Genomic DNA, 57,671 nt, shown 5'->3' on the forward strand with positions numbered 1-57,671 from the left:
GAGGCTGTTATGAGGAAGTAAAACAAAAAAAGCATGGAGTGATTAAACGAGAGGCTTAGACTGTAAAAATGATCCTACTTATGCTAAAATAGGACAACTATTGTATTAATCTAATCAATCATTAATAAATTGTAATTCTTTAGTATAAGGTGGTATTCATATGAGAAAGAAAACACAAAAAGTAGTCGTTATCATTATGTTAATATCAATGCTTGCTACTACTTTACTTGCGGGTATCGCTGCGATGTTGTAAAAGGAAAAAGAGGATTCATCATCAAGAACTTTTAGTTTTTAATGGTGAATCCTCTTTTTTATTTAATTGCACCTTGTTCACGAGCTAGTTTTTCAAATGATCTTGATGATGTTGTGATTAGTACTTTTGTTCCATATGGGATTTTATCAAAAAGTTCATTTACATCTTTTGTGTACATTCTTACACAACCATTTGAAATATATTTACCAATTGTTGAAGGGTCATTATTTCCATGAATACCATAAATCGAACCATCAGTACCTAATGCGTCAAAGCCAATCCATCTAGAACCTAGCGGATTTTTAGGATCCCCTCCTGGAATATTTTTTTTGCGCCAATATGGATTTTTGGCTTTATATGTAATGTTGAAAATACCTTCAGGAGTTAAATCAGCTGTTTTTCCAGTAGCAATTCGATAAATCTTTAGTACTTTACCATCTTCTATATAAGCTAAATTATTTACTTCTTTGTTAATGATAATAAATGGTTCTCCTACCTTTGGATTTTGTCCAAGTGGCCAAACAGGACCAATTACTAACAGTAGTGATAGAACTAGTTTAAACAATTATAGCAACTCCTTATTAATTTCACTTAGCGTATTTTCTCTTAGATTTTGATTTCATAATCAAAAAACTTTCCATTTCATTAATGATTGTTAATACCGCTGCTCTAGTTTCGAAATCATCAGATGTTTTTGGTAGCGGCATTGCACGAAACATATGATAGATTTCTTCCAACTGATATAAACTGATGGCTCCACTTATGATCGGATTTATTGAAAAACTTAAATCATTAAAAAATTTGGATAAGATAGTTGATTGTTCGTTACTTACTTTAATGTTACAAACCGTTTCAATAATTCGGCGAATAATTTCAAGTTGCCGCTCTCTTAATAAAAAGTATTCATAATCTTCATCATTCGAAGATTTAAAATAATGATTATCGATTTCTAATTTAGAAATTCTTTTCGCTTCTTGAAGCAATTTGACTGTTTCATCATATTCTTCCAAAAAACATTTATTAGCTGGTTCTTTTAAAAAAATAGAAATCTTTTCAAAAATAAAACAAAACTTAGAATCAATTTGTACTTTATAATTTTTTATTTGATCATCTAAACTAGGCATATATAAATTACAAAGCAAAGCTACTCCAATTCCTATTACAATGACAGTTAACTCATCTATTATTATTGGAACTGTCATTTTTTTCAGACCATAAATATGGAGCATAATAACTGCACTAGAAATGACCCCTTCTTGAATTTTAAGTTTTACTAAACTTGGAATAAAAAATAGTAGTAATAACCCAATCGCTAAAGGCGTAAAACCAAAAAGATGAAAGAAAAAAATACAAAAAAGGATGATCAGCACGCATGCAGAAAACCTTCTCAATGCCGTATCTAATGAACGCTTTTTGGTTGTTTGTATACATAATATGGTTATTATTCCAGCAGAGGCGTAAAAATGTACTCCTACTGATTGTGCGATAAAAATGGCAACCGCACTACCTAAAGCCGTTTTAACAATCCTCGAACCAATTCTAAACATAAGATCACCTATTATTTATGTTTTACTTTATGAGCTATTTGATTCATTGAATAGGATTACCTTAAGAAATGTTTAAGATTGATAAAAACAACAGTATCAAACTCCGCTTAAGCATTCTTTCAACCTTTACGTTCAAAGTTCCCATTTTCTCTTATCTCTAATAAAAATATTTCATCTCATAATTACGCTTAATATAAAATAGATTGGTAAAAATATCATTATTCTAATAAAAGGTGTGAATTTATGAGTTCAAAATATTGTCATGAATCACGTTCAGCTTTAGTTGTTCGGGTTTTCCCTACTGACTTAAACAATCACCAAACTTTATTTGGTGGAAAAATTCTTGCTGATATGGATATGACTGCTTCAATTACTGCTTCGAAACATTCGAGATTGAAATGTGTAACTGCTTCAATCGACCATGTAGACTTCCTACATCCTGTCACGGAAGAGGATTGTATCTCTTATGAATCCTTTGTAGTTGTTACAGGGACTTCATCTATGGTAATTTTCGTAAAGGCGATTGCAGAGAACTTGATTACAGGCGATCGCCGAGTTGCTGCTACTTCGTTTTTAACATTTGTTGGAATGAGAGATAATAAAACAGTACCTGTTCCATCTATCATTCTTGAAACCGAAGAAGAACGAGAACTTGCTGAAATAGCAAAAGCAAGAATTGAAAATCGTAAAAATAATAAATTAATCAGCAAAAACATTGAAACAATTATCTCTACCAAACCTTTAAAATTAAAACAAAATGATGAGTAAATAAAAAGAAACTGAGAAATTTCAGTTTCTTTTTCTAATTATTAATGTGTAGAAATACTAGATACCCCATGTCCAGTATTAGACTTAACGAGAATTTCATCAAATTTCGCTTCATTCTCTTTTTTACTTGAAAGAATTGTACCTAAATAAGCAGCTATGAATCCTAAAGGAATCGAGATAATCCCTGGATTTGTTAACGTTATTAATGGATCTCCAACAAAGATGGCTTTACCTTCAATTGGACTCCAAATATTTGGACTGATCGCAACTAAAATGATTGCGGAGATCAATCCAGTTAACATACCAGTAATAGCACCGGTCGTATTAAATCGTTTCCAATAAATTGTATAAAGGATGACTGGTAAGTTCGCACTTGCTGCAACTGCAAATGCTAAGGATACTAAAAAGGCAACATTTAATGTTTGTGCGAATATTGCAAGTAAGATTGAGATTAAAGCAACTCCAATTGAGGCATATCTTGCCATTGAAACTTGTTCTTTTTCAGTTGCTTTTCCTTGTTTTAATATTTCATTGTAAAAATCATGTGCAAAGGCAGATGCGGCAGTTAATACTAGTCCTGCTACTACCGCAAGTATAGTAGCAAATGCTACAGCTGAAACAAATGCAAATAAAAAGTTACCACCTAATGCTTCAGCTAAAAGTGGCGCCGCCATATTTCCTGCTGGATTTGCTTTTATGATCTCCGAATTTCCAACAAATGCAGCTGCCCCAAATCCAAGGAAAATCGTCATGATATAAAATGCTCCGATTAACCAAGTTGCGTAAACGACTGATTTTCGTGCCGTTTTCGCATCACGTACTGTAAAGAAACGCACCAGTATATGAGGTAATCCAGCCGTTCCTAGTACAAGTGCTAAATTTAGTGAAATTGTATCTATACCATTTGTGTATTTTACTCCTGGATTTAAAAACGAGTCTTTTAATGGAGTTGCCGTTCTCATTTGGCTAAACATTTCATTAATGTTGAAATTAAATTTAGCAAATACGATGATTGAAATAACGAGTGTACCAAGCATAAGAAGTATTGCCTTTACGATTTGAACCCAACTAGTAGCCCTCATACCTCCAAATATGACATAAACAGTCATTAATACACCTACTATTAAAACAGAAGTTGTATAATTAATTCCTAGTAATAATTTAATTAGTGCACCAGCCCCAACGAGTTGTGCAATCATATAAAAGATGGAAATCGTCATTGTATTTAATGCTGCTACCCCTCTTACTTTTCTTTGATCAAATCGCGCTGCAATCATATCTGCCAAAGTGTATTTTCCTAGATTTCGTAAAGGCTCTGCTACTAAATATAAAACAACTAAATATGCAACTAAAAATCCGATGCTATAGAAAAATCCATCGAATCCAGAAAGAGCAATCGCACCTGCAATGCCTAAAAAGGATGCTGCTGACATATAGTCACCTGCAATTGCAAATCCATTTTGCCATCCGGTCAATCCACCGCCTGCTGTATAAAAATCTTTCGCATCTTTTGTTTTTTTAGAAGCGAAATATGTAATAACTAGCGTTCCTAGTACGATTATTAAAAATAATGTAAATGCAGTCGTATTCAAATTTTTTCCCCTCCTTAATTTAACTTTTTCAATACCCCTTCTGCCATTTTGTCAAAAGATTCAGCTTTCTTACTGTAAATCATACATAATACCCATGTCATAACAAATTGGGCGAATGCAAACACCCAAGCCCATGTTACTTCCCCAATTGCTTTTGTATTTAGTGCTTTAGAATAAGAAGTCATTAATGGTAATGCAATGTAAAAACAAAAAAAGAATAGAGACATAGGTAAAATAAACTTTCTTTTTGCTCTTAGTAACTGTTTAAACTCTTGAGATTTTGCAACTTCCGAGTATTCGCTCTGACTTATACTCGTACTAGAATTTTTGTCCAATTCCATCATAATACTCTCCCTTCAAGTTTGTATTTCTTGAAAAAATAAAGATATTATTGCAATTAAAAAAATGAAAGAATATTCAGAAACTAAGTTAATTTTATTTCATTTTGATCCGCTTTAATAAATGTTTTCGATAGACAAGAATTAACAAGTTTTAATTAATAAAATTTTTTATGTAGAATTTGAATGCGTGCTGAAGTTGAAATACAAAAAACAACCGCTGACTTACAAACCTAAAACATATTTAGACAATTTCTAAGTAAACCACTGCATTTTTTGTCATAAAAAAAACCCTCTTTTCAGATGAAAAGTAGGGATTTTTTTATGAATTATAAAACTTTCTCTAAGAATAACTTTGCACGATTCGTTTTAGGTCTTGTAAATAATTCGATTGGAGTTGCATCTTCAACTAGATTTCCTTCGTCTAAGAATAGAATTCGATCCGCAACTTCCTTTGCAAAACCCATTTCATGTGTAACGATGACCATTGTCATTCCTGTATGTGCTAATGATTTCATTACTTCAAGTACTTCTTTTACCATCTCCGGATCTAATGCTGATGTTGGCTCATCAAATAACATTACTTTAGGTTCCATTGCAAGTGCTCTTGCTATTGCTACACGTTGTTTTTGACCACCTGAAAGTTTAGGAGGATATACATTTGCTTTTTCAAGAAGTCCAACTTTTTCAAGAAGCGCCTTTGCATTTTCTTCTGCTTTAGCCTTACTCATACCTTTTACATTCATCGGAGCATACGTAATATTTTCTAGAACCGTCATATGTGGGAACAAATGAAAATGTTGGAAAACCATCCCTACATCCTCACGAATTTTCATAATATTACTTTTAGGATTTGTGACTTCAATATCTTCCATCCAAATTTCACCTGAAGATGGAGTTTCTAATAAATTCATACAACGTAAAAATGTTGATTTACCAGAACCAGATGGGCCAATCACTGCAACCACAGATCCTTGTTCAATTGTAGTTGTTATTCCTTTTAATACATGCACATTTCCAAAGCTTTTATTTAAATTAGTAATTCTAATCATTTGTACGCATTCTCCTTTCAACAGATTTACCGAGTAGTGATAGTAGCATGATGATAATATAATAAACCGCACCTACAAAAAGAAGTGGTTCCATAAATGAGTAAGTTTCTCCACCTACTAAAAATGCTCTACGCATTAAATCAGATGCACCAATTACTGTGACGATTGCAGATTCTTTCGTTAATGTAATAAATTCGTTCATTAAAGCTGGTAAAATATTTTTAAATGCTTGTGGTAAAATGATTTTTGACATCATTTTACGATAAGGGATCCCAAGTGCAGAAGCAGCTTCCTGCTGACCTTTATCAACTGCTAGTATACCTGCACGTATAATTTCTGATACATACGCTCCTGAATTTAAACCAAAAGCTAAAACTGCTGCTGGAAACTTCTCAATATCAACACCTATTATTTGTGGTAGACCAAAATAAATAATCATTAATTGCAAAACCATCGGTGTTCCACGAAAAATTGATGTATAAAAGTCGGCGATTAAAACTAGCCATTTTGAACGACTAATTTTCATTAGAGCAAGTAGTATTGCTAATACTAGACCTAATATAATTGAACATAAAACTACAAGTAATGTTAATTTTAATCCGGATAATATATATGGTATTGAAGGGACAATTTGAGAAAAATCTAAATCCATATTGTAGTACTCCTTTGCTATTGTCATTTAATTTTTTTCGACAAATCCTATTTAGATAAAGAGCACTGGTTTAGAAACCAATGCCCTTTGTTTCAACTAATTCATATCCAATGGATTCTTCATATTCTGTTAATGCTTCATCTAAGATTGCTAAACCATCATCGATTTGACTCTTCGTAACTGTTAATGGTGGAATCATTCGAATTACCTCACTGTTGTTACCACAGAAGTAGAATAAAACACCTTTTTCCAAAGCAAGATCAAGAATTTTAAATAATCCATCACCATTTGGTTCTTTTGTAGCTGGATTAATGATTTCAATACCGATCATTAAACCGATAGAGCGAATGCTTCCAATTACCGGATGCTTTTCTTTTAATGCATTCAGTTTTTCTACTGCGTAAGCTCCTACTTCTTTTGTATTTTCTAAAAGCTTTTCTTCTTTAATAATATCTAAAACAGCCAGTGCAGCTGAACAAGCTATCGGATTTCCTCCAAATGTTGTTCCATGACTACCTAGTGGCCACTGTTTCATTAGTTCATTTGAAGCTACAGTTGCACTTAATGGAATACCATTTGCAATCCCTTTTGCAATTGCCATAATATCTGGTGTTACATCAAATGTATGTGCAGCAAACCAATCCCCTGTACGTCCAAATCCAGTTTGAACTTCATCAAAAATTAGTAAAATATTATTTTCATCACAGATTTCTCTTATTTTCTTTAACCAAGCTTTCGGTGGTACTATATATCCACCTTCACCTAGAACTGGCTCTACAATAACTGCAGCTACTTCTTCTGGAGTTACTTGATGATTAAATAAACGTTTAAAATCTTTTTCTAATTGCTCTACCACATATTGTTCTTCATCATATCCTTTGGGGCATTCTGAAACATTTGCATAAGGTATTTGATAAGAGCCTGTTGGTTGTAAAAATTTTCGATACTTACTTTTTGAAGTCGTAACACTTAATGCTCCCATCGAACGGCCATGGAAACAACCAATAAATGAAACAATATATGGACGTTTAGTAGCATGTTTAGCTAGCTTAATCGCCCCTTCAATCGCTTCAGTTCCACTATTACCAAAAAAGAAAGTATCTAAATTACCAGGAAGAATTTCAGCCAACTCATCTGCTAACTTTAAAATCGATTCGTAAATAATAACACCTGATGGACCATGAGCTAAAGAATCAGCGCCGTCTTTAATTGCTTGTACTACCTTTGGATGACGATGTCCAACATTTGTAGTAGCAATGCCAGATGTAAAGTCTAAGTATTCTTTACCATCTACACCATAGTAGTAACAGCCTTCTTCCTTAACTACCGGTAAGTTAGGATGATCCTTTGCCATGCTTGGTGCAAGACGTAAAGGCATTTTTTCTAATAAGTGACTCCAATCTCTCTCCATCAATAATTCCTCCCCTGAATGCAACAACCTTATCATTTTCTTTATCTTTTTAAACTATTAAAATATGTTCTCAATCACCAATTACTTCAATTCACCGAACCATTTTTTAACTAATTTATCAACAGTTCCATCTTCTTTTAATTCAGCTAGTGCTTTATCAAATTTAGGTGTCAATTTACTACCTTTAGGAAGCGCTACTGCTGAACCAGATTGTTCAAAGAACTCTTGCATTAATTTACCTTCCATTTCAGGTAATTTATTTAAATAGCCACTTGCTACAGATTGTTCGATCACAACTGCATCAAATCTACCAGCTTTTAATTCTTCCACCATTTCAGGAATACGATTACGGTTTTCAACTTTAAATCCAATTTTTTTAGAAACTTCAATTGCTTTTGTTTCTTGAATTGAACCAGCTTGTACACCGATTGTTTTTCCTTTTAAATCTTTAACACTTTTAATATTTGAATCTTTATTCACAACTATTTCATTTTGATCAGTGAAATATGGTTCAGTAAAATCTGCATTTTTCGCACGCTTAGGTGTCTTTTTCATACCTGCCATAATAAAATCTACCTTATCTGCATTCATCGCAGTAATTAATGAGTTAAAATCAATATCTTTTACTTTAATAGTGTATCCAGTTTTTTTACCAAGCTCTTTAGCTAAATCAACATCAAACCCGACTATTTTGTCATCTTTTGTGTCAATAAATTCATAAGGCTTATAATCCGCACTTGTTCCTAAGATTAAGGTTTTATCATCTGACTTATTACAAGCAGATAACATTCCAATTGATAATGCTGATGCAGCTAAAACTCCGACTAATTTTTTCATTAATGCTTCCCCCTAATTTTTTAAAAATTCAAACTTATTATTTATATTATGATTTTTAGTTTTCTATTAAACAACTATTTTTTTCGAATGAATAATTATTCTACAAAATGAATTTTAACACATACTAATAAATATGCAACTATATTTTTCAGTATTTCGACAAAAAAATTAGATATATCCTAATTTTACAAGGATATTATAAGAAATATCTTTTTATTAAAATTCATTATATTTATATATTTATTCATTAAGGTGAATAAAATCGTTGTTATTACACTTTTTCAATATTCCAAAAAATTTTCGACAAATCTCGCAACTCAATGTATTTTTACACTATCAAACAATCGTATCCACCTAATTTAAGCGCTTTTATTTTTATTCATAAAAAAAATACCATTGTGGAAATGGTATTTTTATAAAAATGTTTATATTATTCATTTATAAATTATTTTATTATATCAAAATCTCTTCTTTTATCACTACATCAATAACTGTATTCTCCTTATAATAAAAGGAATAGTGATGATTCTGATCATTATTTAATAGTATAGGAAGAAAATAAGGAATACATTCTCCTACCCCTTGATTTTTTTCATCTATTACCCAATCAATCTTTTTCCAATCTAAAATTCCTTCTTCTGTTTTTAAAGGTGTATCATATTTTAAGCTACTAGGAACCTCCGCCAGAAATACATACATTCCCCCGAAATCCACATCTTCTTCGTGCCAAGTCACTTTACCTTTATAAGTTAAATCGTTCAATTCAATATGTATGCCGGTTTCTTCTGCAATCTCTCTTTGAACTGATCTTTCGATTGTTTCCCCTTTTTCTATTTTTCCACCTACACCATTCCAAATTCCCATTGTAGGGGCGTTAAAACGATTTAACATTAATAGTTCATCATTTCGTTTGATAAAGCATAAAGTATATTTCACAAATTCCCACTTACCTTTCAAGCATTTTAGTAAATTCAATTAATTATGGCATAATTTTCTATTAATTTGTTTGTAAAATAACTTTACTAATTATTTAGAATATTTTAAAATTTAATCAATATATTAGTACTGTAAAGGAGAGGTGTGTTGTGGATCATTCAAATATTATCGATTTAAACCAATATCGAAAATTAAAAAAATATCGATTAGAATCCTTTGCTTTTCGAGTAAAATATGACGAAAAAGCATATAAAGATGCATTATTGTTATTAATTTTCACATGCTCTTTAGCAATATTATCTTTCTTTTTTATCTTTTATTTTATTTACAAAATAATTAATTAAAACGCTTTATTATAAATACAGTTTACATAATAATATTATGCATAAAAAAAGTACAAAAATTTATGNNCATAAATTTTTGTACTTTTTATTTAAATTTCTTCACAAAATTGATCGAAGTAATTTTGAAGTTTTTGAATAACTTGCATCGGATCATGACCTTCTATTTCATGACGCTCAACCATCGCAACAAGTTCACCGTCTTTTAAAAGTGCAAATGACGGAGATGATGGTGCTTTACCAGTAAAATATTCACGAGCTTTCGCAGTAGCTTCTTTATCTTGCCCTGCAAACACAGTTACTAATTGATCAGGTCTTGCATCATAGTGAACTGAGTGTGCTGCTGCTGGGCGAGCAATACCACCTGCACAACCACAAACTGAGTTTACCATTACAAGTGTAGTGCCTTTCTTTTCAAGCGCTTGTTCAACTTCCTCTGGTGTTTTTAACTCTGTATAACCAGCCGCTACGATTTCTTGACGTGCAGTATGGACAACATCATTCATAAAAAAATTAAAATTCATATTCATTTCATCTACTCCTTACATGCTTTTTCTCATCTTACCAATTTAGCGGCTATTAATTCAAGCTTTTAAACCTGCTAGTTTAATTATTTCAATTAATCTTTTAACGCCTTAATTATTCATTCACTAACTCTACGATTACATTCGGTAAATGAGCTAAAGTAGATATGGCGTATTGATAATCTTCATTTAGTTCTTCAACAACTCGTATAACAGTGACAAATGGATTTTTTACGACAAACTGATCAATCTTTTCCACATCTCCTGCAATAAATAAAACTTTTGCATCAATTTTATTTTTTAATCCGATTGAATGTAATTTTGATAATACATTTTTCATCAGCTCTTCTTCTTGCTCACTAGCACCTTCTAAAATGATACAGTCCCAACTTAATAATTTAAGCTGATCAAAAAGAAGTCCGTCCATATCTCTCCCTCCATATCGCTTGTTTATACAAATATATGAGGAAATGAACGAAAGCATACTTTTTTAGTATGAAATGATAAAACTCTAATACTTAAGCTTCTCCAATACCGAACGCCATTAGTAAAAAGAAAAAGAATACAAAGGATATACTATTTAAGACAGTGCCAAGAATGATATTTGTAAGCTTTTTTGAGAGGAATGCAAAAATTACCCCTGTTATTGATAAAACTAGGAAACAGAAAAGAAATATGCCCAGCTGTTTTGTATGACCTTCGATAAAAAGAGATAGTATTATACTTATACCAACCATCATCAAAGAAAGCCTACCATATTTATTCAAATAACTCCCCATCCTCGCTATTTTTATTCTTACATTAAATGTATCACAATTAGTTACTGGAAATGAATGGAAAGTTAATATTTAAAAGGAAGTACCATAAAAAAAAGAACGCCTTTAAAACGTTCTTTTAAGAATTAACTGTTAACTTTGTATCCGATCCAACCTTGACTTCTTTTCTTTTCTGAAAAAGTCGATTTACAAAAAACATCATTGGAAAACTGATAAAAGCGATTGCACTAATTATAACAAATCCACGGCCGCCATTTTCGTATCCAAAGTATGCTAATAAGCTTCCACCGAGCGCCGGGCCGAATACGAAACCAAGTTTTGAGAATCCCATTGCCCCAAAATAAGTTCCTTTTAATTCTTCAGGAGCTAGTTGATCGACAAAGACATCTGTAAATGTAAATGCAAATATTTCTCCTACAGTTAACACGATCATAACAATTGCTAATAAGAAAAAATTAGTAAATAACCCAAATCCAGCAACAGCTAGACTGACAATCACATTACCAATCATCATCGATACAGTAGGTGAAAAATTCTTCATCCTACTTACAATTGGGAATTGAAGTATTACTACCGTTACTGCATTGATTGTTGTTAAATACGCATACAATTTAACGCCATTATGAAACTGTGGTGCATTCGCAAAATATTGAGACATTGTTGAAAAGCTTTGGGAATAACCAAGACCATAAAAACAAATTGTTAGAATCGTTAAAGCAAAGATGATATCCTTCCGTAAAATTGAAAACGACGCCTTCATCGAAACTTTGTTAGTTGTTGAAGAAGATTTTCCATCTCCACTTTTATACTTAGATAACATAAATAATAATGTTAAACCATAAATAAAGTACACAATTCCAGATAACACAAATGGTAAAGTGCTTTTGGAACTTCCTAGATATAATCCAACTAGAGGGCCTACTGCAACCCCAACATTAATAGCAGCATACCGCAAATTAAAGACTAACAGTTTTGACTTCTCGTCAGTTAGATCAGAAAGTAATGCTCTTGAAGAAGGTTCGAAAAATGATGAACAAATATTTAAGATCGAGTTCAATACGAAAAACCAGGCAAATGAATTTCCTAGTCCAAAACCAACTAATGTAATAGACCATAAAAAAATACTCGATAATAAAATCGTTTTCCTTCCTAAACGGTCAGAAAGAGTTCCTCCAATAAAGCTGAAAAATACCCCTAAAAAAGATGAAACGGTTAGCATAAGCCCAACCATTGCAGGTGAAATCTGTTTAACTGAAGTTAAATAAATAGCTAAAAACGGCATACTTACTGTGCTAGCGAATCGAACGAATAATGTTCCAATCACAATATTCCAAGCAACAGGATGCACAGCCGATAAATTTTTAAACATCTTATCCCCCCTATTCCTCTAAGATGTCACATATTTGTAAATTATCTTACAAATGTTACTGTTTGTAAAGGTTTTAGGTTTAGGGATCTCTCATTGAACGAAAGGTTTGGTAAGAATGTGGGAAAAGAGTTTGAACACCCAATTATAGAAATTCTAGAGTTATTTTAAATAAGGAAAATATAGGATTGCCTAACTAGTCTCTATTTTTTTTGTTTTTCATATCTCGATAAAGATTGTCTTTTAATATTGCCATGAATCGGTTATTACTATTATCAATCACTTCAAAACCGTATTTGCGGTATAAGTTGTGAGCATCTTTTGTTCCAAGTAAAAATGTTCGTACGGTTGATAGTTTTTCATAACTCATAATTTGGGCCATTAACCATTTTGATAAGCCTTGTTTACGATATTTTGGGAGAATAAATACGTCTGCTAAATAAGCAAATGTGACGCCATCTGATACTACTCTTGCGAAACCTACTTGTGTTGGTTTACTTTCTTCTGGATTCCCCTTGTAAACACCAAAACAGAAAGATCCTTCAATAAATCGATCAATGTACTCATAAGGTATTTCATTTGCCCAATATGAATCTTTGTCTAAAAAGTTATAAATAACTTCTCGGTTTAATAATTCCTTATTAGTTGATATGTAATAACCGTTTTGTTCAACTAGCACAAATTCCACTCCTTGTTAATTACAGAATTTTATAATTATTTAGTCATTATAACATGGGGATTTCAATTGTACGATTAACTCCTTTTGCCTTTCAACTTTTTTTACAAAAATAAAGAGGTTGCCCCTTAAGACAACCTCTTTTGTTTAAAAATTAGTATACGCTCGTATTTTCTTTTGTTGTATTTTCTAGAATTTCTTTTACTCTTCCTAAGAATTTACCACAAATGAATCCGTCAAGTACGCGGTGATCAAGAGATAAACATAGGTTAACCATGTCGCGAACGCCAATCATTCCATTTACAACAGATGGACGTTTTACGATGCTTTCGATTTGTAAAATTGCAGCTTGTGGATAGTTAATGATACCTGCACTTTGAACACTACCAAATGATCCAGTGTTATTTACAGTGAATGTGCCACCTTGCATTTCGTCTGATTTTAATTTACCAGTACGAACTTTTGTAGCTAATTCAGTAATTTCTCGTGCAATACCTTTGATTGTTTTCTCATCAGCATTTTTAATAACTGGAACAAATAATGCATCGTCCGTTGCAACAGCGATCGATAAGTTAATATCTTTCTTTTGGATGATTTTGTCTCCAGCCCACATTGAATTAATCATTGGGTATTCTTTAAGTGCTTGCGCTACAGCTTTAACAAAGAATGCGAAGAATGTTAAAGAGAAACCTTCTTTTTGTTTGAAAGAATCTTTAATGCTGTTTCTGTAATTTACTAAGTTTGTAACATCTACTTCAATCATCATCCAAGCATGTGGAGCTTCATGTTTACTACGTAACATATTTGAAGCAATTGCCTTACGTACACCTGTAACTGGAATTTCAATATCGCCAACTGCTGTAGGAATAACAGGTGCTGGTGGTGCAGCAGGTGTTTTCGCTACTTGGGCAGCAGGAGCAGTTTGTGCTACTACTGGTTGAGCAGGAGTTTCAACTGCAACAGGTGCTGGTGCTGCTTGAGGCACACCATTTGCAATTGCATTTAAAACATCTTTTCGAGTAACTCGACCATTATTTCCTGTACCAGGAATTAATGAAAGATCTAAATTATTTTCTTGTGCTAAACGAAGTACAGCCGGTGAATAACGTACTTTACCAGACTCATCAGTTTTAGCAATCGTTTGAACCGGTGCAGCAGCTACAGGAGTTTGTACTGGTGCTACAGGTGCAGTTTTTTCAACAGGTTTAGTTTCTTCGACTGTTGTAGCAGCTACTTCATCAGAAGCTCCTTCAACTTCAATCGTACAAATGATTTCACCAACAGCTAAAGTTTCACCTTCACCTGCGATTAATTCTTTAATCACACCAGAAAATGAAGATGGTACTTCAGCATTAACTTTATCTGTCATAACTTCAGCAAGTGGATCGTATTTATTTACACGATCTCCTACTTTTACTAACCAAGTACTAATTGTACCCTCAGTTACACTTTCACCTAATTGAGGCATTTTAATATTTTCGATCATCATTATGTCCCCCTTTTTCAAACAGTGCCATTAAAATGCTGCAAGTTCTCTAGCCGCTTTTTCTACTTTATCTGGATTAACCATGAAGAATTTTTCCATTGTAGGAGAGTAAGGCATTGCCGGAACATCAGGGCCAGCAAGGCGTGCGATTGGCGCATCTAACTCAAATAAGCAATTTTCAGCAATAATTGCTGCAACTTCGCTCATGATACTTCCTTCTTTATTATCTTCAGTTACTAATAAAACTTTTCCTGTTTTAGAAGCAGCTTCGATAATAGATTCTTTATCTAATGGATAAATTGTACGTAAATCTAATACATGTACAGAAATACCATCTTGAGCTAATTTCTCAGCAGCTTGAAGAGCAAAATGTACACATAATCCGTAAGTGATGATTGTAATATCTTCACCTTCACGTTTTACATCAGCTTTACCAATTGGAAGTACATAATCAGTTTCAGGTACTTCACCTTTAATTAAACGATAAGCACGTTTATGCTCAAAGAAAATTACTGGGTCATTATCACGAATTGCTGCTTTTAATAATCCTTTAACATCATAAGGAGTAGAAGGCATGACAATTTTTAATCCTGGTTGACCTGCAAATACCTTTTCAACAGATTGAGAATGATAAAGTGCCCCGTGTACACCGCCTCCATAAGGAGCACGAATCGTAATAGGACAAGTCCAGTCATTGTTTGAACGGTAACGAATTCTTGATGCCTCAGAAATAATTTGGTTTACTGCAGGCATGATGAAATCAGCAAATTGCATTTCAGCTACTGGTCTAAGTCCGTACATTGCAGCACCAATACCAACACCCGCAATTGCAGATTCTGCAAGTGGTGTATCTAATACTCGATCCTCACCAAATTGATCATATAGACCATGAGTCGCTTTAAATACTCCACCTTTTAATCCAACGTCTTCCCCTAATACAAATACCTTTGGATCGCGTTCCATTTCCTCTTTTAACGCTAAAGTTACTGCATCTATATAAGAAATTACTGCCATATTGTCCTACCCCCTCTTATTCTTCGTAAACAAACTTCAATGCATGCTCAGGTGCTGCATATGGAGCGTTTTCTGCGTAGTCAGTTGCTTCATCAACGATTGCACGAATTTTTGTATCTATTTCTTTTTCTATTTCTTCTGTTAACACACCAACTTCATGAAGATACTTAGCAAATGTAAATAAGCAATCTTTGCTTTTTGCTTCTTCTACTTCTTCACGAGAACGGTAAATACGATCATCATCATCACTAGAGTGTGCAGTTAATCGATAAGATACAGCTTCGATTAATGTTGGTCCTTCACCACGACGTGCACGGTCAACTGCTTCTTTTGTTACACGATAAACTTCTAAAGGATCATTTCCATCAACAGTGAAACCAGGCATACCATATCCAATTGCACGATCAGATACTTTTTCACAAGCTAATTGTTTCTCAATCGGAACTGAGATCGCATATTTGTTATTTTCACACATGAAAATTACTGGTAACTTATGTACACCAGCAAAGTTTGCACCTTCATGGAAATCACCTTGGTTAGAAGAGCCTTCACCAAATGAAACCCAAGAGACAATATCTTTACCTTCCATTTTTGCAGCTAGTGCTACACCAACAGCATGAGGTACTTGAGTTGTAACTGGAGATGAACCTGTAACGATACGGTTTTTCTTTTGTCCAAAGTGACCTGGCATTTGACGACCACCAGAGTTTGGATCTTCTGCTTTTGCAAAGCCAGAAAGCATTAATTCTTTTGCAGTCATTCCAAATTGTAAAACAACACCCATATCACGGTAATATGGTAATACGTAATCTTTTGTATTATCTAATGCGTAAGCTGATCCAACTTGTGCTGCTTCTTGTCCTTGACAAGAAATAACGAACGGAATTTTACCAGCACGATTTAATAACCACATACGCTCATCAATACGACGTGCCATTAGCATTGTTTCATACATACTAAGAACATCATCATTTGATAGACCAAGCTGTTCATGACGGTTTGAAGTTGTAACCTTTTCCATAAATATCCCCCTTTTACCACATACATGTGTGGAAGCGTTTTAAATCATTATAGTGATGAAATGTAGAGATTTGCTCTCTACATTTCAATTTTTTAAATTAAGAGTGAATTGCTAATCCTTCTACAGCAAGTGCTGCTTCACCAATAGCTTCAGATAATGAAGGATGTGGATGAATTGTATGAGAAATTTCCCAAGCCGTTGCATCTAATACACGTGCTAAGCCTGCCTCAGAAATCATATCAGTTACATGAGGTCCAATCATATGGACACCTAGTAGATCATTTGTCTCTTCATCAACGATAATTTTAACAAATCCATCATGCTCACCGTAAACTAAAGCTTTACCGATTGCACGGAATGAGAATTTTCCTTTTTTAACTGTATAGCCTTTTTCTTTCGCTTCACGTTCAGTTAAACCAACAGATGCAACTTCTGGATTACTATATACACATTTACTAACCATTGTTGGATCTAAAGGAAGTGGTGAATTACCTGCAATATGCTCAACTGCAATTGTACCTTCTCTTGAAGCAACATGTGCTAATTGTAAACCACCAATTACATCACCAATCGCGTAAATATGTGATTCTTTCGTTTGGTAATTAGCATTTGTTTGGATAAATCCATTTTCAACTACGATGTCAGTATTTTCTAGGCCGATTCCTTCAACATTCGCTTGACGGCCAACTGATACTAACATTTTTTCAGCAGTGAAAGATTTCTCAGTATCTTTATGAAGGGCATTAATTCTTACGCCATTATCGATTACTAAAGTTTCAGCTAAAACTTTCGCATCCGTAACTAATTTAATGCCTTTTTTCTTTAATAATCTTGTCATTTCTTTAGAAATTTCTTCGTCTTCTAAAGGTAAGATCGTTTTACTATACTCGATTACTGTTACCTCAACACCAAAATCTGCTAACATTGAAGCCCACTCAATACCGATTACACCGCCACCAACGATAATAATTGACGCTGGAAGTGACTCCATTTTTAACGCCTCGTCAGATGACATTACATGCTCACCATCAATTGTTAATCCAGGTAAAGACTTTGGTCTTGAACCAGTTGCGACTAATACATTCTTAGGAATTAGCATTTCGTTCTCGCTACCGTCGTTCATTTCTACTGAAATTGTTCCTGGCATTGGAGAGAAGATTGAAGGTCCTAAAATACGTCCCAATCCATTGTATACATCGATCTTACCTTGTTTCATTAAGTGTTCAACACCTTTATGAAGCCCGGCAACGATATTTTCTTTTCTTTGTTGTACTTTGCTAAAGTTTAATGTTACGCCTTCTGTTTCAACACCAAACTCTTCACTTTTTTTAGCAGTTGAATAAACTTCTGCACTACGTAATAATGCTTTACTTGGGATACAGCCTGCATGTAAGCAAGTTCCACCTAGTTTATTTTTTTCTACTACTGCCACTTTTAATCCTAATTGAGAAGCACGAATAGCAGCTACATAGCCACCAGTACCGCCACCGAGTACGACTAAATCATATTCTGTTGCCATGATGAAATTCTCCTCACATTTATACTAAAGATTTAACTGCAAATTCTCCAGGATAGATTTTTGCTTCTTCTTCTTCACGAAGTACGCGAAGTGCACCTTCACAAAGAGCTTGAAGTTCATTTTCACCTGGTAAAACAATTACACGTGCCATCCATTTAACTCTTTTTGTTATTTCATTAACAATAAAATCACTATAAGCAATTCCACCTGTTAATATAATTGCATCAATATTTCCTTCAAGAACAGCTGCCGCACTTCCAATTTCTTTTGCGACTTGGTAAGCCATTGCTTCATATACTAATGCAGCTTTTTCGTCACCATCTTCAATCATATTTTCGACTTTAATTGCATCAGCTGTACCAAGATAGCTTACTAAACCACCTTGACCAACCATCATTTTTTGAACTTCGTTAATATAGTAGTCACCAGAGAAACAAAGTTTTATTAAATCACCAATTGGTACAGTTCCAGCTCGCTCTGGGCTAAAAGGTCCTTCACCATCTAAACCGTTATTTACGTCAATTACGCGTCCTTTTTTATGAGCACCAACACTCACACCTCCACCCATGTGGGCGATAATAAGGTTTAAATCGTTATATGACTGTTCTAGTTGTTTTGACACTTTTCGTGCTACAGCTTTTTGGTTTAAAGCATGGAAAACACTTCTTCTTTCCATAAGTGATTGTCCGCTGATTCTTGCAACTGGATCTAATTCATCAACAACTACTGGATCAACAATAAATGCTGGGATGTTTAATCCTTGTGCAATCTCATTCGCAATGATCCCACCCAGATTTGAAGCATGTTGCCCGCTATAACCAATTTTCAAATCTTCTAACATGATTTCATTTACTGCATAAGTTCCACCTTCGATTGGTCTTAGTAATCCTCCTCGACCACAAACAGCACTTAATTTAGAGATGTTAATACCTTCTTTGTGTAATACTTCTAAAATAACATTTTTTCTAAATTCATATTGATCAATTATTGTTTTGTAATTATTTAATTCTTCATCGTCATGGCGTATTGTTTGTTCAAAAATTGGTTTTTCATCATCAAATACACCAACCTTTGTGGATGTGCTGCCAGGATTAATAACTAAAATACGATGCATTGTCAACACTCTCCCTTCTAAGTTTACCTTACCTTTATAACTAGAAAGAAAGAGGTACTATTACTTCGCTCTTTCTTTCCATCTAAAAAATAAAGGAATTTTAAGTTACATTTAAATTAGTCAATTATCTTCTGCTTAAGATATTGTGACCATTTGATAAGAATTGGCTACGAGATTTTGCCATTGTAGCGATACGCTCTTCAGCTAAACGGTCTGCAGCTAAATATGTTGGAATTCCGTCACGTTTTGAAATTTCGATAACTTTTGCAATGTTATCATATAAACCTTCAACTTTTTTCATTGCACGGTCGTAGTTATATCCGTATAACTCATCTGCTACGTTGATTACTCCACCAGAGTTGATTACATAGTCAGGAGCATAAACGATTCCTAATTCATGGATTAAATCACCATGACGAGTTTCTTTTAATTGGTTATTTGCAGAACCCGCAATAACTTTCGCTTTTAATTGTGGGATCGTTTTATCATTAATTGTTGCACCAAGTGCACATGGTGCATAAATATCACATTCTACTCCATAAATATCATCTGGATCTACTGCTGTAGCACCAAATGCTTCAACTGCACGTTGTACAGCTTCTTTATTGATATCTGTTACGATTAATTGAGCACCTTCTTCATGTAAGTACTCGCAAAGGCTGTAAGCAACATTACCAACACCTTGAATCGCAATTTTTTTACCTTCTAAGCTATCAGTACCAAATGCTTCTTTTGCAGCAGCTTTCATACCACGGTATACACCAAATGCAGTAACTGGAGATGGATTACCTGAAGAACCAAATGATGGTGAAATACCTGTTACATAGTCAGTTTCTTCGTGAATTAAATCCATATCTGCAACAGTAGTACCTACGTCTTCAGCAGTAATATAACGACCATTTAAGCCTTGGATATAACGACCAAATGCACGGAACATTGCTTCGTTTTTATCTTTACGTGGATCACCGATGATTACAGTTTTTCCTCCACCTAAGTTTAAGCCAGCAGCAGCATTTTTATAAGTCATACCTTTTGCTAAACGTAGAGCATCTTCAATTGCAGCTTCTTCTGTTTCGTAAGTCCACATTCTTGTTCCACCTAAAGCTGGACCTAATGTAGTATCGTGGATCGCAATGATTGCTTTTAATCCTGATGCTTTATCTTGGCAGAAAACAACTTGCTCATAATCATAAGTTTCTAAGTATTTGAAGATTTCCATGTAATAACAGCTCCCTTAAAATGTGTAAGTTTAGTTTTTTGAATTACATATAGCTAATGCTAATGAATATAATTTTGTCATTGCAGAGTCAGAACGCGATGTTAAAACAATCGGTGCCTTTGCTCCAGCAATAAGTGCAGCCACTTCTGAGTTAGCCATAAAGACTAAAGATTTATATAAAATATTTCCAGTTTCTATTGTAGGTACTAATAATATATCAGCTTGCCCAGCAACTTCTCCAGTCAAGCCTTTATGTTTTGCTGCTTCAACAGAAATGGCATTATCAAGCGCTAATGGTCCATCAACAATACAATTTTTAATTTGTCCTCTTGTATTCATGACAGTTAGTGTTGCTGCATCTAGTGTTGCTTGCATTGCAGGGTTTACTACTTCAACAGCTGCCAGTACAGCAACTTTAGGGGTTTCTATTCCTATTTTCCTTGCAATATCAACACTGTTTTCAATAATTTTCGCCTTTTGTTCTAAAGTAGGTGCGATGTTCATTGCAGCATCCGTTACGATAACTGCCTTGTCTCTACCTGGTACATCGAATATTGCAACATGTGATAAAACACTTTTATCTCTTAAACCATATTCTTTATTCAATACTTCTTTTAGAAGAACTGACGATGGAAGATTACCTTTCATTACAATTGAAGCTTCACCAGAGCGAACAGCTACAACTGCATTTTTAGCAGCCTCTTTAACTGAATGAGAATGAACAATTTTTAGTCTTTCTGCAAATTGTTCGTTTTTTAATAAATCTTCATACATTTCATAGATGGCTTGCTCATTTCCGAAAAGTAAAAAGTTTGCTAAATCATTATCTAATGCAATTGAAACTGCTTCTTTTACTTCGAAGTCCTCAGCAACAGCTACAGCAACAGTTTGCCTAGTATGATTTTTCGCACGTAACATTATATCTGTTAAATTCATTGAAAGCCCTTCCTTTCATCCCCCTGCACTATATAAAGCAATTAGCGTGCCAACTTTTCAAAAAGGATAAAACTATTTTAAAAATAGTTGAAAAGCCTTACATTACCAACAATCTAGTACCAGGTACTAGTAACACCAATAAATCTATTCTACAACAATATTTTGAAAAATGACAGTAATTGTATGCAAAAATATTCATAGCACGCAAATTATTGCGTGCTATTTTTTGCAGTGTGATATTTTTCCAATTTATAATACAAATTCCTTACTGATATCCCAAGCTCTTTTGCTGTCTTTGTTTTATTGCCATTATTTTTCATTAATATTTTTTCAATAATTTCACCTTCATAATTTATAACCATTTCATCAAGGGAGCTTATTTCTTCAGTATGAACTTCATTTTGATGAATAGATTGTTCTTGCTTAACTTGTACAATCGCTGTTAAATGTTCAGGGTTGATTTGTTTTTCATTAAATTTCATAAAGATAACAGCTCTTCCTAGCACATTTTCCAATTCCCTAACATTACCTGGCCAATTGTAACTTTTCAATTTATTTAATGCTGATAATGAAATCCCCTCAACATTTCTACCATAGTCTTGATTAATTTTTGCTAACAACCTCTCACTAATCGGCAAAATATCTTCAATTCGATCCTTTAGTGCAGGAATAATAATAGGAAGTTTATTTAATCGATAATACAGGTCTTCTCGAAACTTTCCTTCAATGATTGCTTCCTCTAGATGAACATTCGTCGCAGCAATCACTCGCACATTTATAGGAATAGCCTTTGTCCCACCAACACGTCTTATTTCTTTCTCTTGTAGGACTCTTAATAGTTTGGCTTGCATCGCAGGTGATAATTCTCCAATTTCATCTAAGAAAATACTACCATTATTAGCTTCCTCAAATAAACCTCTTTTCCCACCACGTTTTGCGCCAGAAAAAGCACCTTCTTCATAACCAAATAATTCACTTTCCAATAAAGATTCAGAAATCGCAGCACAATTCACTCGAACAAATTTATTATATTTGCGATCGCTTTCATTATGAATCGCATGAGCAAACAATTCCTTACCAGTTCCTGATTCCCCACGTAGTAATACGGTAGCAGGAGTACTCGCTGCTAATTTAGCCTGCATGATTGCTAAACTGATTCCTTCAGATTCACCAGCTATATCCTCGAATGAATATTTTGCCTCTAATGTCCTAATAATTTGACGAGCTCTATGTAGTTCATTCGTTAACTGAGAAATTTCTGAAACATCATGGATTACCCCTACACTACCCTTTAATTTACCGTCTACAATTACAGGCGCTACATTTACTAGTACATCACGATTTTGCTTTCCGACCTTCATTCGTACTCCACGAACTGCATGTTTTGTTTTTAACACTTTTAAATGAACACTTTCTCCTTCAGTAATATCAATCGTTGCATGTTTACCAATAACTTGTTCACTCGACAATCCAGTCAATCTTGTGTATGCCGGATTAATAATAATTCCATTACCTTTTTCATCTACAACTGAAATTGCTTCATCCGAACTTTGAATGACGGCCTCAAGCATGCTATGAACTTCTTTTAAATTCGTAACCTCTTCTGCCAAATCTAATACCTCAGTATCATCTTTAAAAACAGAAATGGCACCTTCAAGTTCACCATCTTCTCGAAAGATTGGAATACGGGTTGTAAAAATCTTACTTCCATTAATTAAAATATGCTCTTGATTAATTTCCTTCTTTTTCGTTTGAAGAACTCTAGGTAACTTGCTAGTCGGGACAACATCCAATATATACCTACCAATCGCAGCATCTTTATCAGTATTTAACATTCTTTCTGCAGAGCGATTAAATAAAAGAATTTTCCCCCATTTATCAACAACAATCATTCCATCGTGAGTGTTGTCCAAAATTAGTTCTTGTTGTCTTTTTTTATTATCGATTAAATGAAAAAGTGATTCTTTTTCTTGAACAAGATCAGATATCATTTTTGCAACTGAACCCGGGATCACTAAAGTATGTTTAGCTTTATACTCGTTTATTTCCTCGTATATCGTTTCATCTCCAGTAGTATTTATGACAACATCAATCTCTTCGTTTAAATTAGACTTCCAATCCTTTAATATTGGAATATGTAAGTTTTTAGCTAATTCTAATCCTTTAGCTTCTTTTATCATATCTACTACTGCAACAACTTGAAATAAATCAGAATGTGATAGTAGTTTTAATACTGCTGTACCTCCAGTTCCCATTCCAACGATCATTACGTTTTGTTTCATCTTAGTTCACCTACTAATTTCAACAAATTATTAAACACATTAAACTATTATATATATAAAGTCATTCCTTCGTCTATTTCAAATGTTTTATAAGTCTTGACAACACTATCCTTGTATAAGATTATGAAGAAAGAGAATTACGTAATTATACAATTTATTGTTACTATTATCGGAGGAATTAATAAACATGAAAGAATCATTTACACGTATGTTAGCATTCGTTGTGATTGTTGTACCAATAGCTTTAGCAGTTCTCGGAATTAAATTACTTCGTGACACGGTATTTCTGATCCATTCTTTTGGCATTCCAAATCTCCCATTACAATTAGTAATCGGCCTTGTTTCATTAGGTGTTGGTTTCTATTTAGTCGGAAGCTTTGTATTATTTAGAGACCGTAAACGAAACAAGGTTCAAGGTAGATTTTTAAAAAGATAATTTTTACGCGTAATAACTTAACCTAAAACAAAAGAATATTGAACAAAACAAAAAAAGTGCTTAGATCAGCACTTTTTTATTTACTAAGAAGTTGACTTCTCACTTGAAAAGCAAGCTCAGGGTAGTCAGTTATAATCGCTGTACATTTGACGCTAATTAATCGTTTCATAACAGCTGGTTCATTAATTGTATACGGTCTTACAGCAATCTTATGTTCCATTGTTTGTTCTATTTTTTCATCAGTAATAATGCGGTAATTAGGATGAATGCCATTTGCTTTATAATCTTCTGCAATGATCCACGGTTCTTTACTTCTTCTATTATATAAAACTGCAGTTTCAATGTCTGGTGCCATTAAGTGAAATTTAAGCATACTTTTATGATTAAACGAAGATAAAACGATTCTTTTTTCATATTCATATGAACGGATTAAATTAATTACTCGTTCTTCTAATCCATGGTATTCGATTTTATCATTTTTTAATTCAACATTAATACTAAAATTATTTCCTTTTGCCCAATCAAATACTTCTTTTAAGGTAGGAATCGTACATCCCTTGAATTGACGTTTAAATCGATAACTAGCATCAAACTGCTTTAATTCAGCTAACGTATAATCTTTAACGAAGCCTTTACCGTTTGTAGTACGATTTATAGTTTCATCATGAATAACTACGATTTCACCATCTTTTGATAAGTGTACATCTAACTCTATTCCATCTGCCCCTAAATCTTCACATGCCATAAAAGAAACCATCGTGTTTTCTGGGTACGTTCCTGCAGCACCTCTATGACCTATAATTTCGACCACTCAAATTCCCCCCACGTTGAGAAAATATGTACTTTCTTCTTTTTCTTATTGTATACTAATTTTACGAAACTAAGGAGGATTATTATGCGACCATTGCAAATTTCGCCTGAAACGGCAATTTTACTTTCTAAGAAATTAAACGTTCCTTTAGAACAAATTATGCATATGCCACAGCATATATTAATGAAAAAATTGATGGAATTGGATTTGTCTAAGAGCGAAGAAACGTCTAAGGATAACGAAACTAAATAGTCAATTAGCGTCAATAAAGAATTTAGAAGTAGTTTTTCTACTTCTTTTTTTATTAATTCTAACTTTAAACTACATTTTTATGTAAAATTGTACAAATAAGTAACAATTATGAGCTAATTTTAATTTAAACTTCCTTTCATATTAGGTAGTTTTCAAGTAAAATGGAATGTATTGCGTATATTTTATAAACGAAAAGTATTTATGGAGGTATTTTTAAATGTTACCTGATTGGTTAATTGGTTTGATCATGGGAATGGTAGAAGGATTAACAGAATTTTTACCGGTTTCTTCTACTGGTCATATGATTTTAGTTGCTGATTTATTAAATTTCACAGGGGAGAAAGCAACTTTTTTTGAAGTAATTGTTCAACTTGGTTCAATCCTAGCAGTAGTTGTTGTTTTTTGGAAACGACTATGGTCAGTACTAGGAGTAAAATCAGATGGATATAGACAAACGAACCTCAACTTAATTCATATTATTATCGGTGCAATTCCAGCCGGGATTGTAGGGCTTATCTTCCATGATTTCATTAAAGATGTTTTATTCTCACCTAAAACTGTTGTAATCGGATTAGTAGCTGGCGGTATTTTATTAATTGTAGCTGAAAAAGTCTCTAAACATCCTAAATCATCTGATTTAGATCATATCTCTTATAAACAAGCTTTTATTATTGGATGCTTCCAAATGTTAGCTCTTTGGCCAGGATTTTCACGATCAGGCTCTACGATAGCTGGTGGATTATTGTTTGGTTTAGATCGAAAAACTTCTGCAGAATTTACCTTTATTTTAGCAGTACCTATGATGATCGCTGCAAGTGGATTAGATTTAATTAAAAATATCGATATTCTAAGTGCTTCAGATTTACCATTATTCGTAACTGGATTCATCACTGCATTCATAGTTGCATTACTTGCGATTGTTTCCTTCCTAAAACTATTAGAGAAAGTAAAACTTACAGGGTTTGCAGTTTATCGTTTTATTGTAGCGATTGTTTTCACGATTGTATTTATATTCTAATTTAAGATAGGACAACCTTATTGGTAGTCCTATTTTTTTTGTATAAACATTTCGTGATCCATTATAATCAATTTATTTTACAAATGGAAAAAGGCTATCCGTACATCGTATACGAATAGCCTTTATATTATATATGTTAGTAATTTAATTTTAAAATTGTTGTCTATTGGCGAAAGCCCTACCTCTCTTTCGCAATTCGGCTCCAGGGCCGTTCCATTAGGCAGCTTGTTTCACAACAATCTTCACTAACAGACACTACTACTAATTTACAAATAAGGTTGAAATAGCTGACGCGTCATGGAATACGTCCAATTTTCTTCCAAATTTCGTAGTAATAATATCGTTTTCTAAAATTTCCAGTGGCGCATTTTATATTATAGCATACCAAAAATTATTAAGCAAACTAATTTATTACGTGGCGACGCTTGTTTTAGACTATTTGATAATAACTTAATAAACGATTCAACACCAAAAGAAAACGTTGTCTATTGTAGACAACGTTTTCTTTTAACAAATAATATAATTGCTAATGCGAAAAAGTACCGAAGATCTCATAAGAAGTTATTCGCTAAGAGAAATGTCTGTGGAATCACTATCAGAAGTTAATCGGAATTGAATTTTTCATATACTAAAAATAAATTAAGAAGCTTTATGTTCTAAACGTAATTTATCAGCTACCATTGCAATAAATTCTGAATTTGTTGGTTTTGCCTTTGACATTGAAATTGTGTAACCGAATAATGTAGAAATACTATCAATATTTCCACGACTCCACGCTACTTCAATCGCATGACGAATTGCACGTTCAACTCGACTAGCTGTTGTATTAAACTTTTTAGCGATATCTGGATATAAGACTTTTGTAATAGAACCTAGAAGCTCAATATCATTGTATACCATCGAAATCGCTTCACGTAAGTACATATATCCTTTAATATGTGCAGGTACCCCAATTTCATGGATGATACTTGTGATACTAGCATCTAAGTTACGTGGCTTGCTTTCGTAATTTGAAACTAAAGAAGGTGAATTACGTTTAGTTACTGCACTACCCTTCCCAACTACTTGACGGATATTGCTAATTAAATGCTCCATATCAAATGGTTTTAAGATAAAATATGATGCACCAAGGTCAACAGCTTTTTTAGTCACATCTTCTTGGCCAAATGCAGTTAGCATAATAACATTTGGAATTTTTTCAACTAAACCAGCGCGTAATCGATCTAAAACAGCTAAACCATCTAAATGAGGCATAATAATATCTAAGACTAGTACATCTGGCTTTTTATCCTTCACTAGAGGTAAGCAGTCTTGTCCATTAAACGCAACACCAACCACTTCCATATCTGTCTGTGCGTTAATGTAGTTTTCTAACATAATAACAAGTTCTTTATTATCATCAACTAATAATACTTTAATTTTCTCCACGCCCGTTCCTCCCTACATCCTCTATAGTGAATTTACATTACTTATTACCGATAATTTCGACAATAAAAATTTATTTCCTGTTTTTATTATAAATTCTGAATATTTTTATTAATATAGATAGTTTTCTTCAATTTCTTCTAGCATTCGACGATTGGATTAAAAACTACTATGTATTAAGTCGAAATATACATATAATTCATTATATAAAAAATGAAATAGTATGTAAATTTATAATTTTTAATAAAAATTTACAATTCTGTAACATTAAGCGTCCTATCAACCATCCTTTACATTAAATTTTTTTTAATCTTTTTATATTACTACTAGTATACTACCATTTTTTTCCTATTTTGACTTATTTTTAACTAAATACAGTACAAAAAAATAAATAGTTGAATTTTTTTTGGCGTTGAAATTCTAAATCTCATCTTAGCTTTAAATCAATTCGTAAAGTAATATTATTACATAGGTTAGCCTGTGGGGATCCTGGTAATCCCCTAAGCCCTATTAAGAACCTAAGTAGTAATTTATCCCTATAGGAGCTACGAGAGCTCCTATAATAAAAATAAACATAAAAATACACCTACATATCTGATAGGTGTATTTTAGAAATCAAGAAGCTTTTTTATTTTGATAATCATAAATCGGTACTTTTGCCTCATCAAGCATCCACTCTATATGGACTCCGTATCCACTAGTCGAATCATTTACAAAAACATGTGTAACGGCTCCGATTAATTTTCCATCTTGAATGATTGGTGAGCCGCTCATACCTTGTACAATTCCGCCAGTTTCTTTCAGTAAACGTTTATCAGTAACTTTTAAAATGATTCCTTTTGTGGAAGGAAATTTTTGTTGAATACTACTGACTATTTCTATGTCAAAAGCTTCTACTTTATTATCATGGATTACTGTAAGTATTTTTGCAGGACCCTTTTTCACTTCATTTGATAATGCAATTGGTAATGGTTTAGACATGATCCCATTATCGATTTTATTGTTAACTTTACCAAATATGCCAAAAGGACTATTTGAAGTGATATTACCAATCGTTCCACGATCTAACGCAAAATGCGCTATTTTTTCTCCTGGTGAGCCATCTACACCTTTTTCAATTGCTGTAACTGTTGAATAGACAATATGCCCATCTTCTACTTCAATGGCTTTTCTCGTATCGCTATCAGAGATAACATGTCCTAGGGCCCCATATTTTAATGATTTAGGTTCTATGAATGTCATCGTTCCAATACCAGAGGCTGAATCTCTTATATATAATCCAATTCGATAACTATTGTGACCTTGATCACGAATAGGCTGCAACATTTTTGTATAATATTTACCCTCTCGTTTTACTGTGATTTTTATAGGCTTTCCATACTTTCCTGCTTTTTGAATAAACGGTAATACATCTGACATTTTTTCGATTTGTTTATCATTCATTTTTATAATCATGTCTCCAACTTTAATACCGGCAATTTCACCTGGAGACTTTTGTCCAGAACTTGTATTTACTAAATGATGTCCAACGACTAAGACACCTACTGAATTAAGTTTTACTCCTATTGATTGTCCTCCTGGTATTATTCTTAAACTGTTTAATACTTTTACATCTACCTTTTTACTTGGTAATTCATTCATCCCAAGTGCTACATTAACAATTTCTTGCTGATCTTTCTTTTTTATGGTAGATGAAAATACATTATTTTGATTTATATTAAACACGCCAATACCAACTATAAATAAAAGGAGAAGAATTTTTATTATTCGTTGAACATTTATTTTTTTCACAAGCGAATCACTCTCCTTAGCGCCAAATTTCATTTTTTAATTCGTGGCTATGTAGTTAATGTTAGCTTTGTAAAAGCAAAATATGATTGTAAAAATATGATAGAATCTTTAACGTATAATGTTGTATTAGTATGTTTCATTTAGCATTTTCCAATTACTAATTTATCAATAATTCCCATAAAAAAAAGAGAATATTTAATGTATAGAAAAATCTATCATTAAACATTCTCTTTTGCTCATTGAGATTGGTATTTTGCAGAAGCTGCCTGATCAATCAATTCTTTAGCGTGTTGTATCGTTACATCTGTAATTTCAACTCCAGCGATCATCCTTGCAATTTCATTAATTTTTTGATCATTTCTTAATGGAGTAACAGAAGTTTTCGTTCGATTTCCATCAATTAATTTGGCGATAAATAAATGCGTATCTGCCATAGATGCAACTTGTGGTAAGTGAGTTATACAAAGTACTTGAGAATCGATTGAAACTTTGTATATTTTTTCTGCGATTGCCTGTGCTACTCTACCACTTACCCCTGTATCAACTTCATCAAATATTATTGAAGTAATCCCTTGATGCTTTGTAAAAATACTCTTTAATGCTAAGAACATCCTTGACAGTTCGCCACCAGAAGCAACCTTTGCTAATGGCTTTAAAGGCTCACCTGGGTTTGTTGAAATATAAAATTCAACAAAATCAAATCCATCTTTTTTAAACTTCACATGCTGATCATCCATTAATGGATCTGATTCTTGACCTTCTTCAACATCAAACATAATTTCAAAGGTTGTTTTATCCATATAAAGTTCTTTTAATTCTTTATGTATATCTGCAGTCAATTTGATGGCTAATTCTTTTCTTTTATTTGAAAGAGCTTTACCTGCATTAATTAGATTGTTTGTTACTTGATCTAAGTCTTTTTGCAACTTCTCTATATGCATATCTTTATGTTGAATAGTATCCAACTCTTGTTCAATATCTTCTGCGTATTTTAAGATATCAGCAACACTGTGGCCATACTTCTTTTTTAACATAGAGATCTCACTTAGACGAGTTTCTATTTCGTTTAATCGATTTGGATCGTATTCCATTTGCTCAATGGAATCACGTAATCGATATGATATATCCTCTAATAAGTAATAGCTGCTACTAATTCCTTCATGCATTTCTTTAATGTCATTATCAATATTCGTTACTGACTCTAAAGAATACATACTCGACCTAACCGAATCTAAACCTGATCCATCTTGCGATAAACTTTGATATGCTTCGACTAAGGATTTATAAATGCGTTCAAAATTTGAAATTTTGAGTCTTTCTTCCATTAATTGATCGTCTTCATTTTCCATCAAATTCGCATTTTGTATTTCTGTTAACTGAAATTGAATTAAATCTAACCTATGAGCCATTTGTTGTTCATTCTCAGTTAATTGTTTTAACTGTTTTTTTAAGTCTGTATAGTTATTAAATATAGTTTGATATTCAGTATACAAAGGAGCAATTGCTTTTTCATCATATTGTTGTAACATCGGTAAATGATATTCTTGATTCATTAAGTCTTGGCTTTCATGTTGCCCATGAATATCAACAAGTAAACCACCAATTTCCTTAAGTATAGAAGTTGTCACTAATTTCCCATTGATACGGCATACACTTTTACCAGATGAAGTAATATCTCTTTTTAAAATGATCATTTCATCTTCAATGTCAAAGCCTAATTCTCTGCATCTAGAATAAATTAGATGATTCTCATTTTCGATATGAAATAAGCCTTCAATTTCAGCTTTTTCAGTATCATATCTTACGAATTCTGCAGATCCACGACCACCAAGTAACAGACCGATAGCGTCAATAATGATCGACTTCCCCGCTCCTGTTTCACCACTTAGTACAGTTAAACCCTTTTCAAATGAAATGGAAACTTCCTCAATGATTGCAAAATTTTTAATGATAATTTCAGATAACAATGAGTTTCTCTCCTCTTTTTAAAACCATTCTCCTATTGAAGCATGTCAATAAATTTTTCTTTTAAATCCTCAGCATCTGCAGGTGTACGACAAATGATTAAGATCGTATCATCACCACAGATTGTACCCATAATTTCATCCCACTCTAAATGATCAATTAATGCACCTACTGCATTCGCATTACCTGGCAAAGTTTTCATTACAATTAGATGACTTGAACTATCAATTTTTATAAATGAATCAATTAAAAGTCTTTTTAGTTTTTGTAATGGATTAAATCTTTGATCTGCAGGTAAGCTATATTTATATCGACCATCAGATAACGGTACTTTTACTAAATGTAGTTCCTTTATATCACGTGAAATTGTTGCTTGGGTTACTTTAAACCCTAAGTCTCGTAGTGCTTGTACTAACTCATCTTGTGTTTCGACTTCATTTTTTGCGATAATTTCTCGTATTTTTATATGACGCTGACCTTTATTCATAATACACCTCTTTGCAAATTCCGACAAATATCTTACTTACAGATTATCTTAACTAATCTACTGGTTATTGTATATATATTTTTAAACGTTTTCATAAAATGTATTTTTTAAACATAATTTTTTCTTTTGTATCCGATTTAACGAATTCTTTAACATTCATTACTAAATTTGAAAAAGGAGAAAAAGGAAACCTATTTGGTTTCCTTTTATTATTTAACCTTCTTTAATTCACTATGTGCTTCATTTACGATTTCCATTGGTGATTGATTTAACTCGCTATTTCCAATTTCTTTTGAACCTTCCCAATGAAGGTGAATTAAAAATTCTATATTACCGTCTCCACCAGTTATAGGAGAAAAAGTTAATGCTTTTATATCATATCCTTGGCGAAGAGCAAAATCGATCATCATTTCAATAACTTGTTCATGCACTTTTGGATCACGTACTATCCCCTTTTTACCAACTTGTTCTCTACCAGCTTCAAATTGGGGTTTAATTAACGCGACTACATCACTTGAAGGTACTAATAATGTTTTTAGGACTGGTAAAATCAAACGTAACGAAATAAAGGATACGTCAATTGAAGCAAATTGAGGTAAACCTTCGACTAAATCTTCAGGTTTAACATAACGAAAATTCGTTCGTTCCATTACTATAACACGTTCATCTTGCCTTAATTTCCAAGCAAGTTGATTGTAGCCAACATCAAGTGCATATGATTTTTTTGCACCATTTTGGAGGGCACAATCCGTAAATCCCCCTGTTGAAGAGCCAATATCAATCATAATTTTATCTTTAACTGATAAATCGAATGTATTTATAGCTTTTTCTAATTTGTACCCTCCACGGCTCACATAAGGCATAACTTCACCTTTGATTTGTAATGGAAGTTCAATATCTATTTTTTCTCCAGGCTTATCTAATCTTTGTTCGTTTGTATAGACTAGTCCTGCCATAATTGCTCGTTTAGCTTTTTCTCGTGTTTCAATTAAACCACGATCTACTAAAAGTACGTCTACTCGTTCCTTTTTTGCCATTTAAATGTCATCCTCTTATTTATTACAAACCATTTCACGTATTTTCTTAACCGATTCATCTTTTGTTAAATGAATTTCATCAAGTAATTTATCTACATCACCGTGTTCAACAAATAAATCCGGTATACCTATACGTTCTACGCGGACGTTTTGAAAATTATTTGAACTTGCAAATTCTAAAACAGCACTTCCAAAACCACCTTGTAATACTGCTTCTTCAATCGTTAAAATCGGCTTTTTGTCCTTAAAGATATCATTTAACATTGCAGTATCCATCGGTTTAATAAATCTGGCGTTTACTACTTTAACAGAGATATTTTCCTTCTCTAACTCATCGGCTGCATCTAGTGCCATTTTTATTGTCGTACCAAAAGTTAAGATAACTGCATCAGTACCTTCTTTTAATACTTCCCATGACCCAATTGGGATTTCTTTTAATTGATCATCCATTGATACCCCTATACCATTGCCTCTTGGGAAACGCAATGCAATTGGACCATCATCGTATCGAATTGCTGTGTTTACCATATGTTGACCTTCATTTTCATCTTTAGGCATCATTAATACTAAGTTTGGTATGTGTCGTAGGAAGGCAATATCAAAGACACCTTGATGAGTTTCCCCATCGGCACCTACTAATCCCGCACGGTCGATTCCAATGAATACATTTAAATTTTGTCTACAAATATCATGTAATACTTGGTCGTATGCTCTTTGAAGGAATGTGGAATAAATTGCTAAAAACGGCTTCATTCCTTGTGTTGCTAAACCAGCTGCTACAGTTGCGGCGTGTTGCTCTGCAATACCGACATCAAAAATTCTGTCAGGTAATTGAGCTTGGAAATTTTCCAATTTTGAACCTACTGGCATAGCAGGAGTAATCGCTACGATTCGCTCATCTTTTAATGCTAACTTTAATACAGTATCACTAACAAGTTTACTCCATGCTGGTGGTGCCTTATCCGGCTTTATTAACTTCCCAGATTCAACTTTATAAGGACCTGTGCCATGCCAAGTTCCAATATCATCACTTTCTGCTGGCTTATATCCTTTTCCTTTTTTCGTTAGTACATGGACTAGAACTGGGCCTTTTGTTTTCTTAGCATATTCAAGTGATTCAAATAAATCTTCAAAATTATGCCCATCAACTGGTCCAAAATAAGTGAATCCCATTTCCTCAAAAAACATTCCTTGTGTGACTAAGTATTTTAGGCTATCTTTTAATTTTTTTGATGTACTTGAAAGTTTATCTCCGATTCCAGGTATTTTTTTGATCACACCTTCAAGTTCACCTTTTGCCCAACGGTATTTCCCAGTTGTTCTCAGTCTACCTAAAATGCTATGTAAAGCACCAACGTTCGGAGCTATAGACATTTCATTATCATTTAAAATAACGATGACATCTTTTTGTTCATGTCCAATATGATTCATTGCTTCAAGAGCCATCCCACCAGTTAATGCACCATCCCCGATAATCGGAACAATGTATTCACCAGTTTTCTTTATATCTCTAGCAATAGCCATCCCCATTGCAGCAGATAGTGAAGTCGAGCTGTGTCCAGTTTCCCATACATCATGCTCACTTTCATTTCGCTTAGGAAAGCCACATAAACCTTTAAACTGTCTTAGTGTAGTAAATTCTTTTGCTCGACCAGTTAAAATTTTATGAACATATGATTGATGTCCTACATCCCATAAAAATTTGTCTTTAGGCGAATCAAAGACTTTATGTAATGCAATCGTTAATTCAACAACACCTAAATTTGGCGCAATATGACCACCTGTCTCAGAGAGCTGTTGAATTAGAAATTTACGAATTTCTTCACTTAATACTTCTAATTCACCGTTCGTTTTATTTTTTAAAAAGCTCGGATTTTCAATTGTCGTAAGATCCATCTTGGATCACTCACCTTCCTAGATGTTAAATCTATATAAATAATTCATTATTATGTAATTTTATCTATAAAATGATTTTACCATACTTGTAGTTAAACGCTAGTTCCTTAAATAACTAACTCTTAACACCATGTATCATAATACCATTTTTATTAAAATCTGTTTAATGTTTTTTATTTTTATAAAACAAAATTATTTCTAATAATGTAAAGAAAGCCGCTAGCACATATGTGTTAACGGCCTACATTTCTGTATATTTTATTAACAACATTAACGATTATAAAGTAGTTACATTATACATAAATGAATAAAGCTATTCAAATGACATGTATAAAATGACATAATCAAAGTTTAAAAAGTGCGATTTTCAACAAAATCACAAATTGAGATTAAGTAGTCATCTTTAATCCCACATGCTCTTATATGTTGTTTAGCTTCAGTAATAAATGTATGAAGTCTCTCTTTAGCACCCTCGACGGAATATAGTTTTACATAAGTAGTTTTATCATTTTCTATATCACTACCAACCGGTTTACCTAATACTTCTTCATCACCTATTACGTCTAAAATATCATCTTGTATTTGAAATGCGATACCAAGTTTATAAGCAAATTGCGTTAGATGAGATAATTGTTCGGCTGTTGCTTTTGAAATAATTGCACCTGCAATTACTGGATACATTAGCATTTTACCGGTTTTCCTTTCATGGATTGATTGCAACTCTTCTCCAGAAAGCTCTTTACTTTCACCTTCCATATCAGCTACCTGACCGGCAACCATACCTTCAGGACCCGCAGCAATCGCTAATTCACTAATTAATTGTAGTTTCACTTGATCAGAAACACGACAATCATTCATTTCCGTAATTAATTTAAATGCGTAAGTCAATAATCCATCACCTGCTAGTACCGCAAGATCTTCTCCAAATACTTTATGATTTGTCGGTTTTCCTCTTCGAAAATCATCATCATCCATACATGGTAAATCATCATGAATTAATGAATAAGTATGAATCATTTCTAAAGCACATGCAGGTTTAATCCCAATTAATGGGTCATTACCAAATGCGTCTAGCGTTGCGAAAAGTAAAAGAGGTCTAATTCTTTTACCTCCACCTTGCAATGAATAGGACATAGATTCTTTTAATTTTTCTGGTGCTTTTAATCTTTCAACCGATTTCAACATTTCATCATTTACTATTCTACTGGAATACTCCATAAAATCTTTGAAAGTGTTCATATTAATCCTCCTCAACAGTAAAAGGAGTTTGTTCACCCTGTTCATTTAAAATAGAAGTCATTTGTTTTTCAACTTTAGTAAGCTTCTCTTGACAAATTTGAGATAGTTTTATACCTTCTTGAAAATATTCGATCGCTTTTTCAAGAGGTACGTCACCTTGCTCTAATTTTTGGACGATCATTTCAATTTCTTTAATTGCTTCTTCAAAAGAACGCTCATTTTGTGACAATTGATTCACTCTCCTTTACTTCAAGCACTGTACAATTTAATTTCCCATCGGTCATTTGTAATTGGAATCGGTCTCCACTTTTTGCCTGTTTAACCGATTTCATCAATTCTTTATCATTTTTATATGCTAATGAATAACCTCTGGCCATAACTTTTAATGGACTAAGAGCATCAAGTGTATGAATTATTCTTTCCATTTCAAATTTCTTTTGGGTAATTAGTCGATTAAATTCTTTTTGTAATGCCATATGTAATTGCTCGTGCTTTTGCTTTTCAAGCTGAACTCGATTACTTGGATGATGAATAAGCAGTGATGAATTTAGTTCTTTAAGCTTATTTATTTTCGTCTTAACAATTTCATTTATAGAAGTATGTAAGCGCTCATTAATCCGGTCAAATTGCTCTTGTTTTGGATGAAATAATGAATTTGGATATCTAAAAACATATGCATCTTGAACAGCCTTTAATTGCGCTTGTTTTCGTTCAACAATCATATCCATCGCTTTATTAAGTCTTGATTTTCGAACTGTAAATTGCTCTAGTATTTCTCTTTGACTTAATGAAACTAATTCTGCTGCAGCTGTTGGTGTAGGTGCCCTTAGATCAGCGACATAATCAGCAATTGTCGTATCCGTCTCATGACCCACTGCGGAAATGATTGGGATTTTTGATTCAAAGATCGCTCGCGCTACTATTTCTTCATTAAAGGCCCAGAGTTCCTCAATTGACCCTCCACCTCGTCCAACTATTAACACATCAATTTCTTTCATTTTACCCGCTGTTTCAATTGATTTTACAATCGACGCTTTCGCTCCTTCACCCTGTACAAGTGTCGGAATTACAACTATTTTTCCAATTGGATATCTTCGTTGAATCGTTGTAATAATATCTCGGACAGCAGCACCCGTTGGTGAAGTAACAACCCCGATTACACTAGGAAAAGAAGGAATCTTTTTCTTAAATTTCTGATCAAAGAGTCCTTCTTCTAATAGTTTTTTCTTCAATTGTTCATAAGCTACAAAGAGACCGCCAACCCCATCGGGCTGCATGTCTCTTATGTAGATTTGATAGCTACCAGATCCTGGGTATACATTTATCTCACCTTGTACAATAACCTGCATACCATCGGTTGGTTGAAATGCGATATTTGCATTATAAGATTGAAACATGACAGCTGCAATTCTAGCACCATCATCTTTTAAGGTAAAATAATAATGACCGCTAGATGAATGACGTTTAAAATTTGAGATTTCTCCACGGAGAAGTATATTTTGCAAATTACGATCCGCTTGAAATTTTGCTTTTAAATATTTAGTTAATGCTGTAACAGTAACTGGTAGCTTTTCCGTCATGCATAGCCCTTCTTTCATTCATACAAAGCAAAAAGATTAAAGTTTCGTACTCAAATTTAATTTACTATCAATTTGAGAAGCTGCTTTTAACGTATTATGAAGTAGCATTGTAATTGTCATTGGACCTACTCCACCTGGTACAGGAGTGATATAACCCGCAACATTTTTTACATCTTCAAAATTTACGTCTCCGCATAATTTGCCATTTTCGTCTCTATTCATACCGACGTCAATGACAATTGCTCCCTCTTTAACATAATCAGCTGTAATTAATTTTGCTACACCAATAGCAACAATTAATATATCAGCTTGCTTTGTAATATTTTTTAGATTAGTTGTACGTGAATGTGTATAAGTAACCGTTGCATTTTCGTTTAAGAATAGTTGTCCAACTGGTTTCCCTACAATATTACTACGTCCAATAACAACGACATGTTTTCCACTAATCGGAATATTAGTATTTTCTATTAATTTTAATATACCAAAAGGAGTACAAGGTAGTAATGAATCTTGATTTGTCATCATTCTTCCAATATTAATTGGATGAAATCCATCAACATCCTTTAATGGCGAAATTGTTTCAATTACTTTCTTTTCTGAGATATGAGCAGGTAATGGCAACTGAACTAAGATACCATGAATTGACTGATCATCGTTTAATTTGTTTACAACGGATAATAACTCATCTTCAGTAACTGTTTCAGGTAATTCAATTACTTCAGAATACATTCCTAATTCATTACATGCTTTATGCTTTGAATTCACATATGTTCTTGAAGCAGAATTATTTCCAACTAAAACAACTGCTAAACCTGGTGTAACACCTTGTTCTTTTAATTCTGAAACACCAATCTTTAACTCCTCACGAATTGATACTGAAACTTCTTTACCATTAATTAATGTTGCTACCATTTTAGTTTCCCCCTATGCATATAAACAATCTATCTATTTAGAATTTTGATAATACCGCATTGATAAATTTACTAGAATCATCGTCACCGTAAACTTTAGCAATCTCAATCGCTTCATTGATTGCTACACTTTTCGGAACATCCTCTAGGTAATTAATTTCCACTAGAGCGATTCTAAGGATATTACGATCAACAGTGCCTAAACGATCAATCGTCCAGCTTTCGATATTTGAAGCTAATTGTTCGTCAATTACTTCTTTATGACTAACAAAATTTGTTACAATTGCCTCTAAAAATGCATCTTGTTTTTCTTCTGCTTCTTCTAATACATGCTTTAATGCATCTGAAGCATTCGCTTCACTTAAATCCATTTGGAATAATGTTTGTAATGCAAGTTCCCTTGCTTTTCTACGTTTCATCAAAATAATAAACTCCTTTAAGCTAAATTCATCATTCGTTGCATAGGTAATAACGAATTTTTTGTATAGTAACACGTTATTTTACCATTTTTTTTAATAAGTTCCAACGACTGTCTTTATTAACTCTTATTTTTATTATTATTAACGTTTCTAAGCAAACTCAATACTTTAAACTCTTTTCTACATTTTAACTTAAAATCGAAGAAAATAACAGAAGAATGTTTGTGTTTTTTAAAAAAATATTCATTTTTAGTACTATAAAACAATATTTACATACCAAAACACGAACATTAGAACCAAAAGTATAAATAGAATGGGATTAATGGGATGATAAAAGATTTTTAAGAAGTAAAAAAATTAATAAGTACGATTAGATTTTAACGTCTTTTCTATACAACTTGCTCTCTGCCCATTCATGTTCTAGTATGCTATATAAATACGTGTCTCTCCAGCCGTCTCTTAATAATAAATCTTCACGCATTTTACCTTCTAGAGTTAATCCACATTTTTCAAGTACTTTTGCTGATGCAATGTTTCTAACATCACATGTTGCAAATATACGATGAAGCTTAAATTTATTAAATCCAAATGAAATTATTTCTTTCGTAACTTCACTCGCAAATCCCATGCCCCAATAGTTCGGATGAACGATATATCCTATTTCACCTATTTGATTTATTTCATCCCTATTATTAAACTCGATCGATCCGATTAATTCACCCGATTTATTTTCTATTATTGCAAATGCAAATCTAGTCCTATTTATTTGTTTCATATCTTTTAGGATGTTTTGAATAAATTCCTTAGTCTCATTTTCAGTATTCGGTCCCCATGGTTGAAATTGACATACAACTAATTACGATGCATATTTATGTACTTGTTGCCAATCGCTTTCAACAAATTCGCGTAAGTTTGTTCTATTAGTCCTCAAAATTATGTTCATAAAATCACCTATTTCATTTTTAAATAAATTTTAACATATTTCGAAATATTTAATCAGTTAGTAAGACTAGTCCTAAATGGTCCTTACTTCCTTATCTAGCAAACAAAAAAAGAGCCTCTATATAATAGAGACTCTTTTTATAATATTAAAGTTCAATTGGAGCTTCTTGATCAGGTTTCGTATCGAATTGAACTCCTACTACATGAACATTTACTTCAGATAATTCAAGACCTGTCATCGTTAACAATGCTTGACGAATATTGTCTTGTACATTACCTGCTACAGTTGGGATTGACTTACCAAATTTAACTAGAATGTATACATCGATTGTAATTCGATCGTCTGTTAAATCAACTCGGACACCTTTACCGTGATATTTCTTTCCGATAATTTCAGAAATACCAGATGCTAGGTTTCCACGCATGCTTGAAACACCATCAACTTCAGCAGCTGCAATACCAGCAATTACTTCGATTACTTCAGGTGCGATTTCTACTCGACCTAATGTCGCAGTACCCATTTCTAAAATTTGATTTTCGTTCATACAGATCCCTCCACTTTATCCTTTAACAAGCGCATGCTCCTCAAGGAATTTAGTATTATACTTCCCTTTTACGAAGATTTCATTTTGCAATAAATTTAAATGGAATGGAATTGTTGTGTAAATTCCTTCTACCACAAATTCCTCAAGTGCTCTTATCATTATAGCAATTGCTTCTTCTCTTGTCTTGCCATGTACGATAACTTTCGCAATCATAGAATCATAATATGGCGGAATTGTGTATCCACTATATACAGCAGAATCAACACGAACATTCGGACCCCCTGGTGGTAAATACGAAATGATTTTACCAGGAGAAGGCATAAAGTTTTTATCTGGATTTTCTGCATTAATACGACATTCAATTGACCATCCTTTTAAAGATACGTCTGATTGAGTTATTTTTAACGGATGACCTTTAGCAATTAATAATTGTTGCTTAATAAGATCAATACCAGAAATATATTCAGTGACAGGATGTTCAACTTGAATACGTGTATTCATCTCCATAAAGTAGAAGTTTTTAGTCTGTGGTTCATAAATAAACTCTACAGTACCTGCACCCCAGTAATTAACTGCTTCAGCTGCACGAACAGCTGCTTGACCCATTTTTTGACGAGTTTCTTCGTCTAATACAGGTGATGGAGCTTCTTCTACTAATTTTTGAAGACGTCGTTGAATTGTGCAATCACGTTCTCCAAGATGAATCGTATTACCATGTTCATCTGCTAATACTTGAATTTCAACATGTCGAAAATCTGTTATATATCGTTCAAGATACACACCCGGATTACCGAAAGCTGTTTGAGCTTCTTGTTGAGTAATTTGTATACCTTTTACAAGTTCGTTTTCATCTTTTGCTACACGGATTCCTTTACCTCCGCCACCAGCTGTAGCTTTTATAATAACTGGATAGCCGATTTCTGCAGCAATTTTTTTACCATCTTCTACACTTTCAATAATACCTTGTGAACCAGGCACTACAGGTACTCCTGCTTCTTTCATTGTTTCTCGAGCAACGTCTTTTGTACCCATTTTAGAAATAGAATCAGCCGTTGGTCCAATGAATTTCACATTGCACTCTGTACATAATTCTGCAAAACTAGCATTTTCTGATAAGAAACCATAACCAGGATGGATTCCGTCACAACCAGTTAATTTGGCGATACTAATGATATTTGTCATATTTAAATAACTGTCTTTTGATAATTTAGGACCGACACAATATGCTTCATCAGCCATTTGAACATGTAATGCTTCTTTATCTCCTTCAGAGTAAATAGCAACTGTTTCAATATTTAATTCTTTACATGCTCTAATAATTCGAATGGCGATTTCGCCTCGATTCGCTATTAAAACCTTTTTCATTTCTTCACCTTCTCTAGTAAAGTACTGTTAATTTTTTATAGTGATTTAGGCCTTTACCAAGAATAAAGGTTGACCGTATTCTACTAATTGACCATTTTTAGCAAGTACTTCAACGATTTCGCCTTCAACTTCAGCTTCAATTTCATTAAAAAGCTTCATTGCTTCAACGATACAAACGATTGAATCATTTTTAATACGATCGCCAACTGTTACGTATTCTTTTGCATCAGGAGATGGAGATGCATAGAAAGTACCTACCATTGGTGATGTAATCTTATGTAAGTTACTTGTATCTTCTTTTTCCACTACAGGTGCAGCAACTTCTTGTGCAACTGGTTTTTCTAAAGTAGCAACTGGTGCAGATGTCACAACAGGAGCTACCTCTTGATGTACAACTGGTGCAGATGTCACAACAGTTGGTTGACCACCTTTTTTAATTTTAACAATAGCACCATTATCCTCTAATTCGAATTCATTTATTGTTGATTGATCGATTAACTTAATTAGTTCTCTAATTTCATGAATTTTCATTCTGTTCACCCCTTAAGACATATAGTCTAATCTTATAACCTAATACTAAACTTTTCAACAAATTATTTTAACCAAGGAATTTCCTAATTATTTTTAGCTATTTTTCAAGGAATATTTATAGATTATTCCTTACCAAAAATAATTCAATATAAACTATTATAACAGGGAAATACTAAGACAGAAAGTACATAGGAATTACGAATAATCCTAAAATTCATAATAAATATTAATAAGCTTATTAAAATAAATGAAGAGCCATATAGAATGCTCCACTAAGCAAGAGGCGATTTAAACAGCCGGCAACCTCTTAGTTTTGGGCTAATACATACATAATGTTTTCCTTACACGTACTTTTATTTTGTCTAACGAAAGCTTGCTTTTTTTAGCAAAATAATAGCCAGTAGAATAACTTCTACTGGCTTAGTTCATAAAATTATTTAACTTGGAATTTTACAACTACTAGTTTTTCACCTAAGACACTTCTTGTCATTTGAATAATGTCATTGGCTGCTTTTCTACTTGGTTTTGCTGATGTTACATCTACTTTTACTTCATCTTTGTCAGAACGAACTAGCGCATCTTTATACCCAGCTTCTTTTATCATAGCTTCTACGTCTGATTCTAATGCAGTTAATTTTTGAAGTTCATTCATGTTAGTAAATGCTTCACTCTTTTCTTGAGCTGATGCAGTTGCAGAGTCAACAGTAGCTTTATACTCATCGATTAATTGACTTCTTTGATCTTCTTGTTCCATGCGTTGTTTTAAGAATACTTCACTAGTAGAATTTTCTTGAGAAGTAGTTTCTTTATCATTATGTTTTGAAGTAGCTGTATTAGCATCTGTTTTCTTCGCATCTTTAGGCGTTGAATCTAATGAATCAGTATTTGTATTCGTATTCATGTTCATAAAACTTGTTGTTTTTAAATTATCAGGTGTCGTAACATAATAAACTGATAATACTACTACTAAACTTAACATTGTTAATAACCAAATTGTTTGTTTTTTCATTTAACTTTTACCTTCTTCCTCTTATTTTTTTGGTTGTACAGAGACACGATAGCTTGGTACATCAAGTAATCGTGTAACGGCTTCTCTAATCATTTGTTTAATTTCTAGATTTTGTGCACCTTTAGCTACAATTAAGACTCCTCTAATCCTTGGCATTTCAGTCTCAACTATTACTGGCTCTTGTTTATCTCCGTTATCAATAATGACTACTTGCTCTTCTTGAGATTGATCATCAATATTTCGTGTTCCACCTTGTTTATCAGTTTCATTCGTTTCTTGAGTTCGATTTGTTTTGTTCGTTTGATAGACTTTCCTTCCACTACTTTCAAGATTTATTTCTACTTTTACATTACTTACACCAGCCATATTATTTAATGTTTCTGTAAGCTGCTGCTCGTATTTTTTTTCAATTTCTTCTATTTTGTTCGATGAGGATTTTCCACCACCACTTCCAAGAGTCTCAACAGCTTGTTCATTATTTTTTGGTGATCCACTCGTTTCTGTCGAAATAGGTGAAAGCATTGAATTCGTTTTTTGATTTGTATTAGCAAAAAGACTGCTTGCAATCATCCAACAAATCCCGAGTCCCAGTAAAGCAAGTACATATTTTCTCGTCAGTTTAAATGGACTTTTTTCTTTGTCAGAAGAGGTATTATCATCGCTATTTCCTTTTAGAAAGTCTGCTAATTTTATTGGTGGAATCTTTTTTTTCATTTGTCATTACTCCCCTCCTTCCATTTTGACTTCGATTTGCTTGTCCTCAAGCTCCCATTTATTTGCTAAAAAAGTTTGTAACTCTTGATGTTTAATTTTTTCATCGTCTGTCTGGACTGGCTGATCAGTATTAATTGATACTTCTTGAACAGGTTCTACATTGCTTGTCTCATCTTTTTTAGGGCCTACGTAAACGATTACTTTAGATAGATCTTGAGCTGTTTTTACTGTATTAACTCCATCTTTTACTTGTAAATCCACATTTGTAATGACCTGTTCAAATTCTTTCGTAAAGCTTTTTTCAACGTCCTTTTTCATTTGGACAGCCATTTGTTTTAATATATATGCACGCTCTGCTTCTTGTATTTCATTTTTCTTATTATTTATTTCATTTTTTATTTCACCATTAGCTACATACGTTTCAGACTGGTACCCAGCAAGCACTTCTTTTATATTTACTCTGAATAATTGAAATATAGGTTGAAGCATCATGACAATTAATAATAGACTCGCTACAAATCGCACATATTTTGCTAAGCCGTTATTTGGAATTAACATCATAATGACGGTTGCAACTAGTATATAGACGATAATATTTGAAACCCAGTGTATAAAGAATTCCATTTTTTCACCTACCTAAACATGACGACAATGTTACCTGCCGCTATTATTAAAGTCATACTCAAGAAAAACATTAGTGAAACAATTGCTAAACAAACAAATAAATAAGTTACACTTTTACCGATCGTATCAATCGTGCTTATGATATTTTTACTTCCAACAGGTTGTAAAATCGCTGCTGAGAATTTATAAATTAAAGCTAAAATTAATATTTTAATAGCTGGGAAAACAACGATTGCTAACAATGTAACTAATCCTACGATCCCAACTGTATTTTTTAATAGCAAAGAAGCACTAATGACTGTATCAGTTACATCTGCAAAAACTTTACCAACAACCGGAACAAAATTACTTGTTACAAATTTAGCTGTTTTTACTGCTATCCCATCCGATACTGCAGTCGTCAAACCTTGTACACTTAATACCCCTAAAAAAATAGTTAAAAAGATTCCTAGTACCCCTACCGCAACATTCCTTATTAAAGAAGCTAATTTCGTTACCTTTAACTCATCATTTATAATGCTTACAATACTTAAAATTGTAGATACAAGAATTAAGGGTAATACAAAATAGGTTACTAGTAATCCACTTGTATGCATTAAAAATATTAAGATTGGATGGAAAACGCCAACTGATATCACACCACCTGATGTCGCAATTAAAGCTAGTAAAATCGGTATTAATGCTCGTAAAAAATCAATCATAACTGTAATGGCATCTTGTGTAGCCTGAGTGGCAATATAAAAACTATTTAATGCAAACACGACTAATACTAGAAAAACAACACTATCCGCAATTTTACTGACGGTACTCTTCTCAAATGCATTTTGTAATGATTGGAGTAAAGAACTAAAAATAACTAACATAATTAAGATCCCTAATATTTTTCCATTACTTAATAACTCAAAAAATATATATTTAGCAAATGCTATAAACCATTCTTGCAATGAAAATTTCTTTTCTCCCTTAATAAATTGGATAAAGTCCCCTTTTTGACTTTCTGGTAAAAAACCACCATATTGATGAACAACTTCATCCCAATACTTTTGAACTTCGTCGATCCCTAACTTTTGTATTTGTTCATTTACGATTTCAGCAGGTGGAGGAGCAGCTTGTACAATTCTTGGTACTAAAAAAAAGAGAGTAAAGAAAAGAAGAAATACTTTCATCCTTTTTGACATAATGTCCTCCCTTCCTTACATCTAAGAAATTTTTGGTAAAAAACTTAAAATTGTTTCAATTAAAGCTGTTAAAATAGGTACTGCAAGAACCAAAATTAATACTTTTCCCCCTAATTCAATCTTAGAGGCAATTGCACCTTGGCCTGCATCTTTCGTAATTTGAACGCCAAATTCAGCTATGTATGCGATGCCAATTATTTTTAATAAAGTTTCAACATACACATTTTTAATACTCGCCTGATTTGCTAGTTTTTGAATTTGATCTAATAAGAATTGCACTTTATCTAATAAAAATAAAAATAATACGCAGCTAATAAAAATTGTTATTGCTAAAGTAAAATTATTCATTTTAAATTGATTTAATAGAAGAATGACAAATGTAGCTGCTAACCCAATGCCAACAATTTGGATGATTTCCAACGACTCTCACCCCTAATCTAATGAAATAGAAATACATCCCTAACTTTATTAAATAGATCACCAGCTTTCGTGATAACTTGTAGAAATACGATAATGAATGCAGTAATAATTGTCCATGTAGCAAACTCTTCTTGCCCAGCTTTTTTTAAGACCGCATGGATAATGGCAGCAATTACCCCAATCCCAGCTATTTGAAACATCAGTGCATAATTTGTAATCAATTTAAACCCCTCCTACAAGAGTAATATAACGATTAATATTCCACTTAAAACGCCTAGCATTTTAGACATTCGTTCGTAACTACCTTGCGAATCGATTGCTTCCTGCTCTTCTCTTTCTAAATGTTTTAATGCTAAAATGATTTGTTTTTGTTGTGAATATTTATCATGCATACCAATCGTCTCACCGAACTGTAATAATACTTGTATATCTGACTCTTTAATCGAGACTGTTTTAGCATATTTCGTTAATGAATTTTCCCAGGCTTCTTTCGCTGAAAATGCACTCGTTTCAAGTTGCATTGCAAAATCATGTAAACAATTTTTAATCGGTCCTTTTAATTGACCAGAAATTCTTCTAAACGCTTCTTGCAGTGGTAATTGACTATACATTACCTCTGCTTCAAGTGATTGAAGAGCCAACTTCCAGCCCCTTAATTCTTTTGTCCGTTCTGATAATCTACTTGCAAAATAAAATCCAAGCCAACTTGTTGAAAAAATGATAAAAAGTGCGCCAATCCATCTCATTTAAAGCACCGCCCTCGAATGAAATAAACTAGTGCAATCCTTATTTTTAATATCTGTAACTGTACCAGGTGATGGATAATTTGAAATTTCAATAAATCGTTCAAATGTTCCATTTTGAAACAAAGGCAAAAGAGAGGGGCGTTTTCGTATTTCCTCTAATGAATAGCCATGAACCGTTACGATTAATTGAACACCTGCAAAGATTGCTTCTAAAATCGCATCTACATCTTCCTTTTTTCCAATTTCGTCCACAAGAATGACATGAGGACTCATTGACCTTACAAGCATCATCATTCCTTCAGCCTTTGGACACGCATCTAATACATCGATTCTTTCACCAAATGTATATTGAGGTACCCCTTTTACTGAACCTGCTATCTCAGAACGCTCGTCAACAATACCAACCTTTAAAGGTCTTATTCCCCTTATGGCATCACCTTGACTCACTACTCTAGCAAAATCCCTTAGTAATGTTGTTTTCCCTGCTTGTGGGGGGCCAATCAGCATTGTGTTTTTCCATCTTCTTTCATAAACATACTTTACAAATGGACTAGCTATTCCTACTTTTTCTTTTGCTATACGAAAATTATAAGAACTAATATCTCGAATCATTTTAACCATTCCATTTTCTGTTACTACGCGACCAGCTAACCCGACACGATGCCCGCCTTTTATTGTGATATAGCCTTTTTTCAATTCTTCTTCAATTGTATAAATTGAAAACTGACTTAACTTACCGAGAATTTGCCCGCCTTCTTCTTCTGTTAAGATATAAGGTATAAAATTTGACTGATTATTAGCGATCACTTCAACCGGACGCCCAACCCGTAATCTTAATTCCTCTACTTGATGGAGATCTCCATATGAACGTTGTAGCTTTTCTTTTATTAATGTAGGCAATACGTTGAAAACCTCTTCCATTAAAGGTCACATCCTATCATTTAAAAACTGCCAACAATATTAAAAACACACCACAAACTACTAAAACTAATCGAATAGGATCCAACTTTGATGCAACACCTATAATTCCTATGGCCATTGTAGAAATGAGGATAATAGGCCCGACAGTTGCTAAAACACTATTCACTGCTAAGGCTTTCTTAATATCGTTTAAATACAAAATTGTAAAAGCAGCAATCAATTCAATACTTCCACCAAAAACTCTGAGCATCCCCATACTTAAAACTGCCCGATCCATCGAATCAATCCAATCCTTCATAGCTACACACCTTTTTTCATTCTTTTTTATTACTAATATGCCAAACATGTCCATTTCAGAAGACAAACATTAATTAGAAGGTACAAAAAAAGAGAGAAGTCGTAAAACTTCTCTCTTTTCACTTGCTCAAGAATTAGTTACTCATAAAAGATTCATAAGTAACTAAAAAAGCTGAATCGATCGGTAAGATTCTAAAAACCAATTTAAAATATAATATAAACGAAAAAGATTATGACCATAATAACTTGCAATACCGCTTTTGCGAGTGAGCTACTAATAAAAGAGACAACTGTCGCCCATGCAGATTTTATCGACTCTTTCGTATTCTTCCCTTGCATTTTCTCTGCTATAAAGACAGAAATGAATGGAACAATAATTAAGCCAAAGGGAGGAAAAACGAATGAACCAACAATTACAGCTAAACACCCTACTCTTTCACCAGTTTTTGTACTACCATATTTTTTAAGAAAATATTTATTAGCCAGTATATCCGCTAGAAAGATAACAGCTGTAAAAATCAACATAATAATCCAAAATGACAAATTTAAATTACTTTTATTCATACCAAAGTAATAAATTAAAAAACCTACCCATAATACTGGTACCCCTGGAATAATCGGTTTGATTAGCGCAATAAATGCCAATGCAAAACAAATAATAATCAATGTCCAAAGAATAATGGATGTAATCATTTTATTACCTCCTTACTAAGTTAGATTTGTTAATGTAAAAAAGAGGCACTCTTTAAAAAAGTGCCTCCATTTTTTCATTTAATTAAGATTTAGCACGTGAAACGTAGCTAGCTTCAGTTGTGTTAATAATTAATACTTCACCTTCATTAATGAAGATTGGTACTTGTACTACTAAACCAGTTTCCATTGTAGCTGGTTTTGTAACGTTAGAAGCCGTATCACCTTTAATACCTGGTTCAGTTTCAACTACTTTTAGCTCAACTGTGTTTGGTAATTCAACACCTAAAATTTCACTTTCAAAAGTCATGATATAAACTTCCATATTTTCTTTAAGGAATTTTAATTCACGTTCAATATTTGCTTCTGGTAATTCAATTTGCTCATAAGACTCATTGTCCATGAAAACATGTTGGTTACCATTAGCATATAAATATTGCATTTTACGGTTTTGAATATGTGCTTTTGCTACTTTCTCACCAGCACGGAATGTTTTTTCTTGTACAGCACCTGTACGTAGGTTACGAAGTTTTGAACGTACGAATGCAGCACCTTTACCTGGTTTAACATGTTGGAAATCGATTACTTGCCAAAGTCCACCGTCAGTTTCAATTGTTAAACCTGTACGAAAATCGTTTACTGAAATCATTAAATATCCTCCTAAAAAATGAAATGGTTCTATAAGTATGTATTGTGTAAAAAAAGAACCATTTCTCTTACCATGAATTTCTTTTACAACTTTATATCATAAAGTAAAATACGCTTTTTGTGTAGTTTTAATTTCTAATCTAATGAAAACTTATAAAATGATTAGATTTTTTGGTGAAGACATTAAGTTTTCGTTACCACCAGTTTTAACGATTAAATCATCTTCTATACGAACTCCACCTAAATTTGGAATATAAATACCTGGTTCACACGTTACGATCATGTTTGGCTCTAATACCGTATCAGAACGGAATGATACGCCAGGTCCTTCATGTACTTCTAAACCAATACCGTGACCAGTTCCGTGCCCATAATAATCTCCATAACCTTTTTCCGTAATATAGTCACGAGTTAATGCATCAGCTTCTTTACCTGTAATTCCTGCTTTAATACCGTTAACACCACGTAATTGAGCTTCAAGAACAATATCATAAATTTTCTTCAATTCAGGATGTGGTTCGCCTACAGAAACAGTTCTAGTCATATCTGATACATAACCTTTATAGTATGCACCAAAATCTAACGTTACAAAATCACCTGTTTCAATTACTTTATCTGATGCTACACCGTGAGGAAGAGCAGAACGAGTACCAGAAGCAACGATTGTATCAAATGATGATGAAGTAGCGCCTAATTTACGCATGAAAAATTCTAACTCGTTCGAAACTTCTAATTCAGTAACTCCTGGACGGATAAATCCTAAAATATGATCAAATGCAGATTCTGCAATTTTAGCAGCTTCCTTAATGATTGAAATCTCTGCATCCGTTTTAATTAAGCGCAATTTTTCGATTAATCCGCTTACAGGAACTAATTCCGCTTTTACTACTTTGCGGTAAGAACCAAATTCTGTAAACGTAACATGATCTTGTTCAAATCCAAGTTTTGATACGCCAAATTTCTCTGTTAAAGCTGCAACTTCAGCTGGAATTGAACCTTCATGTTTAACAATCTCAAAACCTTCACATTGGCTAGTAGCTTGTTCAATATAGCGGAAATCAGTAATGAATAAAGCTTTGTCTTGAGTAATTAAAGCAACACCAGCAGAACCTGTAAAATTCGTCATATAACGTCTGTTGTATGTACTAGTTACTAATAATGCATCTAATCCTTTTTCTACTAAAGCTTCACGTAACTTTTTAATTTTCTCCATTGTGTTTCTCTCCCTTACTAATCTTTTTTAACGCACTTAAACCTAATTCATATCCATACACACCTAAACCAACGATTTGCCCTTTTGTTACTGCAGCTAAAACTGAAGTATGTCGGAACTCTTCTCTCTTATGTATATTTGAAATGTGTACTTCAATAGTTGGTACGGTAATACTTGCAATTGCATCACGAATTGCATAGCTGTAATGAGTAAATGCGCCAGGATTAAACAGAATCCCATCATAGACATTATTTGCCGCATGCAGTTGATCAATTAACTCCCCCTCATGATTTGATTGGAAGCAATCAAGTGTATCCCCATTTTCAAGTGCAAGCGATGATAAATGATCCTCGATATCCTTTAATGTAGTTGAACCATAGATAGAAACTTCTCTTTGACCGAGCATATTTAAATTAGGTCCATTCAACAATAAAAACTTAGCCATTTTAAAAGTCTCCACCCATCATTTTTTGCATATTTATCCCAAATCAACATATCTTGGAATACCCAAGATATATTTTATCATAGGCCAGACTATTTTGAATAGCCACGCAAATATGCCTTTTGCTCTTGAAATGCAAAAGAAACAGAATATGCAATAAAAGTTCCGTATAAAATGAATAAACAGATTGTAGTAACTGTCGTATCAGATGAGTAATCTTTAATTGCTTTTAAATCAAATGCTATTCTACCAAGAAGAATAAAAACTATAACCCATAGGAGTAACCCGAAAAATATACCTGGAAGAACTCCTCTAAATTTTCTACCAATAAAATAGAATATAAACGCAATAATGATTGAAATAATTCCTATTGCAACTATAGAAATTAGGTTTTCAACATTACCATTTGCCCATTTTCCAAGCTTGATTCTTTCTAAAACAAAGTTTGGACCAATTTGAGTAAAGTCAAAATAACTAAGTACTAAAAAAACAGTAGACCAAAATATACCACCGAAAAAGCCAATACTAGCAATCTTATTAAAGTTCCGACTACCTTTTGAATCACCATCGCCACCTTGCACTAGGTATTCATTTTGAATCGAATCTTCGTTTTGATTGTTTTCATTGAGCATTTCCTGTTCTTGTTCTTGATTCTGACTTTGCTTTTTTTCTTGTTCTTTATCTTTGTCCGGCATATAACATTTCCCTTTCCATACATTGCTAAATATCTCTGTGTATTATGTCCAACAAAGAAATTTTTAATGTGAGTTCAAATTTTTGTTAGAAAATTAAAAATATTGTGATTATTACTTAGATTTCCCTACTTCTTACTTGCACCATTATTATGCTTACATTTACAATAGATAGTAATAGAGATAAAAAACAAGATTAGGTTGGTGCAACATGAGAGAGAAAAATAAAGCAGTTTATGGGGGTCAAGCAATCGTAGAGGGCGTAATGTTTGGTGGCAAAACACATACAGTCTCTGCTATTCGCAGATCAAACGAAGAAATTCAATATTATGAAGAACCGATACATATTAATCAGACAATGCAAAAATTAAAGAAAATTCCTTTTGTCCGTGGTGTAGTCGCGATTATACAAGCAAGTATTAATGGATCGAAGCATTTAAATTACTCAACTGAAAGATACGGGATTGATCCAAATGATGATGAGCAAATTGCAATTGAGCGTGAAAAACAAAAAGGTACCCTTGCAACTTATCTCGGACTTTCATTACTAGCTGTTTTATCATTTTTAGTTGGAAAAGTTATTTTTACACTTGTACCAGTTCTACTTGCAGCAACATTGAAACCAATATTTGAAACCGATTTTCAACAAGTCATAATCGAAAGTATGATAAAACTAGGTTTATTATTAATTTATATTTATTTAGTTTCATTGACTCCATTTATTAAAAGAGTGTTTATGTATCACGGTGCTGAGCATAAAGTAATTAATGCATATGAAAACAACATTCCTTTAACGGTTGAAGGAGTCCAATCACAATCTCGACTACATTATCGTTGTGGAAGTAGCTTTATCTTATTTACTGTAATTGTTGGTATGTTCATATACTTCTTAGTTCCAACAAGCCCACTTTGGCTAAGAATTGTCGATCGACTTTTATTAATTCCAGTCGTTATAGGTGTTTCGTTTGAAGTTCTACAATTAACAAATAAAGTTCGAAATATTCCTATATTAAGATGGGTAGGCTACCCTGGATTATGGCTTCAATTATTAACAACTAAAGAGCCATCTGATGATCAAGTTGAAGTTTCAATCGCTTCATTTAACCGACTTTTAGAAGTGGAAAAAAATAACAATAATTAATTGACAGAATTTTATAAAAAATATCAACTTATTGGATAAAATGTAATAAACTATAAGAAACAATATTTTTCTAATACATTATCTACTCTTCACCATAGGAGGTGCTTAAAGTGAATCAAAAAGTGTACACATCAATTTTTTATGGAATAATTGCATTAGCACTTTTTGGCTTAATTGCTCAGTTGATACATGATCCAGCAAAATTATTACAACGATTTTTATTTATTGGATTAATTCTTTTAATTATTTATTTTATTTATAGAGTTTTTTCATCATCAAACAGTCAAAGAAGCCATCAAGACTCCTATCGTAAGGCTGCAAAACAAACTATAAAAAAATATAACACTCAAAAATCTAGCCCGTTTAAAAAATCGATTAACAAATCAAAGCCCACTTCAAGAAAAAGTACCTCCACACCTTTGTTAAAAAAACGAACAAAGGATGCAAGTCACTTAACTGTAATTGAAGGTGAAAAGGGCAAAAAGAAAGACCGTGCTTCCTACTGAGCACGGTCTTTTTAATTATTTGTATTAGATTGAGCTTCATTCGACTTTTGAATTTCTTTTAATGCTTCGATTCGATTTTTATCTTCTTCAAAGAACTGCACTAGTTCTCCAATTCGATCAATCGCTTCCCAACTCATATGATGTTCCATTCCTTCAACATCTTGATAAATTAAGTTTTCATCCACACCAATAATTCTCAAGAATTGCTCAAGTAATACATGGCGATAGACAAGTCTTTTCCCCATCTTTTTACCTTTTTGCGTCAGAATTAGTCCTCTATATTTTTCATAAATTAAGTAATCGTCTTTATCTAGTTTTTGCACCATTTTGGTTACTGACGATGGGTGTACAGATAATGCTTCAGCAATATCAGATACACGAGCATACCCTTTATCTTCAATTAAAAGGTAAATTTGTTCAATATAATCTTCCATACTAGGTGTGGGCATGTTCTTCCTCCAATACACTCATTCATACTTTATTCCGTAACAATAAGCATCAAATAAAATGATACAACACATAAACCAAAAGTGCAATTAACATGAACTTTTTTAAATGAATCATAAATCCTTTAACTGTATATGAGTATGATGAAAATAATAAGAGTGTACCTATAAATTAGATACACTTCATTATGTAAAATATTGAATTTCTCCATTTGGAAAATACTTTTTTATATAACCTGAAATGATTTCTTCAATAGAAGTAGCCTCTTCTTTTTGATATACATATTTTCCAATTCCATATTTCCCCCATTTATATTTCCTTTTCTCTTCATCCATTTCAAGTTTAGTATTAGGATACCTCTCTAAAATCACCTTTTTGGCAGGCTTCGTAAAACGATGCTGTATAAGTTCAAATGTCATCTTCTCGTTTGCCAATTCACCTAGTGCATCCTTTAAACGAATAAAAAGCTCCTCATAACCCTCTTCCCAATCTTCATGCATATAGATAGGAGCAACAATAAAGCCAAAAGGATATCCTGCATTAGCAACTTTTTTCGCGGCTTCAATTCTCTCATCAAATGACCCAGTTCCGGGTTCAAAGTTTTTGATAACATACCTAGAATTTATACTGAATCTAAATGTAGTTTTCCCATTATGTTTTGCATCAAGTAAATGATCTACATGTGGAAATTTTGTTACAAATCGTAAACGACCGTATTCTGTTTCACCAATAAATTCAATCGTTTTCTTAAGTGAATGCGTTAAATAGTCAATACCAACTATATCAGAAGTACATGCGGCCTCAAACCTTGTAATTTCAGGCTCACGTTCCTTTATATAATTCATTGCTTGTGCAAAAATCTCTTCTAAATTTACATATACCCGAATATACGGCTTAGAACCAAGTGTTGTTTGTAAGTAGCAATAGTGACAATGTCCCATACAACCTGTAGCAAGAGGAATTGCGTATTCCGCTGAAGGTTTAGATGTTTCAAACTTTAAAGTCTTACGAAGCCCAACTACTAAAGTTGACTTCGCAATCCGGTATTTTTCCACATCATTTTCACCAGGTAAATTTCGAATTTGATTATGTGATGTCGTTTCTCTTATTTCTAAACCCATCTGTTCAAACTTTTCCTTCAATTCCTTACCTAACGGATACTCTAAAGCTTGAGGCTCGAAATAGACAAGTTTTGGTAAAAAAGGCTTCATCTAATCTACTCCTTCTCCACATTTTTTGATTAGTATTAACCTCGATCATAATTAAAACAGTGGAAATGGTAGGAAGATCTCTAATGATACACCTTTAGGACATCAAAACTTTTTGTTGTTGTCTACTGTAGACCGTTTGTTGTGGGTATTTTCTTTCACACGATCCTCTCTTTTCGCACCACTGAAATTTCTTTAATGAACATACTCCCCACACTCAATACAAAAAAAATGAAAGCCAAAATGGCTTTCAATAAAAACGATAACTACTTACGTAAATTCCACTCTTCAGTACTATATTTAGCAGCAGCTAATTCCTGTACTTCCTTCTCTTGAGCCTCAGTTAGTTCATAAGGCACTAACTCGATGTCTAAACCAATTTCAAAGCCCTTTTCAAATGCTTCATACAAGTCAGCCATTGTTTTTGGAGTAGTACTTTCTGCATTAATCCATGTTGCACGATCTAAGAAACGTTTTTTCATTCTCTCTCTTACTGCATCAGAAGAGAAAATATATAAGTCATATAACATATCAACATCAATATTTAAAGGAATTGAACCATGCTGAAGAATTGAGCCTTTTTGTCTCGTTTGAGCACTTCCAGCAATTTTTTTATCATTTACAACAACTTCATACCATGATGGCGCATCAAAGCAAACGGCACTTGCTGGGTTTTTTAGCTGATTTTTTTCTTCAGCCGTTTTTGGTATAGAAAAAGAAGCATCTAGACCAAGTAGCTTGTACCCTTCTAAAATTCCCATTGAGATCACTCTGTATGCTTCCGTAACGGATACAGGCATATTAGGGTAGTTTTCTGGGACAATTACGCTATAAGTTAATTCATCGTGATGAAGTACGCTTCTACCACCAGTTTGGCGTCTTACGAAATCACCATTGTATTTTTTTAATGCTTCTAAACTTATTTCTTGGTTTTTTTGGAAATATCCGATTGTTACAGTTGGATTTTCCCATTCATAGAAACGCAGTGTTGGAAGAAAACCTTCTTCACTTTGCCACTTAATTAAGCATTCATCAAGAGCCATATTATAGCTACCTGATTTTACTCCACTATTAATAAAATTCCACTTTGTCTTTGCCATGTTGCAAATCTCCTCATTTTTCGATTAAATTTTTACTTTTTTAATGAAAGTTTCTTGCACAATCCTACTAGAGAATTATAATAAGATAAGTAGGTAATTGAAAGGTGTTGAAAAATTTGAGTCAGTTTTTACCAATAATTTTTGTCGTTCTAGGTATCATTGTATACTCTACCGTTATGTATTTCTACCAAAAACGTTTAATTAAAACGTTAACTGAGGAAGAATTTCGTGCTGGCTACCGTAAAGCTCAGCTAATTGACTTACGTGATCAAGAAGATTTTAAGAACGGCCATATATTAGGTGCTCGTAATATTCCGTTCGCACAATTAAAAACGCGTTCAAAAGAAATTCGTAAAGATCAGGCAGTCTATTTATATGATCAAATGGGCGTTCGTCCTGGACAAGCTGCACGTATTTTACGTAAACAAGGTGTAACAGAACTTTACCAACTTAAAGGCGGCTACAAACTTTGGTCTGGTAAAATAAAAAAAGGTTTATAATCCACATTTAAATGAAAAAACTACTTCATTTTCACGAAGTAGTTTTTTTAATTTTATGTATAAGTCATTAAAACAAAAGCTAAAGGGACGATTTTATTCTTTATGAGTTTTTGGTTTAGCGTATTTCTCGCCTTTTGTATCTACCTTTATGGACTCGATAATTACTGGTGTAACAGGTTTTTCCATTGAGTCCACTTCAACTGCGTCAATTTTCTTAACAATATCGATTCCTTCTGTCACTTTTCCAAATGATGCATATTGCCCATCAAGATCAGGTATATCGTTTGCCATTATGAAAAATTGGCTTCCTGCACTATTTGGATCACCAGTTCGCGCCATAGATAATACACCTGTTGTATGTTTTAAGTTATTTTTAAAGCCGTTTGATGTAAATTCTCCATCAATTGCATAGCCTGGACCGCCGCCACCAGTTCCCTCAGGGTCTCCACCTTGAATGACGAAGTCTCTAACAACACGATGGAATGTTAAGCCATTATAAAATCCTTTGTTTGCCAGTGAAATAAAATTATCTACTGTATTTGGTGCAATATTAGGATATAATTCAGCTTTAATAACACCATAATCCTTTACCTTTATTGTTGCGATTGGTAATTTCCCATGTTTTTTACCATTTGCAGATTTTTCATCATTGTTACCACATGCTGTTAATAAACTAATTGTTAATACAAGACAGCTTATTAACATTGCTCTAATCGTTCTTTTTAACATGATTCCTTCTCCCCCTCTTTCATTTTTTAGTTTACCAAATTTGACCATGTATTTTCTATAGTTTCGAAAAATTGGGAATTTTTACACAGACCATGTAAGATTACTAAAATTAAAAAACTGCTATTCAATTATAAAA

Annotated in this window: 64 protein-coding genes and 1 pseudogene; 9 read left to right on the plus strand and 56 right to left on the minus strand. The window is 33.1% G+C overall.

What is annotated here, in order from left to right; translation table 11 throughout:
* Window positions 1-160 precede the first annotated feature (160 nt).
* Window positions 161-253 (plus strand): stressosome-associated protein Prli42, encoded by a 93-nt coding sequence (prli42, locus tag CN925_RS21185; protein ID WP_180232822.1) that lies wholly within the window; start codon window positions 161-163, stop codon window positions 251-253.
* Between the two features lie 58 nt (window positions 254-311).
* On the opposite strand, the gene CN925_RS03135 is transcribed toward prli42, so the two are convergent.
* Both CN925_RS03135 and CN925_RS03140 read right to left on the minus strand, forming a co-directional pair.
* A complete protein-coding gene (locus CN925_RS03135; protein WP_098844769.1) occupies window positions 312-818 on the minus strand; it encodes a L,D-transpeptidase in 507 nt (168 codons plus the stop codon).
* 22 nt (window positions 819-840) lie between these two features.
* Complete coding sequence (locus CN925_RS03140; RefSeq protein ID WP_098844772.1) at window positions 841-1,800, minus strand: aromatic acid exporter family protein; 960 nt, start codon at window positions 1,798-1,800, stop codon at window positions 841-843.
* A gap of 243 nt (window positions 1,801-2,043) precedes the next feature.
* On the opposite strand from CN925_RS03140, the gene CN925_RS03145 reads away from it, so the two are divergent.
* Complete coding sequence (locus CN925_RS03145) at window positions 2,044-2,568, plus strand: acyl-CoA thioesterase (protein ID WP_098844775.1); 525 nt, start codon at window positions 2,044-2,046, stop codon at window positions 2,566-2,568.
* 41 nt (window positions 2,569-2,609) lie between these two features.
* On the opposite strand, the gene CN925_RS03150 is transcribed toward CN925_RS03145, so the two are convergent.
* The 7 genes from CN925_RS03150 to CN925_RS03180 form a co-directional block, all read right to left on the minus strand.
* A complete protein-coding gene (locus CN925_RS03150; RefSeq protein ID WP_098844777.1) occupies window positions 2,610-4,160 on the minus strand; it encodes a solute symporter family protein in 1,551 nt (516 codons plus the stop codon).
* A gap of 14 nt (window positions 4,161-4,174) precedes the next feature.
* The gene (locus tag CN925_RS03155; RefSeq protein WP_098844780.1) at window positions 4,175-4,501 is read right to left on the minus strand and encodes a DUF485 domain-containing protein; all 327 of its coding nucleotides are present in this window, start codon (window positions 4,499-4,501) and stop codon (window positions 4,175-4,177) included.
* Window positions 4,502-4,827: 326 nt separating this feature from the next.
* A complete protein-coding gene (locus CN925_RS03160; protein WP_098844783.1) occupies window positions 4,828-5,550 on the minus strand; it encodes an amino acid ABC transporter ATP-binding protein in 723 nt (240 codons plus the stop codon).
* The gene (locus CN925_RS03165) at window positions 5,543-6,202 is read right to left on the minus strand and encodes an amino acid ABC transporter permease (RefSeq protein WP_098844785.1); all 660 of its coding nucleotides are present in this window, start codon (window positions 6,200-6,202) and stop codon (window positions 5,543-5,545) included. Before CN925_RS03165 ends, CN925_RS03160 begins: the two co-directional genes overlap by 8 nt.
* 70 nt (window positions 6,203-6,272) lie before the next feature.
* Entirely contained in the window at window positions 6,273-7,613 is a 1,341-nt protein-coding gene (locus CN925_RS03170) for an aspartate aminotransferase family protein (protein WP_098844788.1), read from the minus strand.
* Between the two features lie 81 nt (window positions 7,614-7,694).
* Entirely contained in the window at window positions 7,695-8,450 is a 756-nt protein-coding gene (locus tag CN925_RS03175; RefSeq protein ID WP_098844790.1) for a transporter substrate-binding domain-containing protein, read from the minus strand.
* A 453-nt stretch (window positions 8,451-8,903) separates the two neighbouring features.
* Window positions 8,904-9,386, minus strand: a complete 483-nt coding sequence (locus CN925_RS03180) for an NUDIX hydrolase (protein ID WP_286138252.1) — start codon at window positions 9,384-9,386, stop codon at window positions 8,904-8,906.
* A 149-nt stretch (window positions 9,387-9,535) separates the two neighbouring features.
* On the opposite strand from CN925_RS03180, the gene CN925_RS03185 reads away from it, so the two are divergent.
* Window positions 9,536-9,730 carry a hypothetical protein gene (locus CN925_RS03185; RefSeq protein ID WP_098844792.1) on the plus strand — a complete coding sequence of 65 codons (195 nt, stop codon included), beginning with the start codon at window positions 9,536-9,538 and terminating at the stop codon, window positions 9,728-9,730.
* An 89-nt stretch (window positions 9,731-9,819) separates the two neighbouring features.
* Here the strand turns inward: CN925_RS03185 and CN925_RS03190 are convergent, their stop codons facing one another.
* The 13 genes from CN925_RS03190 to CN925_RS03250 form a co-directional block, all read right to left on the minus strand.
* Complete coding sequence (locus CN925_RS03190; protein ID WP_098844794.1) at window positions 9,820-10,257, minus strand: BrxA/BrxB family bacilliredoxin; 438 nt, start codon at window positions 10,255-10,257, stop codon at window positions 9,820-9,822.
* A 109-nt stretch (window positions 10,258-10,366) separates the two neighbouring features.
* Window positions 10,367-10,678, minus strand: a complete 312-nt coding sequence (locus CN925_RS03195) for a hypothetical protein (RefSeq protein ID WP_098844796.1) — start codon at window positions 10,676-10,678, stop codon at window positions 10,367-10,369.
* Window positions 10,679-10,769: 91 nt separating this feature from the next.
* Window positions 10,770-11,018 carry a hypothetical protein gene (locus CN925_RS03200; RefSeq protein WP_098844799.1) on the minus strand — a complete coding sequence of 83 codons (249 nt, stop codon included), beginning with the start codon at window positions 11,016-11,018 and terminating at the stop codon, window positions 10,770-10,772.
* Between the two features lie 127 nt (window positions 11,019-11,145).
* The gene (locus tag CN925_RS03205; RefSeq protein ID WP_098844801.1) at window positions 11,146-12,396 is read right to left on the minus strand and encodes an MDR family MFS transporter; all 1,251 of its coding nucleotides are present in this window, start codon (window positions 12,394-12,396) and stop codon (window positions 11,146-11,148) included.
* A gap of 193 nt (window positions 12,397-12,589) precedes the next feature.
* Window positions 12,590-13,072 carry a GNAT family N-acetyltransferase gene (locus CN925_RS03210; RefSeq protein ID WP_098844804.1) on the minus strand — a complete coding sequence of 161 codons (483 nt, stop codon included), beginning with the start codon at window positions 13,070-13,072 and terminating at the stop codon, window positions 12,590-12,592.
* Window positions 13,073-13,223: 151 nt separating this feature from the next.
* Window positions 13,224-14,558: a dihydrolipoamide acetyltransferase family protein gene (locus CN925_RS03215; RefSeq protein WP_098844806.1), complete on the minus strand. Its 1,335-nt coding sequence runs from the start codon at window positions 14,556-14,558 to the stop codon at window positions 13,224-13,226.
* 27 nt (window positions 14,559-14,585) lie between these two features.
* Window positions 14,586-15,569, minus strand: coding sequence for an alpha-ketoacid dehydrogenase subunit beta (locus CN925_RS03220; protein WP_098844809.1), 984 nt, complete (start codon window positions 15,567-15,569; stop codon window positions 14,586-14,588).
* Between the two features lie 16 nt (window positions 15,570-15,585).
* Window positions 15,586-16,590 (minus strand): thiamine pyrophosphate-dependent dehydrogenase E1 component subunit alpha, encoded by a 1,005-nt coding sequence (locus CN925_RS03225; protein WP_098844811.1) that lies wholly within the window; start codon window positions 16,588-16,590, stop codon window positions 15,586-15,588.
* A gap of 97 nt (window positions 16,591-16,687) precedes the next feature.
* Complete coding sequence (gene lpdA / locus CN925_RS03230; protein WP_098844814.1) at window positions 16,688-18,109, minus strand: dihydrolipoyl dehydrogenase; 1,422 nt, start codon at window positions 18,107-18,109, stop codon at window positions 16,688-16,690.
* Between the two features lie 19 nt (window positions 18,110-18,128).
* Window positions 18,129-19,229 (minus strand): butyrate kinase, encoded by a 1,101-nt coding sequence (gene buk / locus CN925_RS03235; RefSeq protein WP_180232824.1) that lies wholly within the window; start codon window positions 19,227-19,229, stop codon window positions 18,129-18,131.
* A 118-nt stretch (window positions 19,230-19,347) separates the two neighbouring features.
* Complete coding sequence (gene bcd, locus CN925_RS03240) at window positions 19,348-20,442, minus strand: branched-chain amino acid dehydrogenase (RefSeq protein ID WP_098844818.1); 1,095 nt, start codon at window positions 20,440-20,442, stop codon at window positions 19,348-19,350.
* A 30-nt stretch (window positions 20,443-20,472) separates the two neighbouring features.
* Window positions 20,473-21,378, minus strand: coding sequence for a phosphate butyryltransferase (yqiS, locus tag CN925_RS03245; RefSeq protein WP_098844821.1), 906 nt, complete (start codon window positions 21,376-21,378; stop codon window positions 20,473-20,475).
* A gap of 209 nt (window positions 21,379-21,587) precedes the next feature.
* Window positions 21,588-23,660, minus strand: coding sequence for a sigma-54 interaction domain-containing protein (locus CN925_RS03250; RefSeq protein WP_098844824.1), 2,073 nt, complete (start codon window positions 23,658-23,660; stop codon window positions 21,588-21,590).
* A gap of 187 nt (window positions 23,661-23,847) precedes the next feature.
* On the opposite strand from CN925_RS03250, the gene CN925_RS03255 reads away from it, so the two are divergent.
* Entirely contained in the window at window positions 23,848-24,096 is a 249-nt protein-coding gene (locus tag CN925_RS03255; RefSeq protein WP_098844826.1) for a DUF2627 domain-containing protein, read from the plus strand.
* Between the two features lie 76 nt (window positions 24,097-24,172).
* Here CN925_RS03255 and CN925_RS03260 read toward each other — a convergent pair whose 3' ends face one another.
* Complete coding sequence (locus tag CN925_RS03260) at window positions 24,173-24,907, minus strand: glycerophosphodiester phosphodiesterase (RefSeq protein WP_286138253.1); 735 nt, start codon at window positions 24,905-24,907, stop codon at window positions 24,173-24,175.
* Window positions 24,908-24,991: 84 nt separating this feature from the next.
* Between CN925_RS03260 and CN925_RS03265 the strand changes: the two genes are divergently transcribed.
* Both CN925_RS03265 and bacA read left to right on the plus strand, forming a co-directional pair.
* Window positions 24,992-25,159, plus strand: coding sequence for a YycC family protein (locus CN925_RS03265; RefSeq protein ID WP_098844829.1), 168 nt, complete (start codon window positions 24,992-24,994; stop codon window positions 25,157-25,159).
* Between the two features lie 217 nt (window positions 25,160-25,376).
* The gene (gene bacA, locus CN925_RS03270; protein WP_098844832.1) at window positions 25,377-26,177 is read left to right on the plus strand and encodes an undecaprenyl-diphosphate phosphatase; all 801 of its coding nucleotides are present in this window, start codon (window positions 25,377-25,379) and stop codon (window positions 26,175-26,177) included.
* Between the two features lie 639 nt (window positions 26,178-26,816).
* Here bacA and spo0A read toward each other — a convergent pair.
* The 29 genes and pseudogenes from spo0A to CN925_RS03415 form a co-directional block, all read right to left on the minus strand.
* The gene (gene spo0A, locus CN925_RS03275) at window positions 26,817-27,605 is read right to left on the minus strand and encodes a sporulation transcription factor Spo0A (protein ID WP_098232839.1); all 789 of its coding nucleotides are present in this window, start codon (window positions 27,603-27,605) and stop codon (window positions 26,817-26,819) included.
* Window positions 27,606-28,217: 612 nt separating this feature from the next.
* Window positions 28,218-29,384 (minus strand): SpoIVB peptidase, encoded by a 1,167-nt coding sequence (gene spoIVB, locus CN925_RS03280; protein WP_483295166.1) that lies wholly within the window; start codon window positions 29,382-29,384, stop codon window positions 28,218-28,220.
* 245 nt (window positions 29,385-29,629) lie between these two features.
* A complete protein-coding gene (recN, locus tag CN925_RS03285) occupies window positions 29,630-31,360 on the minus strand; it encodes a DNA repair protein RecN (RefSeq protein ID WP_098844837.1) in 1,731 nt (576 codons plus the stop codon).
* Between the two features lie 32 nt (window positions 31,361-31,392).
* Window positions 31,393-31,845 (minus strand): transcriptional regulator AhrC/ArgR, encoded by a 453-nt coding sequence (gene ahrC, locus CN925_RS03290; protein ID WP_098844844.1) that lies wholly within the window; start codon window positions 31,843-31,845, stop codon window positions 31,393-31,395.
* 209 nt (window positions 31,846-32,054) lie between these two features.
* Window positions 32,055-32,882, minus strand: a complete 828-nt coding sequence (locus tag CN925_RS03295; protein ID WP_098844847.1) for a TlyA family RNA methyltransferase — start codon at window positions 32,880-32,882, stop codon at window positions 32,055-32,057.
* A gap of 15 nt (window positions 32,883-32,897) precedes the next feature.
* On the minus strand, window positions 32,898-34,778 hold the full coding sequence (gene dxs / locus CN925_RS03300; RefSeq protein WP_098844850.1) for a 1-deoxy-D-xylulose-5-phosphate synthase: 1,881 nt from the start codon (window positions 34,776-34,778) through the stop codon (window positions 32,898-32,900).
* Between the two features lie 351 nt (window positions 34,779-35,129).
* Entirely contained in the window at window positions 35,130-36,017 is an 888-nt protein-coding gene (locus tag CN925_RS03305) for a polyprenyl synthetase family protein (RefSeq protein WP_098844853.1), read from the minus strand.
* 1 nt (window position 36,018) lies between these two features.
* The gene (locus CN925_RS03310; RefSeq protein ID WP_483295164.1) at window positions 36,019-36,246 is read right to left on the minus strand and encodes an exodeoxyribonuclease VII small subunit; all 228 of its coding nucleotides are present in this window, start codon (window positions 36,244-36,246) and stop codon (window positions 36,019-36,021) included.
* Window positions 36,233-37,597: an exodeoxyribonuclease VII large subunit gene (xseA, locus tag CN925_RS03315; RefSeq protein WP_098844857.1), complete on the minus strand. Its 1,365-nt coding sequence runs from the start codon at window positions 37,595-37,597 to the stop codon at window positions 36,233-36,235. Before xseA ends, CN925_RS03310 begins: the two co-directional genes overlap by 14 nt.
* Before the next feature lie 36 nt (window positions 37,598-37,633).
* The gene (folD, locus tag CN925_RS03320) at window positions 37,634-38,509 is read right to left on the minus strand and encodes a bifunctional methylenetetrahydrofolate dehydrogenase/methenyltetrahydrofolate cyclohydrolase FolD (protein WP_098844860.1); all 876 of its coding nucleotides are present in this window, start codon (window positions 38,507-38,509) and stop codon (window positions 37,634-37,636) included.
* A 37-nt stretch (window positions 38,510-38,546) separates the two neighbouring features.
* Window positions 38,547-38,927, minus strand: a complete 381-nt coding sequence (gene nusB, locus CN925_RS03325; RefSeq protein WP_098844862.1) for a transcription antitermination factor NusB — start codon at window positions 38,925-38,927, stop codon at window positions 38,547-38,549.
* 370 nt (window positions 38,928-39,297) lie between these two features.
* A pseudogene (locus CN925_RS03330) lies at window positions 39,298-39,759 on the minus strand (GNAT family N-acetyltransferase); the annotation flags it as partial.
* A 256-nt stretch (window positions 39,760-40,015) separates the two neighbouring features.
* Entirely contained in the window at window positions 40,016-40,414 is a 399-nt protein-coding gene (locus CN925_RS03335; RefSeq protein WP_098844863.1) for an Asp23/Gls24 family envelope stress response protein, read from the minus strand.
* Window positions 40,415-40,429: 15 nt separating this feature from the next.
* Window positions 40,430-41,779 carry an acetyl-CoA carboxylase biotin carboxylase subunit gene (gene accC, locus CN925_RS03340; protein ID WP_098844864.1) on the minus strand — a complete coding sequence of 450 codons (1,350 nt, stop codon included), beginning with the start codon at window positions 41,777-41,779 and terminating at the stop codon, window positions 40,430-40,432.
* Window positions 41,780-41,824: 45 nt separating this feature from the next.
* Window positions 41,825-42,310: an acetyl-CoA carboxylase biotin carboxyl carrier protein gene (gene accB / locus CN925_RS03345; protein ID WP_098844865.1), complete on the minus strand. Its 486-nt coding sequence runs from the start codon at window positions 42,308-42,310 to the stop codon at window positions 41,825-41,827.
* Between the two features lie 433 nt (window positions 42,311-42,743).
* Window positions 42,744-43,319, minus strand: a complete 576-nt coding sequence (locus CN925_RS03350; protein WP_098844866.1) for a SpoIIIAH-like family protein — start codon at window positions 43,317-43,319, stop codon at window positions 42,744-42,746.
* A 21-nt stretch (window positions 43,320-43,340) separates the two neighbouring features.
* Window positions 43,341-44,033, minus strand: a complete 693-nt coding sequence (spoIIIAG, locus tag CN925_RS03355; RefSeq protein ID WP_098844867.1) for a stage III sporulation protein AG — start codon at window positions 44,031-44,033, stop codon at window positions 43,341-43,343.
* 6 nt (window positions 44,034-44,039) lie between these two features.
* Complete coding sequence (spoIIIAF, locus tag CN925_RS03360; RefSeq protein WP_098844868.1) at window positions 44,040-44,657, minus strand: stage III sporulation protein AF; 618 nt, start codon at window positions 44,655-44,657, stop codon at window positions 44,040-44,042.
* A gap of 8 nt (window positions 44,658-44,665) precedes the next feature.
* The gene (gene spoIIIAE / locus CN925_RS03365) at window positions 44,666-45,835 is read right to left on the minus strand and encodes a stage III sporulation protein AE (protein ID WP_098844869.1); all 1,170 of its coding nucleotides are present in this window, start codon (window positions 45,833-45,835) and stop codon (window positions 44,666-44,668) included.
* Window positions 45,836-45,856: 21 nt separating this feature from the next.
* Entirely contained in the window at window positions 45,857-46,246 is a 390-nt protein-coding gene (spoIIIAD, locus tag CN925_RS03370; RefSeq protein WP_098845068.1) for a stage III sporulation protein AD, read from the minus strand.
* A 26-nt stretch (window positions 46,247-46,272) separates the two neighbouring features.
* Window positions 46,273-46,476: a stage III sporulation protein AC gene (gene spoIIIAC, locus CN925_RS03375; RefSeq protein WP_088072847.1), complete on the minus strand. Its 204-nt coding sequence runs from the start codon at window positions 46,474-46,476 to the stop codon at window positions 46,273-46,275.
* Between the two features lie 12 nt (window positions 46,477-46,488).
* Window positions 46,489-47,001 (minus strand): stage III sporulation protein SpoIIIAB, encoded by a 513-nt coding sequence (gene spoIIIAB, locus CN925_RS03380; protein ID WP_098844870.1) that lies wholly within the window; start codon window positions 46,999-47,001, stop codon window positions 46,489-46,491.
* Window positions 47,002-47,922, minus strand: a complete 921-nt coding sequence (gene spoIIIAA / locus CN925_RS03385) for a stage III sporulation protein AA (RefSeq protein WP_098844871.1) — start codon at window positions 47,920-47,922, stop codon at window positions 47,002-47,004. It lies immediately after the preceding gene.
* A gap of 16 nt (window positions 47,923-47,938) precedes the next feature.
* Window positions 47,939-48,220 carry a YqhV family protein gene (locus CN925_RS03390; RefSeq protein ID WP_098844872.1) on the minus strand — a complete coding sequence of 94 codons (282 nt, stop codon included), beginning with the start codon at window positions 48,218-48,220 and terminating at the stop codon, window positions 47,939-47,941.
* 203 nt (window positions 48,221-48,423) lie between these two features.
* Window positions 48,424-48,912: a DUF456 domain-containing protein gene (locus CN925_RS03395; protein ID WP_098844873.1), complete on the minus strand. Its 489-nt coding sequence runs from the start codon at window positions 48,910-48,912 to the stop codon at window positions 48,424-48,426.
* Window positions 48,913-48,994: 82 nt separating this feature from the next.
* Window positions 48,995-49,558, minus strand: a complete 564-nt coding sequence (gene efp, locus CN925_RS03400; protein ID WP_098844874.1) for an elongation factor P — start codon at window positions 49,556-49,558, stop codon at window positions 48,995-48,997.
* A 150-nt stretch (window positions 49,559-49,708) separates the two neighbouring features.
* Window positions 49,709-50,770: a M24 family metallopeptidase gene (locus CN925_RS03405; protein ID WP_098844875.1), complete on the minus strand. Its 1,062-nt coding sequence runs from the start codon at window positions 50,768-50,770 to the stop codon at window positions 49,709-49,711.
* Entirely contained in the window at window positions 50,757-51,215 is a 459-nt protein-coding gene (gene aroQ, locus CN925_RS03410) for a type II 3-dehydroquinate dehydratase (RefSeq protein ID WP_098844876.1), read from the minus strand. The genes CN925_RS03405 and aroQ overlap by 14 nt, the downstream gene beginning before the upstream one ends.
* Window positions 51,216-51,304: 89 nt before the next feature.
* A complete protein-coding gene (locus CN925_RS03415; RefSeq protein ID WP_098844877.1) occupies window positions 51,305-51,907 on the minus strand; it encodes a YqhR family membrane protein in 603 nt (200 codons plus the stop codon).
* Window positions 51,908-52,115: 208 nt separating this feature from the next.
* Between CN925_RS03415 and CN925_RS03420 the strand changes: the two genes are divergently transcribed.
* Both CN925_RS03420 and CN925_RS03425 read left to right on the plus strand, forming a co-directional pair.
* Window positions 52,116-53,045, plus strand: a complete 930-nt coding sequence (locus CN925_RS03420; protein ID WP_098844878.1) for a DUF1385 domain-containing protein — start codon at window positions 52,116-52,118, stop codon at window positions 53,043-53,045.
* 110 nt (window positions 53,046-53,155) lie between these two features.
* Window positions 53,156-53,551 carry an SA1362 family protein gene (locus tag CN925_RS03425; RefSeq protein ID WP_098844879.1) on the plus strand — a complete coding sequence of 132 codons (396 nt, stop codon included), beginning with the start codon at window positions 53,156-53,158 and terminating at the stop codon, window positions 53,549-53,551.
* A gap of 11 nt (window positions 53,552-53,562) precedes the next feature.
* On the opposite strand, the gene mntR is transcribed toward CN925_RS03425, so the two are convergent.
* The 3 genes from mntR to CN925_RS03440 all read right to left on the minus strand — a co-directional run bounded on the left by mntR (window position 53,563) and on the right by CN925_RS03440 (window position 56,306).
* Window positions 53,563-54,000: a transcriptional regulator MntR gene (gene mntR, locus CN925_RS03430; RefSeq protein WP_098844880.1), complete on the minus strand. Its 438-nt coding sequence runs from the start codon at window positions 53,998-54,000 to the stop codon at window positions 53,563-53,565.
* A gap of 183 nt (window positions 54,001-54,183) precedes the next feature.
* A complete protein-coding gene (gene splB, locus CN925_RS03435) occupies window positions 54,184-55,209 on the minus strand; it encodes a spore photoproduct lyase (protein WP_098844881.1) in 1,026 nt (341 codons plus the stop codon).
* A 263-nt stretch (window positions 55,210-55,472) separates the two neighbouring features.
* Window positions 55,473-56,306, minus strand: coding sequence for a lipoate--protein ligase family protein (locus CN925_RS03440; protein ID WP_098844882.1), 834 nt, complete (start codon window positions 56,304-56,306; stop codon window positions 55,473-55,475).
* 176 nt (window positions 56,307-56,482) lie between these two features.
* On the opposite strand from CN925_RS03440, the gene CN925_RS03445 reads away from it, so the two are divergent.
* Window positions 56,483-56,806, plus strand: coding sequence for a rhodanese-like domain-containing protein (locus CN925_RS03445; RefSeq protein ID WP_084006937.1), 324 nt, complete (start codon window positions 56,483-56,485; stop codon window positions 56,804-56,806).
* A gap of 93 nt (window positions 56,807-56,899) precedes the next feature.
* Here the strand turns inward: CN925_RS03445 and CN925_RS03450 are convergent, their stop codons facing one another.
* Entirely contained in the window at window positions 56,900-57,535 is a 636-nt protein-coding gene (locus CN925_RS03450; RefSeq protein WP_098844883.1) for a peptidylprolyl isomerase, read from the minus strand.
* Window positions 57,536-57,671: the final 136 nt, after the last annotated feature.

The organism is Bacillus sp. AFS055030 (assembly GCF_002574545.1).
Lineage (GTDB): Bacteria > Bacillota > Bacilli > Bacillales > Bacillaceae_G > Gottfriedia.

Coding starts and splice junctions, on each gene's coding strand:
- mntR (WP_098844880.1), bottom strand. CDS start 54,000: ATGCCCACACCTAGTATGGAAGATTATATTGAACAAATTTACCTTTTA.
- spoIIIAF (WP_098844868.1), bottom strand. CDS start 44,657: ATGGAATTCTTTATACACTGGGTTTCAAATATTATCGTCTATATACTA.
- CN925_RS03255 (WP_098844826.1), top strand. CDS start 23,848: ATGAAAGAATCATTTACACGTATGTTAGCATTCGTTGTGATTGTTGTA.
- CN925_RS03205 (WP_098844801.1), bottom strand. CDS start 12,396: ATGTTTAAAAATTTATCGGCTGTGCATCCTGTTGCTTGGAATATTGTG.
- CN925_RS03415 (WP_098844877.1), bottom strand. CDS start 51,907: ATGCCGGACAAAGATAAAGAACAAGAAAAAAAGCAAAGTCAGAATCAA.
- ahrC (WP_098844844.1), bottom strand. CDS start 31,845: ATGAATAAAGGTCAGCGTCATATAAAAATACGAGAAATTATCGCAAAA.
- CN925_RS03445 (WP_084006937.1), top strand. CDS start 56,483: ATGTATTTCTACCAAAAACGTTTAATTAAAACGTTAACTGAGGAAGAA.
- CN925_RS03195 (WP_098844796.1), bottom strand. CDS start 10,678: ATGGACGGACTTCTTTTTGATCAGCTTAAATTATTAAGTTGGGACTGT.
- CN925_RS03405 (WP_098844875.1), bottom strand. CDS start 50,770: ATGGAGAAAATTAAAAAGTTACGTGAAGCTTTAGTAGAAAAAGGATTA.
- accB (WP_098844865.1), bottom strand. CDS start 42,310: ATGAAAATTCATGAAATTAGAGAACTAATTAAGTTAATCGATCAATCA.
- CN925_RS03450 (WP_098844883.1), bottom strand. CDS start 57,535: ATGTTAAAAAGAACGATTAGAGCAATGTTAATAAGCTGTCTTGTATTA.
- CN925_RS03160 (WP_098844783.1), bottom strand. CDS start 5,550: ATGATTAGAATTACTAATTTAAATAAAAGCTTTGGAAATGTGCATGTA.
- CN925_RS03175 (WP_098844790.1), bottom strand. CDS start 8,450: ATGAAAAAATTAGTCGGAGTTTTAGCTGCATCAGCATTATCAATTGGA.
- spoIIIAE (WP_098844869.1), bottom strand. CDS start 45,835: ATGTCAAAAAGGATGAAAGTATTTCTTCTTTTCTTTACTCTCTTTTTT.
- CN925_RS03265 (WP_098844829.1), top strand. CDS start 24,992: ATGCGACCATTGCAAATTTCGCCTGAAACGGCAATTTTACTTTCTAAG.
- CN925_RS03225 (WP_098844811.1), bottom strand. CDS start 16,590: ATGGAAAAGGTTACAACTTCAAACCGTCATGAACAGCTTGGTCTATCA.
- yqiS (WP_098844821.1), bottom strand. CDS start 21,378: ATGAATTTAACAGATATAATGTTACGTGCGAAAAATCATACTAGGCAA.
- CN925_RS03190 (WP_098844794.1), bottom strand. CDS start 10,257: ATGAATATGAATTTTAATTTTTTTATGAATGATGTTGTCCATACTGCA.
- lpdA (WP_098844814.1), bottom strand. CDS start 18,109: ATGGCAACAGAATATGATTTAGTCGTACTCGGTGGCGGTACTGGTGGC.
- CN925_RS03145 (WP_098844775.1), top strand. CDS start 2,044: ATGAGTTCAAAATATTGTCATGAATCACGTTCAGCTTTAGTTGTTCGG.
- CN925_RS03250 (WP_098844824.1), bottom strand. CDS start 23,660: ATGAAACAAAACGTAATGATCGTTGGAATGGGAACTGGAGGTACAGCA.
- CN925_RS03165 (WP_098844785.1), bottom strand. CDS start 6,202: ATGGATTTAGATTTTTCTCAAATTGTCCCTTCAATACCATATATATTA.
- CN925_RS03155 (WP_098844780.1), bottom strand. CDS start 4,501: ATGGAATTGGACAAAAATTCTAGTACGAGTATAAGTCAGAGCGAATAC.
- aroQ (WP_098844876.1), bottom strand. CDS start 51,215: ATGGCTAAGTTTTTATTGTTGAATGGACCTAATTTAAATATGCTCGGT.
- CN925_RS03170 (WP_098844788.1), bottom strand. CDS start 7,613: ATGGAGAGAGATTGGAGTCACTTATTAGAAAAAATGCCTTTACGTCTT.
- CN925_RS03295 (WP_098844847.1), bottom strand. CDS start 32,882: ATGGCAAAAAAGGAACGAGTAGACGTACTTTTAGTAGATCGTGGTTTA.
- prli42 (WP_180232822.1), top strand. CDS start 161: ATGAGAAAGAAAACACAAAAAGTAGTCGTTATCATTATGTTAATATCA.
- CN925_RS03335 (WP_098844863.1), bottom strand. CDS start 40,414: ATGAACGAAAATCAAATTTTAGAAATGGGTACTGCGACATTAGGTCGA.
- CN925_RS03140 (WP_098844772.1), bottom strand. CDS start 1,800: ATGTTTAGAATTGGTTCGAGGATTGTTAAAACGGCTTTAGGTAGTGCG.
- accC (WP_098844864.1), bottom strand. CDS start 41,779: ATGAAAAAGGTTTTAATAGCGAATCGAGGCGAAATCGCCATTCGAATT.
- nusB (WP_098844862.1), bottom strand. CDS start 38,927: ATGAAACGTAGAAAAGCAAGGGAACTTGCATTACAAACATTATTCCAA.
- CN925_RS03305 (WP_098844853.1), bottom strand. CDS start 36,017: ATGAACACTTTCAAAGATTTTATGGAGTATTCCAGTAGAATAGTAAAT.
- bcd (WP_098844818.1), bottom strand. CDS start 20,442: ATGGAAATCTTCAAATACTTAGAAACTTATGATTATGAGCAAGTTGTT.
- spoIIIAG (WP_098844867.1), bottom strand. CDS start 44,033: ATGAAAAAAAAGATTCCACCAATAAAATTAGCAGACTTTCTAAAAGGA.
- CN925_RS03420 (WP_098844878.1), top strand. CDS start 52,116: ATGAGAGAGAAAAATAAAGCAGTTTATGGGGGTCAAGCAATCGTAGAG.
- spoIIIAA (WP_098844871.1), bottom strand. CDS start 47,922: ATGGAAGAGGTTTTCAACGTATTGCCTACATTAATAAAAGAAAAGCTA.
- CN925_RS03220 (WP_098844809.1), bottom strand. CDS start 15,569: ATGGCAGTAATTTCTTATATAGATGCAGTAACTTTAGCGTTAAAAGAG.
- splB (WP_098844881.1), bottom strand. CDS start 55,209: ATGAAGCCTTTTTTACCAAAACTTGTCTATTTCGAGCCTCAAGCTTTA.
- spoIIIAB (WP_098844870.1), bottom strand. CDS start 47,001: ATGAGATGGATTGGCGCACTTTTTATCATTTTTTCAACAAGTTGGCTT.
- CN925_RS03395 (WP_098844873.1), bottom strand. CDS start 48,912: ATGATTACATCCATTATTCTTTGGACATTGATTATTATTTGTTTTGCA.
- CN925_RS03440 (WP_098844882.1), bottom strand. CDS start 56,306: ATGGCAAAGACAAAGTGGAATTTTATTAATAGTGGAGTAAAATCAGGT.
- CN925_RS03390 (WP_098844872.1), bottom strand. CDS start 48,220: ATGAAGGATTGGATTGATTCGATGGATCGGGCAGTTTTAAGTATGGGG.
- bacA (WP_098844832.1), top strand. CDS start 25,377: ATGTTACCTGATTGGTTAATTGGTTTGATCATGGGAATGGTAGAAGGA.
- folD (WP_098844860.1), bottom strand. CDS start 38,509: ATGGTAGCAACATTAATTAATGGTAAAGAAGTTTCAGTATCAATTCGT.
- dxs (WP_098844850.1), bottom strand. CDS start 34,778: ATGGATCTTACGACAATTGAAAATCCGAGCTTTTTAAAAAATAAAACG.
- efp (WP_098844874.1), bottom strand. CDS start 49,558: ATGATTTCAGTAAACGATTTTCGTACAGGTTTAACAATTGAAACTGAC.
- CN925_RS03350 (WP_098844866.1), bottom strand. CDS start 43,319: ATGAAAAAACAAACAATTTGGTTATTAACAATGTTAAGTTTAGTAGTA.
- CN925_RS03215 (WP_098844806.1), bottom strand. CDS start 14,558: ATGATGATCGAAAATATTAAAATGCCTCAATTAGGTGAAAGTGTAACT.
- xseA (WP_098844857.1), bottom strand. CDS start 37,597: ATGACGGAAAAGCTACCAGTTACTGTTACAGCATTAACTAAATATTTA.